At 68.3% G+C, this 54,825-nt stretch carries 55 protein-coding genes and 2 riboswitches (2 of these 57 only partly in view); of the genes, 30 read left to right on the top strand and 25 right to left on the bottom strand.

Annotated elements, in window-relative coordinates; translation table 11 throughout:
• Window positions 1-802, top strand: the 3' portion of a protein-coding gene (gene hemE, locus MAA8898_RS00485) for a uroporphyrinogen decarboxylase (protein ID WP_094019007.1). The gene continues 227 nt to the left of window position 1, outside the view; the window shows 802 of its 1,029 coding nt (coding positions 228-1,029); the start codon falls outside the window, past its left edge; it ends in the stop codon at window positions 800-802.
• Between the two features lie 213 nt (window positions 803-1,015).
• Here the strand turns inward: hemE and MAA8898_RS00490 are convergent, their stop codons facing one another.
• Genes MAA8898_RS00490 through argH form a run of 3 tightly spaced genes read right to left on the bottom strand, consistent with a single transcriptional unit; the run spans window position 1,016 to window position 2,852 of the window.
• Complete coding sequence (locus MAA8898_RS00490) at window positions 1,016-1,324, bottom strand: DUF2834 domain-containing protein (RefSeq protein ID WP_094019008.1); 309 nt, start codon at window positions 1,322-1,324, stop codon at window positions 1,016-1,018.
• The gene (locus tag MAA8898_RS25635) at window positions 1,324-1,464 is read right to left on the bottom strand and encodes an argininosuccinate lyase (RefSeq protein WP_141194756.1); all 141 of its coding nucleotides are present in this window, start codon (window positions 1,462-1,464) and stop codon (window positions 1,324-1,326) included. The genes MAA8898_RS00490 and MAA8898_RS25635 overlap by 1 nt, the downstream gene beginning before the upstream one ends.
• Window positions 1,461-2,852, bottom strand: coding sequence for an argininosuccinate lyase (argH, locus tag MAA8898_RS00495; RefSeq protein WP_094019009.1), 1,392 nt, complete (start codon window positions 2,850-2,852; stop codon window positions 1,461-1,463). Before argH ends, MAA8898_RS25635 begins: the two co-directional genes overlap by 4 nt.
• Window positions 2,853-2,873: 21 nt before the next feature.
• On the opposite strand from argH, the gene MAA8898_RS00500 reads away from it, so the two are divergent.
• From MAA8898_RS00500 to MAA8898_RS00510, 3 genes are all read left to right on the top strand, one after another.
• Window positions 2,874-3,440, top strand: a complete 567-nt coding sequence (locus MAA8898_RS00500) for a TlpA family protein disulfide reductase (RefSeq protein WP_094019010.1) — start codon at window positions 2,874-2,876, stop codon at window positions 3,438-3,440.
• Between the two features lie 632 nt (window positions 3,441-4,072).
• The gene (locus MAA8898_RS00505; protein WP_094019440.1) at window positions 4,073-4,822 is read left to right on the top strand and encodes an OB-fold-containig protein; all 750 of its coding nucleotides are present in this window, start codon (window positions 4,073-4,075) and stop codon (window positions 4,820-4,822) included.
• 36 nt (window positions 4,823-4,858) lie between these two features.
• Window positions 4,859-6,544 carry a flotillin family protein gene (locus MAA8898_RS00510; RefSeq protein ID WP_094019441.1) on the top strand — a complete coding sequence of 562 codons (1,686 nt, stop codon included), beginning with the start codon at window positions 4,859-4,861 and terminating at the stop codon, window positions 6,542-6,544.
• 126 nt (window positions 6,545-6,670) lie between these two features.
• Here MAA8898_RS00510 and MAA8898_RS00515 read toward each other — a convergent pair whose 3' ends face one another.
• The 5 genes from MAA8898_RS00515 to pncA form a co-directional block, all read right to left on the bottom strand.
• Entirely contained in the window at window positions 6,671-7,306 is a 636-nt protein-coding gene (locus MAA8898_RS00515) for an extensin-like domain-containing protein (RefSeq protein ID WP_245853202.1), read from the bottom strand.
• Window positions 7,303-8,223, bottom strand: coding sequence for a prephenate/arogenate dehydrogenase family protein (locus MAA8898_RS00520; RefSeq protein ID WP_094019012.1), 921 nt, complete (start codon window positions 8,221-8,223; stop codon window positions 7,303-7,305). The genes MAA8898_RS00515 and MAA8898_RS00520 overlap by 4 nt, the downstream gene beginning before the upstream one ends.
• Window positions 8,220-9,305: a histidinol-phosphate transaminase gene (hisC, locus tag MAA8898_RS00525; protein WP_094019442.1), complete on the bottom strand. Its 1,086-nt coding sequence runs from the start codon at window positions 9,303-9,305 to the stop codon at window positions 8,220-8,222. Before hisC ends, MAA8898_RS00520 begins: the two co-directional genes overlap by 4 nt.
• Before the next feature lie 180 nt (window positions 9,306-9,485).
• Window positions 9,486-10,778: a nicotinate phosphoribosyltransferase gene (gene pncB, locus MAA8898_RS00530; RefSeq protein ID WP_094019013.1), complete on the bottom strand. Its 1,293-nt coding sequence runs from the start codon at window positions 10,776-10,778 to the stop codon at window positions 9,486-9,488.
• Window positions 10,779-10,827: 49 nt separating this feature from the next.
• Entirely contained in the window at window positions 10,828-11,421 is a 594-nt protein-coding gene (gene pncA, locus MAA8898_RS00535) for a bifunctional nicotinamidase/pyrazinamidase (RefSeq protein ID WP_094019014.1), read from the bottom strand.
• Between the two features lie 110 nt (window positions 11,422-11,531).
• Between pncA and MAA8898_RS00540 the strand changes: the two genes are divergently transcribed.
• From MAA8898_RS00540 to MAA8898_RS00550, 3 genes are read left to right on the top strand one after another with little or no spacing between them, the layout of a single operon-like run.
• On the top strand, window positions 11,532-12,749 hold the full coding sequence (locus MAA8898_RS00540) for an Hsp70 family protein (RefSeq protein ID WP_094019015.1): 1,218 nt from the start codon (window positions 11,532-11,534) through the stop codon (window positions 12,747-12,749).
• A gap of 40 nt (window positions 12,750-12,789) precedes the next feature.
• Complete coding sequence (trhO, locus tag MAA8898_RS00545) at window positions 12,790-13,710, top strand: oxygen-dependent tRNA uridine(34) hydroxylase TrhO (RefSeq protein ID WP_094019016.1); 921 nt, start codon at window positions 12,790-12,792, stop codon at window positions 13,708-13,710.
• Between the two features lie 58 nt (window positions 13,711-13,768).
• Window positions 13,769-14,722 carry an aldose epimerase family protein gene (locus MAA8898_RS00550; RefSeq protein ID WP_094019017.1) on the top strand — a complete coding sequence of 318 codons (954 nt, stop codon included), beginning with the start codon at window positions 13,769-13,771 and terminating at the stop codon, window positions 14,720-14,722.
• 11 nt (window positions 14,723-14,733) lie between these two features.
• On the opposite strand, the gene fliP is transcribed toward MAA8898_RS00550, so the two are convergent.
• From fliP to fliF, 4 genes are read right to left on the bottom strand one after another with little or no spacing between them, the layout of a single operon-like run.
• Window positions 14,734-15,459: a flagellar type III secretion system pore protein FliP gene (gene fliP / locus MAA8898_RS00555; RefSeq protein ID WP_094019018.1), complete on the bottom strand. Its 726-nt coding sequence runs from the start codon at window positions 15,457-15,459 to the stop codon at window positions 14,734-14,736.
• Between the two features lie 3 nt (window positions 15,460-15,462).
• Window positions 15,463-15,750 carry a FliM/FliN family flagellar motor switch protein gene (locus MAA8898_RS00560; protein WP_094019019.1) on the bottom strand — a complete coding sequence of 96 codons (288 nt, stop codon included), beginning with the start codon at window positions 15,748-15,750 and terminating at the stop codon, window positions 15,463-15,465.
• Window positions 15,743-16,372, bottom strand: a complete 630-nt coding sequence (locus MAA8898_RS00565; protein ID WP_094019020.1) for an ABC transporter ATP-binding protein — start codon at window positions 16,370-16,372, stop codon at window positions 15,743-15,745. Before MAA8898_RS00565 ends, MAA8898_RS00560 begins: the two co-directional genes overlap by 8 nt.
• Window positions 16,369-17,991 carry a flagellar basal-body MS-ring/collar protein FliF gene (fliF, locus tag MAA8898_RS00570; protein WP_094019021.1) on the bottom strand — a complete coding sequence of 541 codons (1,623 nt, stop codon included), beginning with the start codon at window positions 17,989-17,991 and terminating at the stop codon, window positions 16,369-16,371. The genes MAA8898_RS00565 and fliF overlap by 4 nt, the downstream gene beginning before the upstream one ends.
• A 115-nt stretch (window positions 17,992-18,106) precedes the next feature.
• Between fliF and MAA8898_RS00575 the strand changes: the two genes are divergently transcribed.
• The 6 genes from MAA8898_RS00575 (at window position 18,107) to MAA8898_RS00600 (ending at window position 21,849) form a co-directional block, all read left to right on the top strand.
• Window positions 18,107-18,619: a flagellar basal body-associated FliL family protein gene (locus tag MAA8898_RS00575; protein WP_094019022.1), complete on the top strand. Its 513-nt coding sequence runs from the start codon at window positions 18,107-18,109 to the stop codon at window positions 18,617-18,619.
• A gap of 11 nt (window positions 18,620-18,630) precedes the next feature.
• Entirely contained in the window at window positions 18,631-18,978 is a 348-nt protein-coding gene (locus MAA8898_RS00580) for a hypothetical protein (protein ID WP_094019023.1), read from the top strand.
• Between the two features lie 42 nt (window positions 18,979-19,020).
• Entirely contained in the window at window positions 19,021-19,701 is a 681-nt protein-coding gene (locus MAA8898_RS00585) for a MotE family protein (protein WP_176445026.1), read from the top strand.
• Between the two features lie 140 nt (window positions 19,702-19,841).
• A complete protein-coding gene (locus MAA8898_RS00590; RefSeq protein WP_094019024.1) occupies window positions 19,842-20,405 on the top strand; it encodes a L,D-transpeptidase in 564 nt (187 codons plus the stop codon).
• On the top strand, window positions 20,402-21,568 hold the full coding sequence (locus MAA8898_RS00595; RefSeq protein WP_094019025.1) for a geranylgeranyl reductase family protein: 1,167 nt from the start codon (window positions 20,402-20,404) through the stop codon (window positions 21,566-21,568). The genes MAA8898_RS00590 and MAA8898_RS00595 overlap by 4 nt, the downstream gene beginning before the upstream one ends.
• 92 nt (window positions 21,569-21,660) lie before the next feature.
• The gene (locus MAA8898_RS00600) at window positions 21,661-21,849 is read left to right on the top strand and encodes a hypothetical protein (protein WP_094019026.1); all 189 of its coding nucleotides are present in this window, start codon (window positions 21,661-21,663) and stop codon (window positions 21,847-21,849) included.
• 10 nt (window positions 21,850-21,859) lie between these two features.
• On the opposite strand, the gene MAA8898_RS00605 is transcribed toward MAA8898_RS00600, so the two are convergent.
• Window positions 21,860-22,531, bottom strand: a complete 672-nt coding sequence (locus MAA8898_RS00605; RefSeq protein ID WP_094019027.1) for an arylesterase — start codon at window positions 22,529-22,531, stop codon at window positions 21,860-21,862.
• A gap of 15 nt (window positions 22,532-22,546) precedes the next feature.
• Here MAA8898_RS00605 and MAA8898_RS00610 point away from each other — a divergent pair, with 15 nt between their 5' ends.
• The 4 genes from MAA8898_RS00610 to MAA8898_RS00625 all read left to right on the top strand — a co-directional run bounded on the left by MAA8898_RS00610 (window position 22,547) and on the right by MAA8898_RS00625 (window position 28,137).
• The gene (locus tag MAA8898_RS00610; RefSeq protein ID WP_094019028.1) at window positions 22,547-23,239 is read left to right on the top strand and encodes an ABC transporter ATP-binding protein; all 693 of its coding nucleotides are present in this window, start codon (window positions 22,547-22,549) and stop codon (window positions 23,237-23,239) included.
• Window positions 23,236-25,752 carry an ABC transporter permease gene (locus MAA8898_RS00615; RefSeq protein WP_094019029.1) on the top strand — a complete coding sequence of 839 codons (2,517 nt, stop codon included), beginning with the start codon at window positions 23,236-23,238 and terminating at the stop codon, window positions 25,750-25,752. Before MAA8898_RS00610 ends, MAA8898_RS00615 begins: the two co-directional genes overlap by 4 nt.
• An 88-nt stretch (window positions 25,753-25,840) precedes the next feature.
• Window positions 25,841-26,782 carry an inositol monophosphatase family protein gene (locus tag MAA8898_RS00620; protein ID WP_094019030.1) on the top strand — a complete coding sequence of 314 codons (942 nt, stop codon included), beginning with the start codon at window positions 25,841-25,843 and terminating at the stop codon, window positions 26,780-26,782.
• 221 nt (window positions 26,783-27,003) lie between these two features.
• Window positions 27,004-28,137 (top strand): Hint domain-containing protein, encoded by a 1,134-nt coding sequence (locus tag MAA8898_RS00625; protein WP_094019031.1) that lies wholly within the window; start codon window positions 27,004-27,006, stop codon window positions 28,135-28,137.
• 66 nt (window positions 28,138-28,203) lie between these two features.
• Here MAA8898_RS00625 and gcvP read toward each other — a convergent pair whose 3' ends face one another.
• The 4 genes from gcvP to MAA8898_RS00645 form a co-directional block, all read right to left on the bottom strand.
• Window positions 28,204-31,050, bottom strand: a complete 2,847-nt coding sequence (gene gcvP, locus MAA8898_RS00630; protein WP_094019032.1) for an aminomethyl-transferring glycine dehydrogenase — start codon at window positions 31,048-31,050, stop codon at window positions 28,204-28,206.
• Window positions 31,051-31,216: 166 nt separating this feature from the next.
• Window positions 31,217-31,576 carry a glycine cleavage system protein GcvH gene (gene gcvH, locus MAA8898_RS00635; RefSeq protein ID WP_094019033.1) on the bottom strand — a complete coding sequence of 120 codons (360 nt, stop codon included), beginning with the start codon at window positions 31,574-31,576 and terminating at the stop codon, window positions 31,217-31,219.
• A 15-nt stretch (window positions 31,577-31,591) separates the two neighbouring features.
• Entirely contained in the window at window positions 31,592-32,725 is a 1,134-nt protein-coding gene (gcvT, locus tag MAA8898_RS00640) for a glycine cleavage system aminomethyltransferase GcvT (RefSeq protein ID WP_370738601.1), read from the bottom strand.
• Between the two features lie 73 nt (window positions 32,726-32,798).
• Window positions 32,799-32,862: riboswitch (glycine riboswitch) on the bottom strand.
• 4 nt (window positions 32,863-32,866) lie between these two features.
• Window positions 32,867-32,964, bottom strand: a riboswitch (glycine riboswitch).
• 7 nt (window positions 32,965-32,971) lie between these two features.
• The gene (locus MAA8898_RS00645; protein WP_094019034.1) at window positions 32,972-33,460 is read right to left on the bottom strand and encodes an RrF2 family transcriptional regulator; all 489 of its coding nucleotides are present in this window, start codon (window positions 33,458-33,460) and stop codon (window positions 32,972-32,974) included.
• A gap of 93 nt (window positions 33,461-33,553) precedes the next feature.
• Here MAA8898_RS00645 and MAA8898_RS00650 point away from each other — a divergent pair, with 93 nt between their 5' ends.
• Window positions 33,554-34,120: a gamma-glutamylcyclotransferase family protein gene (locus tag MAA8898_RS00650; protein ID WP_094019035.1), complete on the top strand. Its 567-nt coding sequence runs from the start codon at window positions 33,554-33,556 to the stop codon at window positions 34,118-34,120.
• 105 nt (window positions 34,121-34,225) lie between these two features.
• Here the strand turns inward: MAA8898_RS00650 and gltX are convergent, their stop codons facing one another.
• Window positions 34,226-35,563, bottom strand: a complete 1,338-nt coding sequence (gltX, locus tag MAA8898_RS00655) for a glutamate--tRNA ligase (protein WP_094019036.1) — start codon at window positions 35,561-35,563, stop codon at window positions 34,226-34,228.
• 107 nt (window positions 35,564-35,670) lie between these two features.
• Between gltX and MAA8898_RS00660 the strand changes: the two genes are divergently transcribed.
• Genes MAA8898_RS00660 through MAA8898_RS00670 form a run of 3 tightly spaced genes read left to right on the top strand, consistent with a single transcriptional unit; the run spans window position 35,671 to window position 37,522 of the window.
• Entirely contained in the window at window positions 35,671-36,612 is a 942-nt protein-coding gene (locus MAA8898_RS00660) for a 1-phosphofructokinase family hexose kinase (protein ID WP_094019037.1), read from the top strand.
• Window positions 36,613-36,614: 2 nt separating this feature from the next.
• Window positions 36,615-37,142: an RNA 2',3'-cyclic phosphodiesterase gene (thpR, locus tag MAA8898_RS00665; RefSeq protein WP_094019038.1), complete on the top strand. Its 528-nt coding sequence runs from the start codon at window positions 36,615-36,617 to the stop codon at window positions 37,140-37,142.
• On the top strand, window positions 37,139-37,522 hold the full coding sequence (locus tag MAA8898_RS00670) for a metallopeptidase family protein (protein ID WP_094019039.1): 384 nt from the start codon (window positions 37,139-37,141) through the stop codon (window positions 37,520-37,522). The genes thpR and MAA8898_RS00670 overlap by 4 nt, the downstream gene beginning before the upstream one ends.
• A 283-nt stretch (window positions 37,523-37,805) precedes the next feature.
• Here the strand turns inward: MAA8898_RS00670 and MAA8898_RS00675 are convergent, their stop codons facing one another.
• Window positions 37,806-38,273 (bottom strand): phage tail protein, encoded by a 468-nt coding sequence (locus MAA8898_RS00675; RefSeq protein WP_094019040.1) that lies wholly within the window; start codon window positions 38,271-38,273, stop codon window positions 37,806-37,808.
• Between the two features lie 120 nt (window positions 38,274-38,393).
• Complete coding sequence (locus MAA8898_RS00680) at window positions 38,394-40,052, bottom strand: NAD+ synthase (RefSeq protein WP_094019041.1); 1,659 nt, start codon at window positions 40,050-40,052, stop codon at window positions 38,394-38,396.
• 179 nt (window positions 40,053-40,231) lie between these two features.
• Between MAA8898_RS00680 and MAA8898_RS00685 the strand changes: the two genes are divergently transcribed.
• The 3 genes from MAA8898_RS00685 to MAA8898_RS00695 all read left to right on the top strand — a co-directional run bounded on the left by MAA8898_RS00685 (window position 40,232) and on the right by MAA8898_RS00695 (window position 43,548).
• Window positions 40,232-41,683, top strand: a complete 1,452-nt coding sequence (locus MAA8898_RS00685; protein WP_094019042.1) for an MORN repeat-containing protein — start codon at window positions 40,232-40,234, stop codon at window positions 41,681-41,683.
• Entirely contained in the window at window positions 41,680-42,963 is a 1,284-nt protein-coding gene (locus MAA8898_RS00690; protein WP_176445027.1) for a PhnD/SsuA/transferrin family substrate-binding protein, read from the top strand. The genes MAA8898_RS00685 and MAA8898_RS00690 overlap by 4 nt, the downstream gene beginning before the upstream one ends.
• A 126-nt stretch (window positions 42,964-43,089) precedes the next feature.
• Entirely contained in the window at window positions 43,090-43,548 is a 459-nt protein-coding gene (locus MAA8898_RS00695) for a DsrE family protein (RefSeq protein WP_094019044.1), read from the top strand.
• Window positions 43,549-43,700: 152 nt separating this feature from the next.
• Here MAA8898_RS00695 and MAA8898_RS00700 read toward each other — a convergent pair whose 3' ends face one another.
• The 5 genes from MAA8898_RS00700 to MAA8898_RS00720 form a co-directional block, all read right to left on the bottom strand.
• On the bottom strand, window positions 43,701-45,224 hold the full coding sequence (locus MAA8898_RS00700) for a cryptochrome/photolyase family protein (protein WP_176445028.1): 1,524 nt from the start codon (window positions 45,222-45,224) through the stop codon (window positions 43,701-43,703).
• Entirely contained in the window at window positions 45,221-45,886 is a 666-nt protein-coding gene (locus MAA8898_RS00705; protein ID WP_094019046.1) for an SDR family NAD(P)-dependent oxidoreductase, read from the bottom strand. Before MAA8898_RS00705 ends, MAA8898_RS00700 begins: the two co-directional genes overlap by 4 nt.
• A gap of 120 nt (window positions 45,887-46,006) precedes the next feature.
• Window positions 46,007-46,870 carry a sugar phosphate isomerase/epimerase family protein gene (locus tag MAA8898_RS00710; protein ID WP_094019047.1) on the bottom strand — a complete coding sequence of 288 codons (864 nt, stop codon included), beginning with the start codon at window positions 46,868-46,870 and terminating at the stop codon, window positions 46,007-46,009.
• Between the two features lie 12 nt (window positions 46,871-46,882).
• The gene (locus MAA8898_RS00715) at window positions 46,883-47,791 is read right to left on the bottom strand and encodes an NAD(P)-dependent oxidoreductase (protein ID WP_094019048.1); all 909 of its coding nucleotides are present in this window, start codon (window positions 47,789-47,791) and stop codon (window positions 46,883-46,885) included.
• Window positions 47,792-47,855: 64 nt separating this feature from the next.
• Window positions 47,856-48,602, bottom strand: a complete 747-nt coding sequence (locus MAA8898_RS00720; RefSeq protein ID WP_094019049.1) for an HpcH/HpaI aldolase family protein — start codon at window positions 48,600-48,602, stop codon at window positions 47,856-47,858.
• Window positions 48,603-49,107: 505 nt separating this feature from the next.
• On the opposite strand from MAA8898_RS00720, the gene MAA8898_RS00725 reads away from it, so the two are divergent.
• The 6 genes in view from MAA8898_RS00725 to MAA8898_RS00750 are tightly spaced (at most 11 nt apart) and all read left to right on the top strand, a layout consistent with a single transcriptional unit that may run on beyond the window.
• Entirely contained in the window at window positions 49,108-51,972 is a 2,865-nt protein-coding gene (locus tag MAA8898_RS00725) for a monovalent cation/H+ antiporter subunit A (RefSeq protein ID WP_094019050.1), read from the top strand.
• A gap of 1 nt (window position 51,973) precedes the next feature.
• A complete protein-coding gene (locus tag MAA8898_RS00730) occupies window positions 51,974-52,324 on the top strand; it encodes a Na+/H+ antiporter subunit C (RefSeq protein ID WP_094019051.1) in 351 nt (116 codons plus the stop codon).
• Window positions 52,321-53,922 (top strand): monovalent cation/H+ antiporter subunit D, encoded by a 1,602-nt coding sequence (locus MAA8898_RS00735; protein ID WP_094019052.1) that lies wholly within the window; start codon window positions 52,321-52,323, stop codon window positions 53,920-53,922. Before MAA8898_RS00730 ends, MAA8898_RS00735 begins: the two co-directional genes overlap by 4 nt.
• Window positions 53,923-53,925: 3 nt before the next feature.
• On the top strand, window positions 53,926-54,417 hold the full coding sequence (locus MAA8898_RS00740) for a Na+/H+ antiporter subunit E (protein WP_094019053.1): 492 nt from the start codon (window positions 53,926-53,928) through the stop codon (window positions 54,415-54,417).
• Window positions 54,414-54,683, top strand: a complete 270-nt coding sequence (locus MAA8898_RS00745; protein ID WP_094019054.1) for a K+/H+ antiporter subunit F — start codon at window positions 54,414-54,416, stop codon at window positions 54,681-54,683. Before MAA8898_RS00740 ends, MAA8898_RS00745 begins: the two co-directional genes overlap by 4 nt.
• A gap of 11 nt (window positions 54,684-54,694) precedes the next feature.
• Window positions 54,695-54,825: the 5' end (the start) of a Na+/H+ antiporter subunit G gene (locus MAA8898_RS00750; RefSeq protein ID WP_094019055.1), read on the top strand. The gene runs 253 nt beyond the window's last position; the window shows 131 of its 384 coding nt (coding positions 1-131); its start codon is at window positions 54,695-54,697; the stop codon falls past the right edge of the window.

Below are 54,825 nucleotides of genomic sequence, written 5' to 3' on the forward strand. Positions count from 1 at the left end.
GTTGCCGCAGGCGCTGGGCGTGGACCTGTGGTTCGTCACCGGCGAAGGCCCCCGCATGTCGACCGTGACCACCGAGGCCGAGTTCGACAGGCTGGGTCGGGGGGAGATGATCCACGACACGCTGAACCCGGTCTACCAGACGGTGCGCAACCTGAGCGCGCAGTTGCCGCCGGAGACCACGCTGATCGGCTTTGCCGGCGCGCCCTGGACGGTGGCGACCTACATGATCGCCGGGCAGGGAACCAAGGACCAGGGCCCGGCCCACGCGCTGAAAGCCGAAAACCGCCCGCTGTTCGAAAAACTGATCGACCGGCTGACCGAATCCACCATCGACTACCTGTCGGAACAGGTGAAGGCCGGGGCCGAGGTGGTGAAGCTGTTCGACAGCTGGGCCGGCTCGCTTCAGGGCGAGGATTTCGACCGCTACTGCACCGCCCCGGCCCGCACCATCACGCAGGAGCTGAAACGCCGCTTTCCCGGCCTGCCGGTCATCGCCTTTCCGCGCCAGGCGGGGGACAAGTACATCGGTTTCCACGCGGCGACGGGGGCGGACTGCGTCGCGATCGATGACAGCGTCACGCCGGAATGGGCGGCCGAGCACGTCCAGACCGCCGGCTGCGTGCAGGGCAACCTCGCCTCGTCCCACATGGTGACGGGCGGCGACGACCTGGTGCGCGAAACGCGGCGCGTGGTGCAGGCGTTTTCCAAGGGGCCGCACATCTTCAACCTGGGTCACGGGATCACCCCGGACGCCGACCCGGAGAACGTTCAGCTGATGATCGACACGGTGCGCGGGGCCTGAGGCCGCTACCCCTCTGCCCGGCCTGATCGCGACGGCGAACGTTTCGCACTGAGGGTCGCGCCCGACCCTGGGTGGGCGCTTGCCTACTCCCGCGGTCTGCTTTGGCCTCGAAAAGCGACTGACACCCTGTGCCCGCGACGAGGTTTCGATGCGCCCTCCCGGGGGGAGGGTCGGGCGCGGCCCGGGCTTGCAGCCCGCGCCAAAGTGGCCCCCTCAGACCCGGCGCGAACGGAACCAAAGGTACAGCGGCAGGCCGCAGCTGACCCCGATGCAGAAGGTGGCCGGGATCGCCAGCAGGGCGACCCAGTTGCGCCGCACCGCCACCTCGGCCAGGATCCACAGCGTCAGCGTCACGGCGGCGATGGTCAGGTCCCAGGTCAGCCCGCGCGTGCTGTCGTTGACGTACCAGGCGTCGATCATCGCGCCGAAATCCCAGCCGTTCGCCGCCAGGTAACTCACGAAATAATACATCGGATGCACCGCGCCCCAGGCCGCCAGGGCCAGCCAGAGCGCGCGCAGCATCAGCGGGCGATCCCGATCTCGGCCTTGCCGGTCACGCTGACGGTGACGCCGGGGCCGCTCTTGGCGGCCGGCTTTTCCGGCTCGCCGTCGGCGCCGCAGGCGGCCAGGGCCAGCAGGGCGAGGATGGACAGTGCTCTCATGCCAGTCGTTCCTTCCATGCCGCGACCTGTTCGCGCACCCGGGCGGGCGCGGTGCCGCCATAGCTGGTGCGCGAGCGTACCGAGTTGTGCACGCCCAGGACATCATAGACCGACGCGTCGATTCGGCCATGCACGGCCTGCATTTCGTCCAGGGTCAGGTCCGGCAGGTCGCAGCCCTTCTTTTCGGCCAGCGCCACCAGGCTGCCCGTGACATGGTGCGCGTCGCGGAACGGCAGGCCGGTTTCGCGCACCAGCCAGTCGGCCAGGTCCGTCGCGGTGGAAAACCCGTGCGCCGCCGCCTTTTCCAGCACGGCGACATTCGCGGTCATGTCGCGAACCATGCCCTCCATCGCCGCCAGCGCCAGCATCCAGTTGTCGGCGGCGTCAAAGACCTGCTCCTTGTCCTCCTGCATGTCCTTGGAATAGGCCAGCGGCAGCCCCTTCATCACCATCATCAGCGCCACGTTCGCGCCAAAGATGCGGCCGATCTTGGCGCGGATCAGTTCCGCCGCATCGGGGTTCTTCTTTTGCGGCATGATGCTGGACCCGGTGCTGAACCGGTCCGACAGGGTGACAAAGCGGAACTGGGCCGAGGACCAGATCACCAGCTCTTCGGCAAAGCGCGACAGGTGCATTGCGCTGATCGAGGCGACCGAGAGGAACTCCAGCGCGAAATCGCGCGCCGACACGGCGTCGAGGCTGTTCGCCATCGGCCGGTCAAAGCCCAGCGCCTGAGCCGTCATGTGCCGGTCGATGGGAAAGCCGGTGCCCGCCAGCGCGGCGGCGCCCAGCGGCGATTCGTTCATCCGCACGCGGGCGTCGCGGACGCGGCTCAGGTCGCGCCCGAACATCTCGACATAGGCCATCATGTGATGGCCCCAGGTGACCGGCTGCGCGGTCTGCAAATGGGTAAAGCCGGGCATGACCCAGTCCGCCCCCACCTCGGCCTGCGCCAGCAGCGCCTGCATCAGCGCCTGAAGGCCGCCTTCGGCCGCGTCCAGCTGATCGCGCACCCAGAGGCGGAAATCGGTCGCCACCTGGTCATTGCGCGACCGCCCGGTGTGCAGCCGCCCGGCCGGAGCGCCGATCACCTCCTTCAGCCGCGCCTCCACGTTCATGTGGATGTCTTCCAGCGCGGTGGAAAACTGGAACGTGCCGCCCTCGATCTCTGACAAGACCGTGAGCAAACCTTCCCGGATCGCCTCGGCATCGCTATCACTCAGGATACCCGTGGCCGCCAGCATGGCGGCATGGGCCCTCGACCCGGCGATATCCTGCGCCGCCATCCGCTTGTCAAAGCCGATCGAGGCGTTAATTGCCTCCATGATGGCATCGGGCCCGGCGGCAAAGCGGCCGCCCCACATCCGGTTCGAGGTCGTGTCCGACATAGGCTGTCCTTCGGAGGTCAAATGAAACGTCTCACGCTCGCGGTTCTCTATACCGCTGCCCTGTCGCTTGCAAATCCGCTGCTGGCCGATGTCGATGCCGCCCGCGCCGCCGCCGATGGCGACATGCGCAAGCTGGTGTTCCACGACACGCCGCAGCCGGCGGGGGACGTGGATTTCATGACCTTCGACGAGGCGCCGCTGAACCTGTCCGACTGGCAGGGCAAATGGGTGGTCCTGAACTTCTGGGCCACCTGGTGCGCGCCCTGCCGCAAGGAGATGCCGCAGCTCGCCCAACTCCAGCGCGACCTCGGCAGCGAAACCTTCGAGGTGGTCACCGTGGCCACCTCGCGCAATCCGCCGCCCAAGATGAAGGCCTTCTTCGACGAGATCGGCGTCGACAACCTGCCGCTGCACCGCGATCCGAAATCGCTGCTGGCGCGGCAGATGGGCGTGCTGGGCCTGCCCGTGACGGTGATCCTGAACCCAGAGGGGCAGGAGGTGGCCCGCCTGACCGGCGATGCCGACTGGTCCTCGGACGCGGCGCGCGCGGTGCTCAGGGCGCTGATGGGCGACGCGCAGGGGATGTAGCAGGGCCGGGAACGGAAATCCCCCGCCGGGCGGCTGCCGGACGGGGGTTTCCACGGAGAGAGAGAGAGAAATTCGCGGGAGGCCTAGCGCCTCGTGCCGGTCGGGGGCCGTTTCACCGCTGCCAGGGCGGGTTGCAGCGCGGGCGCCTGCCCACGGCGGACCTGCAACGACGCGGCCCAGAGGGCCAGCAGACAAAGGGCAGAAAACGTCATGAACACGTTCGTTTGCTCCGGTTTCTCGGCCCCCACCGACAAAACTGAAAATGGGCAAAAGCAGGGCGGCGCGCAACCCTTTGCCCCGTTTCCCGCAGAATTGCTTCGGCTCGGCGCGACAGTCCGCTGACGGAATGGGCGCTGTTTCCGAAACCGCCGATTTCGCCGCCACATTTCGCCCCGTTTCCGCCCGCAACCCTACGAATCGTGCGCCCCGCGCGGTGGCGGTTCGCGTATCGCCCCACGACACCCCCGGGTCAAAAGGCAGGGTAATCCCCACTTTCTTATTCAATGAGCATGGCACAGCCTGTCCCGTGGCTGTTACACTGCGGCTCAGGCGGCGGACCGACCGCTTGTAACGCCGTCGTGACGCCTCCACATGTTCAGTATACCTTCGCATACACCGATTTCGGAAACCTGATGTTCGACCTGCTCCTCACCGACGGCATGTTCCCCTTCACCCTTGCCCTGGCCCTGCTGTTCGGCCTGCTCGGGCTCGAAGTGGTGTTCGGCCTGTTGGGCGGCACGCTTCTGGGCGCCGGCGCGGACGGGCCGGACCTCGATGCGCCGGATGTCGACCTGCCTGACCTTGGCGACATGGACCTGGGTCTCGACGGCAGCGACATCGACCTGACGGATCTCGAACTGGCCGACCTCGATGCCGATGCCCCGGGCGCCGATCCCGTCCCCCCCGACGGCGCCCCCGGCGGGCTGGGGACACTGGCCGCCTGGCTCGGCTTTGGCCGGATGCCGGCGCTGATCTGGCTGGCCGCCGTGTGCCTGTCCTTCGGCCTGTCCGGGCTGATCCTGCAAAACCTCGTCAACGGCCTGTTCGGCATTCTGCTGCCCGCCTGGCTGGCCGCCCTGCCCTGCGCCGCGCTCTCCGTCGGCTTTGCCCGGCAGTTCGGCGCGCTGTTTGCCCGGCTGCTGCCGAAGATGGAGACCGAGGCGCTGTCCGAACGCCACCTGGGCCGCCGCACCGGCATCGTCACCCAGGGCACCGCCGCGCGCGGCCGCCCGGCCGAGGTGCGCGTCACCGACCGCTTTGGCAATTTCCACTACCTGCGGGCCGAACCGCTGCGCGACGATGTCCTGATTCCGCAGGGCACCGAGGTGATGGTGCTGCGCCACCGGCACGAACGCGGCTACCTGCTCGTTGCACTGACCTGACATTCCATTCTCAAGGGGATCGAAATGGACCAATTGATGCCATACCTGATTATCGTCGGGGCCGTCCTGGCCTTCCTCGTGCTGATCATGCTTGTCCTCGCGCGGCTCTACCGCCGCGCCACGCGCGAGGTCAGCCTCGTCAAGACCGGCGCCGGCGGCAAACGCGTCATCATGGACGGCGGCGTCATCGTCATCCCGCTGTTCCACGAGGTCAGCCCGGTCAACATGAAGACCCTGCGCCTGGAGGTGCAGCGCAACGGCGAGGCCGCGCTGATCACCCAGGACCGGATGCGCGTCGACGTCGGCGTCGAGTTCTACGTCTCGGTGATGCCCACCGAAGAGGGCATCGCCCGCGCCGCCCAGACCCTGGGCAACCGCACCTTCTACATCGACCAGCTGCGCGAGATGATCGAGGGCAAGCTGATCGACAGCCTGCGCTCCGTCGCCGCGCAGATGACCATGGACCAGCTGCACGAGAACCGCGCCGAGTTCGTCCAGGAGGTGCAGAACACCGTCTCCGAGGACCTGACCAAGAACGGCCTGTCGCTGGAATCGGTGTCGCTGACCGCGCTCGACCAGACCCCGTTCGAGGCGCTGGACGAAAACAACGCCTTCAACGCCGTCGGCATGCGCCGCCTCGCCGAGGTGATCACCAAGTCGCGCAAGGAACGCGCCAACATCGAGGCCGAAGCCGAGGTCGCCGTGCGCCGCGCCGAAATGGAAGCCTCGCGCCAGAAGATCGCCATCGAGCAGGACGAGGAACAGGCCCGCATCGAGCAGGTGCAGCGCATCCAGACCATGCGCATGGCGCAGGAGGCCGAGATCGCCGCCCGCACCGAGGATAGCAAGCGCGAGACCGAGCGGTCGCGCATCGCCCGCGAGGAATCGGTGCGCGCCGCCGAGATCGAACGCGAGCGCAAGATCCGCGAAGCCGAGATCGCCAAGGAGCGTCAGCTCGAAGTGGCCGAGCAGGAACGCCAGATCATCATCGCCCAGAAGTCCGAGGAAGAAAGCCGCGCCCGCGCCAGTGCCGACCTCGCCCGCGCCGAGGCGACCAAGGCGATGGAGGCGGTGATCACCGCCAAGGAGGTCGCCGAGGCCGAGCGGACCAAGCAGATCGCCCTGATCGAGGCCTCCCGCGAGGCCGAGCGCGAGGCGACCAAGATCCGCCTCGCCGCCGCCGCCGACCGCGACGCCGCCGTCGACCGCGCCGCTGCCCGCCGCGAAGAGGCGCAGGCCGACGCCGACGCCATCACCATCCGCGCCGAGGCCAAGAAGTTGGACCTGCTGGCCGAGGCCGAGGGCAAGCGCGCCATCGCCGACGCCGAAAACGTCCTCTCGGCCGAGTTGATCGCCATGAAGGTCGACCTCGCCCGCCTCGAGGCGCTGCCCAAGGTGCTGGCCGAGGCGGTGAAACCGGCCGAAAAGATCGACTCGATCCGCATCCACCACGTCTCGGGCCTGAACGGCGCGGGCGGATCGGGCGGCATGGGCGGCGCGGGCGACAAACCCCCGGTCAACCAGGCGCTGGATTCGATCCTGGGCATGGCGGTGCAGATGCCCGCCCTGCGCAAGCTGGGCGAGGAACTGGGCCTGTCGATGGACGGCAGCATCGAGGGGCTGATGGGCGGCAAGCCGGCGCTGCCCGCCACACCCGCCGAAAGCGCCACCAAGACCCCCAAGGACCCCAAGGCCGCCAAGGATCCCGAACCAGAGGCCTGAGACAAAACCCGGGGCAGCACCTCGCCCGAGGCCCCGCCCCGGTTTCTTCTGGCTGGAAATATCCCGGGGGAGTCGCGCGGCACGCGCGGCGGGGGCAGCGCCCCCTCTCCCGTCAGCTCGCCACGATCAACGGCAGTAGGTCGCGCCGCGATGCCAGCGGGTGTCGAGGTGGAAATGGTCCTTGTGGAACCCGTCCGATCCCGGGCCCAGCACGGTGCCGAACATGGCGCAGGCGGCCTTGCGCATCTTGCCCAGCGCCTTGCCCTCGCGGCCCTTGCCCCAGCCGTCCAGCACGGTGATCTCCGATCCGTCGGCCAGCAGGAACGCCGAGATGTCGATCGCCTTGCCGCGGCCGTGCTCGGATATCGGCGCGCCGGGCTGGTTGTTGCGGGTGCGGCAGGAATAATGCGCCGCCACGCGCAGCCCTTCCAGGCCGCCGCCCTGGCGGCCCACCGCCGGCTTGGCCGACTTGGTCACCCAGGTCTTCAGCGCCTTGGCGGTGGTGCAGTCGATCACCGCACCCTGTGTCAGCTGCACCCCGGCGACGGACTGCAAGCGCACCGCATCGTCGAGGCCGCAGCCCGGCAACTCGCCCGGCACCTTGCCCACCGGCGACCCGACCAGCGCGGGATCGCCGCACAACCCGCCGCTGCCCCCCGCGCTGCTGGCAAAGGCGTTGCCCAGGGCCCCGCTCACCCGCTCACGGGCACCACAGGCACCGAGCATGGCAAGACAGCACAGGGCAAGGGTCAGTCGTTTCACCGTTTCACCTTCACGCGGCCAAAGTCTGGTTCATTGGTATCCTGACCTGCCTCCAGAATGCCACGCCGGATGGCCCGGGTATGGGTGAAATAGGCATGAAGCTGCTCACCGTCGCCGGTCCGGATGGCCCGTTGCAGGGCAAACAGCTCTTCGGTAAAGCGCCCGAGGATCTCCAGCGTCGCCTCCTTGTTGGTCAAAAAGACGTCGCGCCACATGGTCGGATCGCTGGCCGCGATGCGGGTGAAATCGCGGAAACCGGCGGCCGAGAACTTGATCACCTCCTGGTCGGAGACCCGCCGCAGGTCGTCGGCGACGCCGACCATGGTATAGGCGATCAGGTGCGGCACGTGGCTGACCACGGCGCAGACCAGGTCGTGATGGCCCGGCTCCATCACCTCGGTGTTCGACCCCAGCGCGCGCCAGTAGGCCCGCACCCGCAACACCGCGTCCTCGTCGCTGCCCTCCGACGGCACCACCAGGCACCAGCGGTTGTCGAACAGCGACTCAAAGCCCGACTCGGGGCCGGAATGCTCGGTCCCTGCCATCGGGTGGCAGGGCACGAAATGCACGCCCTCGGGGATGTGCGGGCCGACCTCGTCGATCACCGTCTGCTTGACCGAGCCGACGTCGATCACCGTCGCCCCCGGCTTCAGATGCGGCGCGATCGCCTCGGCCAGCGCGCCCATGACCCCCACCGGCACCGCCAGCACCACCAGGTCGGCGTCCTTCACAGCCGCTTCGGCGCTGTCGACGACGCGGTCGCACAGCCCGATCCGCCGCGCGGTGTCGCGCGTCGCCTCGGACCGCGCGTAGCCGGTCACATGACCGGCCAGCCCGCCGCGCTTCATCGCCCAGAACATCGACGACGCGATCAGCCCCAGCCCGATCAGCGCGACCCGCTCGTAGATCACGCTCATCGCGCCCCCGCCTTGAACAGCCCGATGTTGTGCGCCACCTGGCGGCACGACGGCTCATCGCCGACCGTGATCCGCAGGCAGTTGGGCAGCTTGTAGCCCGCGACCCGGCGCACGATCAGCCCCTGCTTCTGCAGGTAGAGATCACAGGCCTCGGCCTCGGCCTGGTCGGCAAAGCGCGCCAGCACGAAATTCGCGGTCGAGGTGTCGCACGGCACGCCGTGTTCGGCCAGCGCATCCGACAGCCAGGCCCGCATCCGCGCGTTCTCGGACCGGCACTTCTCGATGTAGGCGCTGTCACGCACCGCCGCCTCGGCCGCCGCCAGCGCGATGTTGGACAGGTTGAAGGGCCCCCGCACCCGGTTCAGCACCTCGATCACCTCGGCGGGCGCATAGCCCCAGCCGACGCGCAGCCCGCCCAGCCCGTAGAGCTTGGAAAAGGTGCGCGTCATCACCACGTTGTCGCGGTGCTCGACCAGCTTGGCGCCGCCGTCATAGCCTTCGACGTACTCGGCATAGGCGCCGTCCAGCACCAGCAGGCACTCCGGCGGGATGCCCTCGGCCAGCCGCTCGATCTCGGCCAGGCCGATCATCGTGCCGGTGGGGTTGTTGGGGTTGGCGATGAACACCAGCCGCGTGCGCTCGGTGCAGCCGGCCAGGATCGCGTCCACGTCGGTCACCCGCTCGCGCTCGCGCACCTCGACCGGGGTCGCCCCGGCGGCCAGCGCGCTGATCCGGTACATGCCGAAACCGTGCTCGGTGTGCAGCACCTCGGTGCCCGGCCCGGCATAGGCCTGGCAGAGAAAGGCGATGATCTCGTCCGACCCGACGCCGCAGATGATCCGCTCGGCGTCCAGCTTGTGCACCTCGGCGATGGCGGCGCGCAGGTTGGCGTGGTCGGTCGGGGGATAGCGATGCATCTCGTGGACCGCGCGCTTGACCGCCTCCTGCGCGGCGGGCGACGGCCCGAACGGGTTCTCGTTCGAGCTCAGCTTGACCACCTGGGTCACACCCTCCACGTGGCTCTTGCCGCCCACGTACAGGGCGATGTCCATGATCCCGGGCTGCGGCTTGATCGCTGTCATGTCGTTCTCCAAAAGACACCCGTGCATAGCGCCGCGACAAGCCTTAGAAAACCCTCAAACAGTCGCAGGACAGCGCGCTCCGGCAGGGGTCTTGCAGGCGGGGGTCTTGCGGCCGGGGACGGTGGGCGGGGCGATGTGCCCGCAGGGCACGAGCGCCGTTCCCGTCCCGACGGTCACACATCAGACCAGGATGTCCTGCGCCTCCTGGTCGCCGACCCGGAACACCCGCTTGTAGCGGGCGATTTCCTCGGCCGGTCCCATCGCCTTGTTGGGGTTGTCCGACAGCTTGACCGTGGGCTTGCCGTTGGCGCTGACCGCCTTGCAGACCAGTGAAAAGGGCGCCAGCCGGTCGTCCTGCGTCAGCCCGCGAAAATCGTTCGTCAGCAGCGTGCCCCAGCCGAACGACACCCGCGCGCGGCCCTTGAACCGGGCATGCAGTTCCAGGATCTTTTCCTCGTCCAGCCCGTCCGAGAAGATGATCAGCTTCTGCCGTGGGTCCTCGCCGCGGCTTTTCCACCAGTCGATCGCCACCTCGGCGCCGGTCGCCGGGTCGCCGCTGTCGATGCGGATGCCGGTCCAGCCGGCCAGCCAATCCGGCGCACGCTTGAGAAAGCCTTCGGTGCCATAGGTGTCGGGCAGGATGATCCGCAGGTTGCCGTCGTGCTCCTCGTGCCAGTCGGCCAGCACGTCGTAGGGCGCCTGCGCCAGCGCCGCGTCGTCCCTGGCCAGCGCGGCATAGACCATCGGCAGCTCGTGCGCGTTGGTGCCGATGGCCTCCAGGTCGCGGTTCTTGGCGATCAGGCAGTTCGAGGTGCCGACAAAATTCGGCCCCAGCCCCTCGACCATGGCCTGCACGCACCAGTCCTGCCACAGGAACGAATGCCGCCGCCGGGTGCCGAAATCGGCGATGCGCAGCTCGGGCACGCCGCGCAGCCGTTCGACCTTCTGCCACAGCTTGGTCATCGCGCGGGCATACAGCACCTGCAACTCGAACCGGCCCATGTCATGCAGCACCGCGCGGCCGCGCAGCTCCATCAGCACCGCCAGCGCCGGGATTTCCCACATCATCACCTCGGGCCACTTGCCCTCAAAGGTCAGCTCGTACTGATCGCCCACCCGCTCCAGGTGGTAGGCGGGCAGCCGCAGCGCCTCGAACCACTCCATGAAATCCGGGCGGAACATCTGGCGCTTGCCGTAAAACGTGTTGCCGCGCAGCCAGGTGCTTTCGCCCCGCGCCAAGGACAGCGAACGGATGTGGTCCAGCTGCTCGCGCAGCTCGCCCTCGTCGATCAGCTGCGCCAGTGGCACCGACTTGGTCCGGTTGATCAGCGAAAACCGCACCTCGGTGTCCGGCTTGTTGCGGAACACCGACTGGCACATCAGCAACTTGTAGAAATCCGTGTCGATCAGGGACCGGACGATCGGGTCGATCTTCCACTTGTGGTTCCAGACCCGGGTGGCGATATCAACCATGGGGGTACTCCGTCCGTTCGGCAGTCAGGTGTAACCGCAGGCGTGTCGCTCAGGCAAGCGTGACGCCCGCAGCAGCCATCCCGTCCCGCGCCGCCGCCAGCGAGCCGTTCAGGTCGATCGCCCGGCACAGCTCCTGCCGCACGGTCACGTTGAAGCCCAGCTTCGCCGCATCCACCGCCGAGAAGTTCACGCAGTAATCCGTCGCCAGCCCCACCAGCGTCAGCCGGTCGATCCCGCGCGTGCGCAGGTAGCCCTCCAGCCCGGTCGGGGTCTGATGGTCATTCTCGAAGAAGGCGGAATAGCTGTCGATTTGCGGGCGAAAGCCCTTGCGGATGATCAGCTCGGCCCGGTCGACCTCCAGGTCGGGGTGGAATTGCGCGCCCGGGGAGCCCTGCACGCAATGATCCGGCCACAGCACCTGCGGGCCATACGGCATCTCGATCAGCTCGAACGGCGCCTTGCCCGCGTGCTGCGAGGCAAAGGACGAATGCCCCGCCGGGTGCCAGTCCTGCGTCAGCACCACCGCGTCCACCTCGGCCATCAGCGCGTTGATCGGCTGGACGATCTCGTCGCCGCCCGCCACGGCCAGCGCGCCGCCGGGGCAGAAATCGGTCTGGACATCGATCACGATGAGGGCGTGCATCGGTACTCTCCCTGTGGTTTGCGCCGCAGCATAGGCGCGCGATCCGGGAATTGAAATGCTGCGCTGCGGCTGCTAGGCGTCGCGGCTTTCCGGGACAGGGAGTCGCGATCATGGCACGGCTTGGCGTCGATTTCGGCACCTCCAACACGGGCGCGGCGGTCATGGCCGCCGGGCGCCCCTACGCGATCCCGCTTGAGCCGGGCATGGCCACCCTGCCCACCGCCGTCTTTGTCGATTTCGCCGAGCGGCAAACGCTCTATGGCAGCGCGGCGGCGCGGGCGATGATGGAGGGCGCCGAAGGCCGCTTCATGCGCGCGTTGAAAAGCATCCTGGGCACTCCGCTGGCCCGCGAACCGCGCCGCCTGCTGAACGAACGGCTGACCCTGATCGAGGTCATCGCCCGCTTTCTGATCGAGATCCGGGCCCGCGCCGAGGCGCACACCGGCCTGCGATTCGACAGTGCGCTGTCCGGCCGCCCGGTGCGCTTTCATTCCGCCTCGGCCGAACGCGACGCCCAGGCGCTGGAGGACCTGGCCGAGGCCTACCGCCTCGCCGGGTTCAAAAGCGTCGATTTCCTGCCCGAGCCGGAGGCCGCGGCGTTGGCGGTCGATGGCGCGGGCCGCATGCTGATCGTCGACATCGGCGGCGGCACCTCGGATTTCACCCTCTGTGAGCGGCAGGATGGCACCACGCAGGTGTTGGCCAGCGGCGGCATCCGGCTGGGCGGGACTGACTTCGACAAGGCGCTGAGCCTCGCCCATGCCATGCCGCTGCTGGGCTACGGCGCGCAGATCGGCGCGGAACTGGGCTCAAAGACCCACGCCGCGCCGCGCGCCCTGTTCCACGACCTGGCCAGCTGGGAAAAGATCCCCTTCGTCTACGACGCCGCCCTGCTGCGCGAGGTGCAGCGCTGGATCCGCCTCGCGCCGCAGCCACGCCTGTTCGAACGGCTGGCCTCGGTGCTGGAATCGCACCTGGGCCACGACATCGCCTACGCGGTCGAGGCCGCCAAGATCGCCGCCAACGACGACGCGGCGGGCGAAATCGCGCTGCGCGTGGTCGAACGGGGCCTGTCCGTGCCGCTGTCCCGCGCCCTGCTGGACTCGGCACTGGACGGCTTTGGCGCCGAGATCGCGACCTGTGCGCTGGACACCGTTGCCGCCGCCGGCGTTGCCCCGGCCAGCGTCGACCAGGTGGTCTATGTCGGCGGCTCCAGCCTGCTGGGCGGGGTCCGTCAGGCGATGACCCGCGCGCTGCCGCAGGCCGCGCCGGTGGACACCGAGGTGTTTACCGCCGTGGTGCACGGCCTGGCGATTGCGGCAGAATAGCAGGTTGCCCGGGGCGCGCGCGGGTCGTATCGCATCCTCCATGTTCACCGTCTGCGCGCTCTACCACTTCACCCGCTTCGCCGATCCCGCCGCCCTGCGCGGGCCGCTGCTGGACCTCTGCCGGGACGAAAAGATCACCGGCACCCTGCTGCTGGCCTCTGAGGGGATCAACGGCACCGTGGCTGGCCCGGCGCCGGGCATCGACCGGCTGCTGGCGCATCTGCGCGCCCTGCCCGGCTGCGCCGATCTCGAATGGAAGCTGTCGACCGCCGCCGACCGCCCCTTTGCCCGCATGAAGGTACGGCTGAAAAAGGAGATCGTGACCATGGGTTTGCCCGACGTGGACCCGCGCGCCCGCGTCGGCCACTACGTCGCGCCGCAGGACTGGAACGCGCTGATCCGCGCGCCCGACGTGGCGGTGATCGACACCCGCAACGACTACGAGGTCGCCATCGGCACCTTCGAGGGCGCGGTGGACCCTGGCACCGCCAGCTTTCGCGACTTTCCCGCCTGGTGGGAGGCCAACAAGGCCCGCTTTCACAACAAGCGCATCGCCATGTTCTGCACCGGCGGCATCCGCTGCGAGAAGTCGACCAACTGGCTGCTGTCGCAGGGCGTCGAAGAGGTCTACCACCTCAAGGGCGGCATCCTGAAATACCTCGAGGAAGTGCCCGAGGCGGACAGCACCTGGCAGGGCGAATGCTTTGTCTTCGACGGGCGCGTATCGGTCGGCCACGGCCTGCGAGAGGGGCCGCATGACCTCTGCCACGCCTGCCGCCGCCCGATCCTGCCCAAGGACCGCGCCCGACCGGAGTACGAACATGGCGTCTCCTGCCACCATTGCCTGACCGAGACCTCGGACGACGACAAGGCGTGCTTTCGCGAACGGCAGCGGCAGATCGCGCTGGCCCGCGCGCGCGGCGAACGCCACCTGCACGCCGACATCCTCGACGAGGATTGACGCTGTGTCGCCCGCGCCCGCTCTGCTAAGGATCGGGACAGTCCAGCAGGGGGCCGCCATGACCGACACCATCACCTCCCACGTCCTTGCCGACGGCGACACCGCCGTCACCGTGCTGTCCCTGGGCTGCGCGGTGCAGGACTGGCAGGTGGCCGGGCGGCGCGTGGTGCTGGGCTACGATGACCCCGAGGCCTACCGCGACAACCCTCGCTCCATGGGCATCGTCGTCGGCCGCGTCGCCAATCGCACCGCGCAGGGGCGCTTCACGCTGGATGGCACGGACTGGCAATTGCCAGTCGGCCCCGGCGGGCATCACCTGCACGGGGGGCCGAACGGACTGGGCAAACGCAACTGGGCGCTGACCCCCGACGGGCCCCGCGGCGCGGTGCTGCGTCTGTCCTCGCCGCACTTGGACCAGGGGTATCCCGGCGCGGTGGACTTTGAGGTGCGCCTCACGCTGGACGGCAGCGCCCTGACCTGGGAGATGACCGCCCGCCCCGACCGGCCGACCCCGGTGAACCTGGCGCAGCACCTCTATTTCAACCTCGCCGGGGCGGGCACGGTGCGCGATCATGTCCTGCGGCTGAACGCCTCCCGCTACACCCCCGCCGGCCCGGACCTTGTGCCCACGGGCGAGGTGCTGCCGGTGACGGGCAGCCGCTACGATTTCCTTGCCGCGCGCTCCCTGGCCGAGGCTGACCCGCAGGGCGCCGGCTATGATCTGAACTTCGCGCTGGACGGCGGCACTGGCCCGGCCGCCGAACTGGTGGCGCCCGATGGCATGACCCTGCGCCTCTGGACCGACCAGCCCGGCCTGCAACTCTATACCTCCACGTCGCTCGCGCCGTTTGCGCAGCCCTGGCCCGGCGTGGCGCACGGCCCCTGGGGCGGCATCTGCCTCGAGGCGCAGGGCTTTCCCAACGCGTTGAACACGCCGGGCTTTCCCCCGATCGTCGTGACGCCGGACACCCCCTACCGCCAGGTGACGACCATCGATATCGCGCCGCGCTGAGGCCGCGACGGTCAGAAATACCCCCGCACCAGGCTGCCGGCCAGCAGCGACCAGCCGTCAGCCACCACGAAGAACGCCAGCTTGAACGGCAATGAGACGATCGCCGGCGGCACCATCATCATGCCCATCGACATCAGGATCGCCGCCACCACCAGGTCGATGATCAGGAACGGCAGGAAGATCAGGAATCCGACCTGGAAGGCCCGCGCGACCTCGGACAGCATGAAGCTGGGCACCAGCACCGACAGCGGCGCCTCGGGCGACAGTTCGGTTCCCGCCGCGTCGGGCCGCAGGTCGGCCATGGCGCGGTAGGTGTCCGGGTCGACCCGCCCCACCATGAAGCCGCGGAACGGCTCGATGGTCAGCACGGCGGCTTCCTCGACCTCGATCTGCTCGTCCAGCAGCGGCTGCACGCCGTTGGTCCAGGCCTCGGTGAACACCGGCTCCATGACGAAGTAGGTCAGGAACAGCGCCAGGCTGACGATCAGCATGTTGGGCGGCGATTGCTGCAGGCCCACCGCCTGCCGCAGGATCGCCAGCACGGTGACCATGAAGGGAAAGCAGGTCACCATGATCGCGATGCCCGGCGCCAGGCTGAGCAGGGTGATCGCCAGGATCAGCTGGATCGAGGTGGCCGAGATCGACCCGCCCTCGCCCAGGTCGATGGCGATGGACTGCGCCGCCGCCACACCCGGCAGCAGCAGGCACAGCCCCAGCATCGTCAGGAAAAGGCGCATCGCTCAGACCGGCGAACGCAGGTCGAGCACCTCGGTGATGCGCACCGCCAGCTGCCCCGATCCTTCGCCCTCGATGACCTCCAGCACGCCGATGCCGATCAGCTTTTCGCCGACGAACAGCTCGACCGGGTCGTCCAGCTGCTTGTCCAGCGCCAGAACCGAGCCTTCGCTCAGTTGCAGCAGCTCCCGCACCAGCGGGCGGGCCCGGCCGACCGAGACGGTGATCTCGATCGGGACCGAGGTGAAAGCCGTGCCCGCGTCGCCGCGGGGGGCGGATTGCGCGCTATCCATGGGTCATCTTCCTCCGGTTGTCATGGGCAAAGCCCTCCACGGCCTCGGCCACGGAGGCGATCAGGTCGCTCAGGTCGATCTGGCGTTCGGTCTCGCCGAAACGGATGTCGGCCTGCTCCTCGGCCAGCGTGTCGTCGGGCACCAGCTGGATGGGAAAGGCGAAATCGCTCTTCAGCAGCGGCGTCACCGCCTCCACCCGGGTCGGCGCCACGGCGATCACCACCTCCATCTGGCCGATCTCGCGGCTCATCGCCTTGAGCTGGTCGACGATGTGATGGCCCAGGGTTTCCCGCGCGAGCGCCGGCATCAGCGCGTTCACCATCTCGTTCAGCAGCGGGGTCACCGCGTTCATCACCTGGGTGTAGGCCTCGTGGTAGGTAAAGCTGAGGTCCTGCAAATGTTGACCGAAGGCGCTCGAGATCCGGGTCCGGTCGTCGGACTGCGACTTGACCGAATCGTCCCAGCCGGCGCGATAGCCCTTTTCAAAGGCTTCCAGCTTCTTGCCTTCCAGGTCGGCCTCGTTGAAGGCGGGTTGCTGCGGCGCGGCCTCGGCCCGCGTGGCAGATCCCCGGGCCAGGGGCGCGCCGCCGAAATCCTCCAGCAGGTCCTGCAGCGCGCTCATCGGGCGTCTTCCTTGTCTTCCTCGAGCCAGCTGCGCAGGATCTCCACGGTCTCGGTCTTGCGCGCCTCGATCAGGTTGCGCAGCCGTTCGACCGGGTCCTCCTCGGGCGGGGCGTCGAAGTCGACCATGCCCATGCCGCCGAAATCGGCGTTGTTGGCCAGCACCGGCAGGTTGTCGAACCGGTCGTCGTCCTCGTCGATCTCGCCGTCCAGCACCGGGCCGTCCGCGCGCGGCGACGGCAGGGCGCCGGCACTGGCCAGGCTGCCGGCCGACCCGCCGCGCGCCAGGATCGGGCGCAGCACGAACAGGCCGAGGATCAGCGCCACCACCGCCAGCACCGCCATCTGGATCAGCCGCATGGTGTCGATCGACCCGGCAAAGATCGAGGGTTCGATCGGTCCGGTGCCCAGCCCCTCGGGCCGCTCGAACGGCAGCGAGCGCAGGGTGATCTGGTCGCCGCGGGCCTCGTCGTAGCCCACCGCCGAGGCGACCAGCTCGCGCAGCGCCTCCAGCTCGGTGGCTTCGAGCGGGACGAACTGCTGGCTGCCGTCGGCCGCCGCCTGGTAGGTGCCGTTGACCAGCACTGCCACGGTCAGCCGCTTGATCGCGCCCGGCTGGCGGGTGATCTCGCGCGTGGTCTCGGACACCTCATAGTTGACCCGCTCGCGCGTCTCGGCCTTGGCGGAGGAGGATTGGTCCGGCCCGCCGCCGGCCGCGCCATCGGGCAGGTTCGAGGCCACGGTGACATCGCCGCCGCCGCCGACATTCTCCGAGGTGTCGGTCCGTTCCTCGGTGTCGGTGGAGATCACCACGCGGCTTTCCGGGTCAAAGCTGCGTTCGCGAATCAGCTCGCTCTCGGTGACGGTGTCGACGCTGACCTCGACCACCGCGTTGCCCGCGCCGACGCGCGCCTCCATCAGGCGCTGCACCCGGTCGCGCAGAAGGGCGGCCTTGTCGTCGGCGGTGGGGCCTGCGCCGTTTTCGTCCTCGGCGCCGATCAGCCCGGCCTTGCCGTCGATCACGGCGACGTTCTCGGGCACCAGGCCCGGCACGGCGGAGGCGACGAGGTACTTCAGCGCCCGCGCCTGCACCGCGTTGATCGCGGCGCCCGTCGTGGTGATCGAGATCGAGGCGGTCGGCGTCACGTCGCGCTGAAAGGGATTCGCGCTGGAATTCGCGATGTGCACGCGGGCGCCGGTGAACTGCGGATTCGCCACGATCGTGCGCGCCAGCTCGCCCTCCTTGGCGCGCCAGTAGGCGGCGTCGAACATCTGGCTGGTGGTGCCGAATCCCGACAGCCCGTCCAGCAGCTCGTAGCCCTGGCCGCCGTTTGCCGGCAGCCCCTCGCTGGCAAGGGTGAGTCGCAGCGTGTCGCGCTGCGCCTCGGGCACGAAGATCGCGCCGCCGCGCACGTCATAGGTGACGCCGCGCGCCTCCAGCGCCTTGACCACGTCGCCGGCGGCGCCGTTTTCCAGCCCCGCATAGAGAAGGACCTGGTTGGGGGCCGACGCAAGCCGTGTCAGGCCCAGGACGGCGAGCATGACCGCAAGGGTTGCACCGACGACGATCATCCTCTGCCGCCCGCCAAGGGCATTCCAGACCGAGAGTAGCTGCTGCAAGACGAACCTCCGCTCCAAACATTCTGTTCGGTTGGTCGGAGGTTGACCCAATCGCCTTAACAATCAGTTAGCCCATTTTTCCTATAACGGTTTCACGTCAAGAAAGAGGTTAGGAATGTCTGACACCACCGTGGATGCCGACGAACCCGCCGAAAAGAAACCGTCGAAGCTGCCTCTCGTCATCGGTCTTGTGCTGGCGCTCGCGGGCGGGGGCGGTGGATTCTACGCCGTGCAGTCCGGCCTGATCGGCGGGTCCGGGGCCGCCCCGGACGCGGCGCAGGCGGACACCGGGCACGGCGATCCGCACGTGGCGACCAAGGCGCTGCCCGACGTGACATTCATCGAGGTGCCGCCGCTGACGATCTCGCTGGGGCCGGGCGCGCAGGCGCAACACCTGCGCTTTCGCGCCAGTCTCGAGGTGCCGTCGGAATACCAGGCAGAGGTCGAAAGGATCCTGCCGCGCATCCAGGATGTGCTCAACAGCTACCTGCGCGCGCTAGAGGCCAAGGACATCGAGGCGCAGGGCGCGCTCATCCGGCTGCGCGGGCAGATGCTGCGCCGGGTCAAGCTGGTCGCCGGAGAGGGCCGCGTGCGCGACCTCCTGGTGCTGGAATTCGTATTGAACTGAGGGAGATGGCAATGGAGATGATCGCGGATATCCTGCTGGTGGCCGGGGCGCTGGGCGCCGGGTTCTACTGTTTCATCCTGGCGCGGCGGCTGTCGCGCTTCACCGACCTGGAGAACGGCGTCGGCGGCGCCGTGGCGGTGCTGTCCGCGCAGGTCGATGACCTGACGCGCACGCTGGCCAGCGCGCAGCAGACGGCGGGCGAATCGAACAAGTCGCTGGGCGAACTCACCGACCGGGCCGAGGACGTGGCGCGGCGGCTGGAACTACTCGTCGCCTCGATGCACGACCTGCCGCAAACCGCCGCCCCGCCCAAGCCCGAGATCAAGGACAACGTCTTCATGCGCCATCCGCGCGCCTGAATCGCCTGACCGGGCAGCGCCGCCCATCATCGAGGAAACAGCATGGCAAAAGCACAAGCTCCCGCACCGAAGACGCCGGCCGCCAAGCCGGCGAAGCGCAGGCCGCGCCGCAAACCGCGCGGCGCCCTGGCGGCGATCTGCGCCCTGCTGGTGACCTCCGCCCTGCTGCGCGCCGCCGTCGGCGCGAGCGAGGCGATCGCCCGCGAGGATCCCGTCGCCGCGCCCCAGGCGCCGGCGCCGGCCAAGGCAGCGGCCGCGCCGCAGGCGGCACAGGGGGCGGATCCCGATGCGCCCGCGGCCTACATGGTCGCCGAGGCCGATCTGGCCCCGCTGATCGACGCGCTCAACGCCCGCGAAGAGCGGATTCGCAAGCGCGAGGCGGCGATCGAGGTGCGGATGCAGGCGCTCACCGTCGCCGAGCACGAGATCGACAGCAAGCTCGCCGCCCTGGCCGAGGCCGAGGACAGCCTCAAGCGGACCCTCACCCTGGCCCGCACCGCCGCCGAGGACGACATCGCCAAGCTGACCAACGTCTACGCCAGCATGAAACCGAAACAGGCGGCCGCGCTGTTCGAGGAGATGGACCCGGAATTCGCGGCCGGATTCCTGGGCCGGATGCGGCCGGATGCCGCCGCGGCGATCATGGCCGGCATGACCCCGCAGGCCGCCTACCTGACCAGCGTGATTCTCGCCGGGCGCAACGCCGACGTGCCGAAGGAGTGACAAAAGCACAACAGGCCGGCGCCACGATCGGCCGTCACACGGCAAATTGAAACCCGGGTCGGCTATGCCGCCATTGCATTTTTTCGCATCCTGAGCCACATGTCTTGCCTGAATTCGAGACCGACCGCACGAGGGCTGCCATGATCACTCGCCGAAACTTCGTCACCGCTGCCGCCGCGACTGCCGCGGTCTCCGCGCTGCCCGCGCCTGCGCTGGCCTTCGCGGTCGAGCCGATCTACCTGCCGCAGACCGTGGCCATCAAGAAGGACCTGGCGCCCAACCAGATCCTGATCCTGACCAGGGCGCATTTTCTCTACCTGGTCGAGGCGCCCGGCCAGGCCCGCCGGTACGGCGTCGGCCTCGGCAAGGCCGGTCAGGCGATATCGGGCACCTACGACGTGGGCGGCAAGAAGAAATGGCCGACCTGGCGTCCAACCGATGCGATGATCGAGCGCGAACCCGCGGCCTACTCGAAGTTCATCGACAACGATTACGTGCAGCCGGGCGGGCCGGGCAACCCGCTGGGCGCGCGCGCGCTCTACCTCTACCGCAATGGCCGCTACACCTTCAACGCGATCCATGGCACCACCGCGCCCAAGTCGATCGGCCGGTCGGTCTCCAACGGCTGCGTCCGCATGATCAACGACCACGTGATCGACCTGTACGAGCGCGTGCAGCCGGGAACCAAAGTCACCGTTCTGTGACGGGTGCCCCCGGGCGCAGGACGCGGCGCTTTGACCTGATCGTTCTCGGCGCCGGCCCCGCTGGCGCCGCAGCCGCGATGAAGGCCGCGACCGCCGGCCTGACTGTCGCGCTGGTCGACAAGGCCCTGTTTCCGCGCGACAAGCTCTGCGGCGGCGGCCTCACCGGCCGCGCCATCACCCAGTACCGGCGCTGTTTCGGCGGCGATCTGCCCCCGGTCCCGCTGGAGCGGCGATCGGATTTTGTCTTTCACGCCCACGGGCAGGATCTCGGCCGCAGCACAGACGCGCCGCCGCTGCACCTCGGGATGCGGTTCCAGCTGGATGCCGATCTGGTGCGGCAGGCGCTGGCCCGGGGGGCGAAGGACTTCACCGGGCACAGCGGTGCGCTTGATCCCGACGCCCCGGCGCTGGACCTGCCCGACCAGCGGCTCGAGGCGCCGCTGATCATCGCCGCGGATGGGGTGAACAGCCCGACCGCGCGGGCGCTGTTCGGCGCCGCCTATGACCCGGCGCGGATCGGCTTTGCGCTGGAGGTCGAGCTTCCCGGCGCCGACCCCGACCGCCCGCTGCGGATCGACTTCGGCGCCGCCGACTGGGGCTATGGCTGGCAGTTCCCGAAACCGCAGGGCACCACCATCGGCGTCGGCGGGGTGCACGCCCGCAATTCCGACATGAAGGCCGCGCTGCGCCGTTACCTCGCCGTCCTGGACGTGCCCGACAGGCTGAATGTCAAGGGCCAGTTCCTGCCCTTCGGCGATTTCCGCGCCGTTCCGGGCAAGGGCCGCGTCCTGCTGGCCGGGGACGCCGCCGGGCTGGTCGATCCGATCACCGGCGAGGGCATCGCCCATGCGCTGGACAGCGGCACCTGCGCCGCCGAGGCGGCCATCGCCGCACTGGCCGCGGGCAGGCCCGACGACGCGCTGGAGCGCTACCAACAGGCGATCCGGCCGATCCATCGCGGGCTGCGCCAGGCCCGCCTGCTGCGCAACATCATGTTCCGCGAACGCCTGCGCCCCGCCTTCATCCGCAGTTTCCGCAACTCGCGCACCCTGCGTGGCGAATACCTGCGCCTGATGGCCGGCGAGACGGAGTACGGCGCGCTGATGCGAAAGATGGCCACGCGGCTGCCCGGTTTTGCCTGGCGGGCCATCAGCGGATCGTGACAATCCGTCGAAAAATGCCCGCATGACGGGAAAGTGCTTTAAGCCTTTGTTAGGACTTCCGGCCATATCCTTTCCCGGATACGGAGGGTGTGATGGCTGTTTTCGCCTTTTTGTTCGGCAGTATCGTGGGCTTGTTCTGCGCCATCTTTGGCTGGGTCGCCTATGACATGAGCTTTCTGGCCGGGGCCGGGCTCTACTTCACGTTGAATTTCACGGTCGGGTTCTTCCTGGTCCTCGCCAACATGCCGCTGGAGACCGACACCGAGCGGGTCAAGGCCTGACCGCAGGCCGTCACGGGTCGATCCGCGCCAGCAGCGCTTCGACGTTCGGCCCGACAACCTCGACGATCCGCGCCACCCCCGCCGAGTTCGGATGAATGCCGTCCGACTGCATGAAAGCGCCCAGCGCCGCGGGATCGGCGCCGTCCTGCATCAGCCCCGCGAAAAAGCTTTCCTGGTACAGCGTGCCATACATCTCCGCCAACTCGGGGTACATCGCGTCGAACTGCGCCTTGTACTCGGGCCCGTAGTTGCCCGGCGCCTGCATCCCGATCAGCAGCACCTCCAGCCCGCGCGCCTCGGCCACCTTCAGGATACCGTCGAGATTGGCGCGCGACACCGTCGGGTCGATCCCGCGCAGCAGGTCGTTGCCGCCCAGCGCCACGATCATCCCCTGGATCTCGGGCGAGAGCGACCATTCGACCCGCGCCAGCCCGCCCGCCGTGGTATCGCCCGACACGCCGCCGTTGACGATGCGCACATCGTGGCCGCGCGCCGCCAGCCAATCGCGCAGCTGCGGCACGAATCCCTCGTGGTCGAGCAGCCCATACCCCTGCGTCAGGCTGTCGCCCAGCGCCAGAATATGCAGCCTTTCCGCCGAGGCCGAGGTCGCCAGAATCACCAGCAATGCCGCAAATGCCTTGCTGCGCAGGGATGACAGCCCATATCTGACCCAATGCATCATAATCCGGAGACTCCTTTGCCCGACGCCGTATTGTCCCTCCAAGATGTCACCCTCAGCCTCAGGGGCAATGCCGGCCTTGTGGAAATCCTGCACGGAATCTCGCTCGATGTCGCGCGCGGCGAGACGCTGGGCCTGGTCGGCCCCTCCGGATCCGGCAAATCCTCGCTGCTGATGGTCATGGGCGGGCTCGAACGCGCCAGCGCCGGCCAGGTGCACGCGCTGGGCCAGGACCTGACCGCCATGGACGAAGACGCGCTGGCGCGGTTTCGCCGCGATCACATGGGCGTGGTGTTCCAATCCTTTCACCTGATTCCCACCATGACCGCGCTGGAAAACGTCGCCACCCCGCTGGAACTGGCGGGCGACCGGCAGGCCTTCACGCGCGCCCGCGCCATGCTGGAGCGCGTCGGCCTCGGGCCGCGCGCCGATCATTACCCGGCCCAGCTGTCGGGCGGTGAACAGCAGCGCGTCGCGCTGGCCCGCGCGCTGGCGCCCGAGCCGGACATCCTGCTGGCGGACGAACCCACCGGCAACCTCGACGGCGCCAACGGCGCCGCCATCGTCGACCTGCTGTTCGGCCTTTCGCGCGAACACGGCGCGACCTTGGTGCTGGTCACCCACGCGCCCGACCTTGCCGCGCTCTGCGACCGCGTGGTCCACCTGCGCGACGGCCAGGTCGACGCAACGGAGCTGAGGGCCGCCGAATGAGTCTTGCCACCTCGGCCCGCTTCGCGCGGCGCGAATTGCGCGGCGGCCTGCGCGGCTTTCGCATCTTCCTCGCCTGCCTCGCGCTGGGCGTCGCCGCCATCGCCGGGGTCGGCTCGGTCCGCGCGGCGATCCAGGCGGGGTTGCAGGACCAGGGCGCGGTGCTGCTGGGCGGCGACGCGCAGGTCGAATTCACCTACCGCTTTGCCACCGAGGAAGAGCGCGCCTGGCTCGACTCCATCGCCACCCGCGTGTCCGAGGTGACGGATTTCCGCTCCATGGCCACCGTCACCCGCGACGGCGACACCGAACGCGGCCTGACACAGGTGAAATCGGTCGACGATGCCTACCCCCTGCTGGGCGACATGGTGCTCGATCCGCCCATGCCGCTGGGGCAGGCGCTGAAGGACGGCGGCGCGGTCATGGCCCCGGTTCTGGCGGACCGGCTGGGCCTGCACCCGGGCGACAGCTTTCGCCTGGGCACCCGCGATTTCACCCTGCGCGCCACCATCCAGACCGAACCGGACGATGCCGGCGACGGTTTCGGCCTCGGCCCGCGCACCATCGTGCTGACCCGGGATCTCGCCGGGTCCGGCCTGCTCTCGCAGGGCTCGCTTTACGAGACCGAGTATCGCCTGCTGCTGCCCCCCGGCACCGATCTCGACACCGCCCGCGCCGAGGCGCTGGCCCGCTTTGAGGCGCACGGCCTCAGCTGGCGCGACGCCCGCAACGGCGCCCCCGGCATCGCCCGCTTTGTCGAGCGGTTGGGCAATTTCCTGGTCCTTGTCGGCCTCTCCGGCCTCGCGGTGGGCGGAATCGGCGTGTCCGCCGCCGTGCGCGCCTACCTTGCGCGCAAGACCAGCGTCATCGCCACCCTGCGCACGCTGGGCGCCACCCGCGCCATCATCTTCCAGACCTATTTCCTGCAAATCGGCGCACTCAGCCTGCTGGGCATCGCGCTGGGCCTCATCCTTGGCGCGGCCATCCCGCTGCTGTTTGCGCCATTGATCACCCAGGCGCTGCCGGTCCCGGCGCTCTTCGCCCTGCACCCCGGCCCGCTGGCCGAGGCGGCGCTCTACGGCACGCTCACCGCGCTGCTCTTCACCCTCTGGCCGCTGGCCCGGGCCGAGGAGGTGCGCGCCGCGACCCTGTTCCGCGACGCGCTGGACAGCGCCCGCAGCCTGCCGGCGGCGCGCTACGTCGTCGCCACCCTGCTGCTGATCGCCCTGCTGGTCGGCTCGGCGGTGCTGTTCTCGGGCAATGCCAGGCTGACGCTCTGGACCGCGGGCGGCATCGCCGGGGCGCTGGTCACGCTGGCGCTGGCCGCCGTGCTGATCCGCTGGCTGGCCCGCCGCGCCACCCCCGCCGCGCGCGGCCGCCCGGTGCTGCGCTGGGCGCTGGGCGCCATCGGCGGGCCGCGCGAAAGCGCCGGATCGGTGGTGCTGTCGCTGGGCCTGGGCCTGACGGTCCTTGCCGCGATCGGCCAGATCGACGGCAACCTCCAGACCGCGATCCAGCGCGACCTGCCCGAGGTCGCGCCCTCCTACTTCTTCGTCGACATCCAGAAGGACCAGATGCCCGGCTACCTCGACCGGCTGGAAAGCGACCCCGCCGTCAGCCGCATCGACAGCGCGCCGATGCTGCGCGGCATCCTGACCCGGATCAACGGCGTCCCCGCGGTCGAGGCGGTGGGCGAACACTGGGTGCTGCGCGGCGACCGGGGCGTGACCTACGCCGCGAAACCCGACAGCCGCACCACCGTGACCGAAGGCACCTGGTGGCCCGAGGATTACACCGGCCCGCCGCAGATCAGCTTTGCCGCCGAAGAGGCCGAGGAGATGGGCCTGAAACTGGGCGACGAGATCACCGTCAACGTGCTCGGCCGCGACATCGTCGCCACCATCACCTCCTTCCGCGAGGTCGATTTTTCCACCGCCGGCATCGGCTTTGTCATGACGATGAACCCCGCCGCGCTTCAGGCTGCGCCGCACACCTTCATCTCGACCGTCTACGCCGAACCGCAGGCCGAGGCGCAGATCCTGCGCGACCTCGCCAATGCCTACCCCAACATCACCGCGATCCGCGTCCGCGACGCCATCGACCGCGTGTCCGAACTGCTGGACGGCATCGGCCAGGCGATCCGCTGGGGCGCGGCGGCGACCCTGCTGACCGGCTTTCTGGTGCTGATCGGCGCGGCGGCGGCGGGCGAAGGCGCGCGCACCTACGAGGCGGCGGTGCTCAAGACCCTCGGCGCCAGCCGCGCCCGCATCCTGCGCAGCTTTGCCCTGCGCTCGGTCCTGCTGGGCGGCGCGGCGGGGGCCATCGCGCTGTTCGCCGGCATCGCCGGGGCCTGGGGGGTCATGACCTACGTGATGGAGACCGACTTTGCCGTGATCTGGCCCAACGCGCTGGCCATCGTCACCGGCGGCGTGCTGGCGACCCTTTTGGCCGGCCTCGCCTTTGCCTGGCGCCCGCTGGCCGCGCGCCCCGCCGGAGTGCTGCGCGCCCGCGAATGACACCGCCCCGGACAGGCTGCCGCCTTGCGCCCCGGCGCCCGGGCTGGCAACACCCTGTGACAGGTTCAGAACCCGGAAGGTGAGACCCATGAGTGATTCCCTGCCGATGCCGGTCACGGCGCCCCTCAGCCCGGCCCAGCGCATGCAGCTGTTCAACCTCGTGCGCCGCGCCGCCCGGACCGAGATCATGCCCCGCTTTCGCAAGCTCGGCACCCACCAGATCGGCGAAAAGACCGGCCCGCACGACCTGGTGACAGAGGCCGACAAGGCCTCCGAGGCGATGATCACCCGCGGCTTGCAGATCATGTTCCCGCACGCGCTGATCGTCGGCGAAGAGGCCGCCTCGGCCCACCCCGAGATGATCGACAAGATCGCCGGGGCCGAGCTGTGCTTCACCATCGACCCGATCGACGGCACCTGGAACTACGCCAAGGGCCTGCCGCTGTTCGGCGTCATGGTCTCGGTGCTGCGCTTTGGCCGCCCGGTCCTGGGCCTGCTCTACGACCCGGTGCTGAACGACATCATCTGGGCCGACACCGACCACAGCGCCCGCATGCAGCTGCCGCAGCGCACCAGCCGCAGCGTGCTGACCGCGCATGACCAGCACCGCCCGCTGAACCAGCTGAACGGATTTGTCGCGCTGTTCCTGCTGCCGCCGGACAAACGCGCCGAGGCGGCCTCCAAGCTGCCGCTGTTCGACCGGGTCTGGTCGCTGCGCTGCGCCTGCCACGAATTCCGCACCCTCGCCCAGGGCGAGATCGACTTTGTCCTGTTCCCCAAGCTGACCGCCTGGGATCAGCCCGCCGGCGTCATCGTGACCCGGCAGGCGGGTGGCCACGTGGCGATGCTGGACGGCTCCGAATATCGCGGCGACACGAAATCCGGCTACCTTCTGGCCGCCAGCGACCAGGAAACCTGGAACCGCGTGGCCGAGGTGTTTTCCTTCCTCGTCGACACCCCGGTGAAATCGACCCCCGCGCCCGAGCGCAATGCCTTCCCCGGCGAAACCGCCGTCGACAGCGACGCCTGAGCCGGACGCAGTCGCCGCGCGCCACGGAACGGGTGGCCTCTCCCGGTCCGTTCGTGCCGGGACAGCTCCATCCTCCCGCGTCGCGCGATGGGCCCGCTCTATGCGCCGAAGCGCTTAAAATCACATGCATTTTTGCCCGGCCTGCCGCCGGTCCGCTAACTTCGTCTCAGTCCGGACCCCGCAACCATGGTGCCAACCGGATTTCTGACAACGGCTGACCCATGGCATTCGCAGTTCTGACGACCAATACCACGCTCTCCGCAACGATGGAGGACCTGTGGAGCGACCCGCCCGGAACCCATTCGTTCACCTTTTCGCCCGGCGCCGAAGAAACCTTCCGTGTCATCGACGATGACGCGGTGTTCGACGACTACAATCCCGACGACACAAACCAGGTGGTCGCCCCGCAATCGACGATTTTCACCGACAACGCGGTGGTCGCCTCGCGGCACAAGTTCGACGTGACGCCCGACAACGGCGATCCGCCGTTCACCGTCTACGTGGTGTTCGAGAAAACGACGCCAAACGACGATTTCTCGCCGATGAACACGCTGAATTACGCGCTGGTCTCGGACACCCCCATGATTCCCGGCGTCAACTACGCGATCTCCAATCAAAGCGGGGACGGCACCGTCAACTATTCCGAATTCTCGGACCTGGCCGTGTGTTACGCTCCCGGCACGCTGATCGCCACCCCCCTGGGCCCGCGCCCGGTGGAAACGCTGCACCCCGGCGATCCGGTGATGAACCTGGATCACGGACCCCAGGCGATCCGCTGGATCCACAGCGCCGACCATCCGCTGGACGATGCCGCGGCCGATGCCAGGCCGGTGCTGATCGCCGCCGGCGCGCTGGGCGACGGTGTTCCGGCGCAGGATCTGGTGGTCTCGCCGCAGCACAGGATCCTGGTCGGCGGACACTCGCAATTGCCCGGCCTGGCGCGGACCGAATCGTTTGCCCCGGCCAAGTCACTGACCCGCCTGCCCGGCATCCGCCACATGATGGGCAAGACGGCAATCACCTGGATCCATTTCGCCTGCGACCGGCACGAGGTTGTCTTCGCCAACAGCTGCCTGTCGGAATCGCTGTTGCTGGGTCCGATGGTGGTCAAGGGCATGGCCGCGCCGCAGCGTCGCGCCGTCACCGCCCTGTTCGGCGCAGCCCCGGCGCCCGACGCCGCCCTGAACGGCCCCCCCGCCCGGGAATGCCTGGCGGTGGGCGCGGTTCGGTGGCGCGTCGAAAAGGCGCTCAGGGACAGGGGATCCCCGCTATTCGGAACACGGGACGCCAACACGGCACCGCGGCTCCCTGGCCGGTCATTGCACCGGCCAGGGGCACGTCACCTGACGGGCTGACCACAGCCTGTCCGAACGGTTTTGCCGGAACCGCCTGGTAAAACCGTCTCCAAGCCCCCGCCGCCGCTACTCCGCCGCCTCCTGGTAGCTCGACATCGGCGGGCAGGTGCAGACCAGGTGCCGGTCGCCGTAGACGTTGTCGACCCGGTTGACCGGCGGCCAGTACTTGTCCACCCGGAAGGCGCCCGGCGGGAAACAGCCCTGCTCGCGCGAATAGGGCCGGTCCCAGTCGCGCACCAGGTCCTCCATCGTGTGGGGCGCCAGCTTCAGCGGGTTCACCTCGCGGTCCATCCGGCCTTCCTCGATCGCGCGGATCTCCTCGCGGATCGCCAGCATCGCGTCGCAGAACCGGTCCAGCTCGGCCTTGGTCTCGGACTCGGTCGGCTCCACCATCAGCGTGCCCGCCACCGGCCAGCTCATCGTCGGCGCGTGGAACCCGGCGTCGATCAGCCGCTTGGCGATGTCCTCCACCGTCACGCCCGCCGATTTCTCGAACGGCCGCGTGTCCAGGATGCACTCATGCGCCACCCAGCCGTTCTTGCCCCGGTAGAGGACGTCATAGGCCCCCTCCAGCCGCTTGGCGATGTAGTTGGCGTTCAGGATCGCCACCCGCGTCGCCTGCGTCAGCCCCTCGCCGCCCATCATCAGGATGTAGGACCACGAGATCGGCAGCAGAGAGGGTGAGCCGAACGCCGCCGCGCTCACCGCGCCGCCGTCGGCTGCCTGCGGATCGCCCGGCAGGTAGGGCACCAGGTGTTCCTTGACCCCGATCGGCCCCATGCCCGGACCGCCGCCGCCATGCGGAATGCAGAAGGTCTTGTGCAGGTTCAGGTGGCTGACATCGCCGCCCAGGTCGCCGGGCCGCGACAGCCCCACCATGGCGTTCATGTTGGCCCCGTCGATGTAGACCTGCCCGCCGTGCTCATGGGTGATCTCGCAGACCTCCCTCACCGTCTCCTCGAACACCCCATGCGTGGACGGATAGGTGATCATGCAGGCCGCCAGCGCGCCCGAATGCTTTTCCGCCTTGGCGCGGAAATCCGCCACGTCGATGGAGCCGTGATCGTCGCATTTCACCGCGACCACCTTCCAGCCCACCATCTGCGCCGAGGCCGGGTTGGTGCCATGCGCGTTGACCGGGATCAGGCAGACATTGCGCTGCCCCTCGCCGCGCGCCACCTGCCATTTCCGGATTGTCAGCAGCCCCGCGTATTCCCCCTGCGCGCCGGAATTCGGCTGCATGGAAAACGCGTCGTAGCCGGTGATCTGGCACAGCTTGGCGCTCAGGTCGTCGATCATCATGGTATAACCCTTGGCCTGGTCCTTGGGCACATAGGGATGGATCATCGAGAATTCGCGCCAGCTGACCGGCATCATCTCGGCGGCCGAGTTCAGCTTCATCGTGCAGGACCCCAGCGGGATCATCGCCCGGTCCAGCGCCAGGTCGCGGTCGGCCAGACGGCGCATGTAGCGCATCATCTCGGTCTCGGCCCGGTTCATGTGGAACACGTCGTGCTGCAGATAGGCGCTCTGCCGGATCAGCCCCTCGGGCAGCCGGTACTCGGAGTCGGCCGGATCGTCCTTGCGGACCAGGCCAAAGGCACGCCAGACCGCCTCGATGGTCTGCGGCCGGGTGCGTTCGTCCAGCGTGATGCCGACGCGGGTCTTGCCCACCTTGCGCAGGTTCAGCCCCTGCTGCACGGCGGCCTGCAACACCCCGCGCTGGAGCAGCCCCACGTCCACGGTGATGGTGTCGAAATACTGCTTCGGCTCCACCTTGAAGCCCGCCGCTTCCAGCCCCTTGGCCAGCCGCGCGGTCTTGCGGTGGATGCGCTGGGCGATGGCGCGCAGCCCCTTGGGCCCGTGGAACACCGCGTAGAATCCCGCCATGACCGCCAGCAGCGCCTGCGCCGTGCAGACGTTGCTGGTCGCCTTCTCGCGGCGGATGTGCTGCTCGCGGGTCTGCAACGACAGCCGGTAGGCCCGGTTGCCATGCGAATCGATGGAAATGCCGACGATCCGCCCCGGCATCGCGCGCTTGTAGTCGTCGCGGCAGGCCATGTAGGCGGCGTGCGGCCCGCCATAACCCACCGGCACGCCAAATCGCTGGGTCGATCCCACGGCGATGTCCGCGCCCATGGCGGCCGGCTCCTTGAGCAGGCACAGCGCCATCGGGTCGGCGCTGACCACGCCGATGGCCCCCGCCGCGTGCAGCGCCTCCATCTGCGGCGTCAGATCGCGCACGTGGCCATAGGTGCCGGGATACTGGAAGATCGCGCCAAACACCTTGTCCGCCTCCAGCGCCTCGGGCGCGCCGACGATCACCTCGATCCCCAGCGGCTCGGCCCGGGTCTTCATCAGGGCGATGTTCTGCGGATGGCAGTTTTCGTCGACAAAGAACGCCACGGCCTTCGACTTGGCCACCCGCTGCGCCATGGTCATCGCCTCGGCGCAGGCGGTCGCCTCGTCCAGCAACGAGGCGTTGGCAATCTCCAGGCCCGTCAGGTCGCAGACCATGGTCTGGAAGTTCAGCAGCGCCTCCAGCCGGCCCTGCGAAATCTCCGGCTGGTAGGGCGTGTAGGCGGTGTACCAGGCCGGGTTCTCCAGGATGTTGCGCTGGATCGCCGGCGGCGTCACCGTGCCGTGATAGCCCTGCCCGATCAACGAGGTCAGCACCTTGTTCTGGTCGGCCACCTCGCGCAGCCGGTAGATCAGCTCGCGCTCGGACAGCGGCTTGCCGAATTTCAGCGGCGCCTCCTGCCGGATCGCCTTCGGCACCGTCTCGTCCATCAGCTGGTCCAGCCCCCGGACCCCCATCACCTCGAACATCTTCGCCATTTCCTCGGGCGAAGGGCCGATGTGCCGCCGGTTGGCAAAATCATAGGGCAGATAGTCGATCGGTTCGTAGCTCATCGCACACCTCTCCGGAACACCGCGTCAGGGCTTCTTCTTGGTCCAAATACCTCCGGGGGAGTCCCGGACAGGGTCCGGGACGGGGGCAGCGCCCCCCCCCGCCGCAAGCGGCCCGCGCCACGGCCGGGCACGGGTGCCGGGCGGGTCTGCCCCGCCGCAAGGATCCTCAGGAAATGAAGTCCTTGTATTCCTTCTCGTCCATGTAATCGTCCAGCGCCGACAGGTCCTCGATCTTCATCTTGAAGAACCAGGCCGCCCCCTCGGGGTCCTCGTTGATCTTGCCCGGGTCCTCGACCAGCGCCGCGTTGACCTCGACGATCTCGCCGTCCAGCGGGGCCAGGATGTCCGACGCGGCCTTGACCGATTCGATCACCACCACCTCGTCGTCCTTGGACACCTCGCGGCCCTCCTCGGGCAGTTCGACAAAGACGATGTCGCCCAGCTGCTCTGCCGCGTGGGCGGTGATGCCCACGACAACGACGTCGTCCTCGACCAGCAACCACTCATGCTCTTCGGTGAATTTCATGCCGAACTCCCTGTCTCACCGTTTGAAACCCGCCGGCACGAAGGGCAGCGCCGCCACCCGCACCGGAACCCGCTTGCCGCGCAGCTCGGCCCAGAGGGTCGTGCCCTCCGTCGCCGACGCGGCCGCGACATATCCCATCGACACCGGCCCACCCACCGACGGCCCGAACCCGCCCGATGTCACCTGCCCGACCTCCGCGCCACCGGACTCGGCGTCAAACAGCACCACGCCCGCGCGCAGCGGCGCCCGGCCTTCCGGCAGCAGCCCAACGCGCCTGCGCGCCGGACCCTCCGCCAACTCGCCCAGGATCCGTTCCGCGCCCGGAAAGCCGCCCGCCCGCGCGCCGCCCGTCCGGCGCACCTTCTGGATCGCCCAGTTCAGCCCCGCCTCGATGGGCGAGATCGCCGGGTCCAGGTCCTGGCCATAGAGGCACAATCCGCCCTCCAGCCGCAGGCTGTCCCGCGCGCCCAGGCCGATCGCCTCGACCCGCCGGTCCGACAGCAGCGATTTCGCCAGGTCCACCGCGGCCGCGTTCGGCACCGAGATCTCGAACCCGTCCTCGCCGGTGTAGCCCGAGCGCGAGACCCAGCATTCCGCACCCGCGATCGGCAGCGTCGCAATGTCCATGAACTTCATCTCGCGCACGTCCGGGCAGTGCTCGGCCAGCACGTCCTCTGCCGCCGGCCCCTGCAGCGCGATCAGCGCGCGGCTCTCCAGCAGCTTGACGGTGATGCCCTCGGGCTCCAGCGCGGCGCGCAGCCGCGCCACATCGGCCTCCTTGCAGGCGGCGTTGACCACCAGCAGCAGGTGATCGCCGCGGTTGGCGATCATCAGGTCGTCCTCGATCCCGCCCGCCTCGTTGGTGAACAGCGCGTAGCGCTGCCGCCCCTCGGCCAGCCCGATCACGTCGACCGGCACCAGCCGCTCCAGCGCGGCGGCCACACCCGGCCCGCGCAGCACGACCTGGCCCATGTGGCTGACGTCGAACAGGCCAGCCTGCTCCCGCGTGTGCAGATGTTCCTTGAGAACGCCCAGCTTGTACTGCACCGGCATCTCGTAGCCGGCAAAGCTGACCATCTTGCCGCCCAGCGCATGATGCAGCGCGTTCAGGACGGTGGTTCTCGGCTCGGTCAGATCATCGTCCGCCATGCGCATCCTTTCCCCGACGCGCGTGGCGTTCGGACAGCCCCGGCGCGGACCCGTACCGCGCCTTCCCTGCCCCCTCTGTCCCTTGGCCTGAGATCATTATCCCTTCGGCGGACGCCCTGCGGCGCCTCTCTCCAGAGTCACATCTCCTCGCGGTCCTGTGGCCTGAGCGATTCCGGGGCGGTTGCGCCTTCGGCACCGGCCTGGGGCCAGGGCCCTGCCGGTTCTCCCGTCGAAGATATCCCGACGCTAGTTGATCGTTTCGGAATTGACAAGCGGCGCCGCGGCGCTGGCGGTGCGGCAGGTTTCCGGGGCGATGATGCTCATCAACACCGGGTTGTCGCAGACCAGCGCGTCCAGCGTGATCGGGTCCAGCATGTTGTAAAACGCGTTCGCCGCATCGCTCAGCGCGGTGCGCAGCCGGCAGGCCTCGGTCAGCGGACAGGTGTTGTCCACGTCGGCGAAACACTCGGCCAGCGGCACCGGCTGCTCCAGCGCGCGGAACACGTCGCCGATGATGATCTGGTCCGCCGGACGGCCCAGCTCCAGCCCGCCGTTGCGGCCACGCTGGGTGTGCAGGAACCCCAGCTGCGCAAGCTGGTTGATGACCTGCGCCAGGTGATTCTCCGAGGCGTTGCAGCGCTGCGCGATCTCGTGCTTGGTGACCAGCCGCCCGGGATTCCCGGCGCAAAACATCAGCACGCGCATGGCGATGTTGGTTCTCTTGGTGACGCGCATGGTAGCCTCCGGGCGGAATTCCTCTGCGATCTTGATGCCACGTTTCCGTAATCGAAAGTTTGACTCACATCAATTCCGCGAGATATTTGCCATATGCAGCATATATATTTTTTCGGCTACGGCTCGCTCGTCAACCGCACCACCCATGGGCACGCACCGGTGCACCGCGCCACGCTGCACGGCTGGCGGCGCGCCTGGCGCGCCACGCCGGACCGCGCGCTGTGCTACCTGACCGCCGTCGCCGACGCCCAGGCCAGCATCCAGGGGCTGATCGCCCCGGTCCCCGGCGACAGCTGGGCCGAGCTTGACCGCCGCGAAGCCGCCTACCGCCGCCACCCGGCCACCCACGCGCTGACCCACGCATCGGATGCGCAAGAGGTGGTGGTCTACGCCATCGACCCGGACCGCCAGTTCGACCCCGGCCCGGACAACCCGATCCTGCTCAGCTATCTCGACGTGGTGATCGCCGGTTTCCTCGCGGAATACGGCCCCGAGGGCCCGGCCGAGTTCTTCCGCACCACCACCGGCTGGCAGGCGCCCATCCTCGACGACCGCGCCGCGCCGCGCTACAGCCGCGCCCGCCCGCTGACGGACGAGATCCGCACCCTGACCGACGCCGGCCTGAGCGCCCTGGGCAGCCGCATCATCGTGGCCGCCTGAGCCGCGCCCCGGGGCTTCTTCTTGGTCAAAATACCTCCGGGGGAGCCCCGGACCTGGTCCGGGGCGGGGGCAGAGCCCCCGAACATCCACGCCACAGGACAGAGTTTACCCTGCCGGACCCGCGCCGCCCGGCTTGACCTGCAACAGCGGCATCAGGTCGCCCATCTCCGGCCCGCGCTCGCGGCCCGTCACCGCCTTGCGCAGCGGCATGAACAGCCCCTTGCCCTTGCGCCCTGTGGCCTCCTTGACCGCCGCGGTCCAGGTGCCCCAGGTCGCCGCGTCGTAGGGCGGCGCGCCCAGCAGGGCAAAGGCCTGCGCGACGAAACCCTCGTCCTCGGCGTCGACCACGGGCGCGGCACCGTCACGGCACAGCGCCCACCACTCGGCGATGTCCTTGCGCGTCACGATGTTCTCGCGCACCACGGTCCAGAACCGTTCGGCCAGCGCGTCCGGCACACCCAGCGCGCGCAGCTCTTCCGCAACCTCGGACAGCGGCAGCCCGTGCAGCTTCTTCGCGGTCAGCGGGTACAGGTCCTCGACGTCGAACTTGGTCGGCGCCGAGCCGAAGGTCGACAGGTCGAACCCCTCGGCGATCTCCTCCAGCGACATCCGCAGTTCCACCGGCTGCGACGATCCCAGCCGCGCCATCAGCGACAGCAGCGCCTCCGGCTCGATCCCGGCGGCGCGCAGGTCGCGCAGCGACAGCGTGCCCAGCCGCTTGGACAGCGACTCGCCCTGCGGCCCGGTCAGCAGCGAATGGTGGGCAAATTCCGGCGGCTCGCCGCCCAGCGCGCGGATCATCTGGATCTGCGTCGCGGTGTTGGTGACGTGGTCGTTGCCGCGCACAACGTGGGTCACGCCCATCTCCACGTCGTCCACCACCGAGGCCAGCGTATACAGGAACTGCCCGTCCGCCCGGATCAGCACCGGGTCCGACACCGAGGCCGCGTCGATCGACACCTCGCCCAGGATGCCGTCCTGCCAGACGATCCGCTCCTGGTCCAGCTTGAACCGCCAGACCCCGTGCCCGCGCTCCTGCCGCAGCCTGGATTTCTGCTGTTCGCTCAGCGCCAGCGCGGCGCGGTCGTAGACCGGCGGCTTGCCCATGTTCAGCAGCTTCTTGCGCTTGAGGTCCAGTTCCGTGGGCGTCTCGAAGGCCTCGTAGAACCGCCCCTGCGCGCGCAGCGTGTCGGCCGCCTCGGCGTAACGGTCCAGCCGCAGCGACTGCCGCTCGACCCGATCCCATGTCAGCCCCAGCCACTCCAGGTCCTGCTTCAGCGCGTCGACATAGGCTTCCTTCGACCGCTCCGGATCGGTGTCGTCGATGCGCAGGATGAATTGGCCGCCGGTCTTGCGGGCGATCAGGTAGTTGAACAGCGCGGTGCGCAGGTTGCCCACGTGGATATAACCGGTGGGCGAGGGCGCGAAACGGGTGACGGTCATGGATCTGGCCTCCTGTCAGGCCGCGGTGTTTTCACAGGCGGGGCGATTTGTCCAGTTCCCGGGCCGCGCGCGCACGCCATGCTGGCGCCAGAAACGGAGCGCGCCCAATGACCCAGATCCTCACCGTCACCCTCAACCCGGCGCTCGACCTCGCCACCTCGTGCAAATCGGTGGTGCCGGGGCCCAAGCTGCGCTGCGGCCCGGAAACGGCCGAGCCGGGCGGCGGCGGCGTCAACGTCGCCCGCGCCATCCATCAGCTGGGCGGGCAGGCGCGCGCGTTGGTGGCGCTGGGTGGCCCCAATGGCGACACGCTTGGCCGGCTGCTGGAAGAGCGCGGCCTCGACCTCGTGCGCCATGACGCCCCCGGCGACACCCGCCACAGCTTTTCCGTCACCGACGAGACCACCGGCCAGCAGTACCGCTTTGTCCTGTCCGGGCCACAGTGGAGCGCGGCGCAACTGGACGCCGTGCTGGATCACCTGGCGCAGGAAGCCCCCGAAGGCGCCTTCATCGTGCTTTCGGGCAGCATGCCGCCGGGCTGCGCTCCGGGCTGGATTCCACGCGCCTGCGCCCGGCTGTCCGGGCGGCGCGTGGTGGTCGATACCTCCGGCGCGCATTTGCACCATCAGGCCACCGCGCCCCAGCCCGCGCCGCACGTCCTGCGCATGGACAGCGCCGAGGCGCGCGAGCTGTCCGGCAGCGCCCTGACCACCCGCACCGACAGCGCCGATTTCGCCGAAACCCTGCGCCAGCGCGGCGCGGCCGACATGGTCATCATCGCCCGCGGCAAGGACGGCTCGGTCATCGCCACGCCGCAGGGCCGCTGGTTCGCTTCCGCCGCCAATGACACCGTGGTCAGCGCCATCGGCGCGGGCGACAGCTTTGTCGGCGGCTTCGTCATGGCGCTGGCGGCGGGGGACCCCGCCCCCGAGGCGCTGCGCAAGGGTACCGCGGCCGCGGCCGCGGCGGTCCTCAGCCCCGGCACCCAGCTCTGCCTGCCGCAGGACTACGCCGCCCTGCTGCCCCGCACCGCGCTGGAGCCGCTCTGACCATGCGCCTCTTCATCGCCCTCTGCCTGCCCGATCTCGCCCGCGACGATCTCGAATCGCTGCAATCCCGCCTGCCGGCCGGCCGCCCGGTGCCCTGGGACAACCTGCACCTGACGCTTGCCTTTCTCGGCGACCAGACCGAATCCACCGCCGAGGCGGTGCACGACGCGCTGGAGACCCTGCGCGCCCCGGCCTTTTCGCTGACCCTGACCCAAGGCACGGTCTACGGCGGCCGCCACGGCCAGGCCGTCGCCATCGAGGCCCCCGCCAGCGCCGAGCTGCGCGAGCTGCACGACCGCATCCACGCCCGCCTGCGCGGCGCCGGCGTGCTGCCGGACCGCCGCCGCTTTCGCCCGCATGTCACGCTGTCCCGGCTCAAGGGCCACGCCGACGCCGCGCCACTGCTGACCGCCCTGACCGGCGTCACCCTCGGCCCCTACCTCTGCACCGATTTCGCGCTGTTCGCCTCGACCCTGCACCGCGACGGCGCGGTGCACGACGAACTCGCCCGCTATCCGCTGACCGCATGAAAAGCCTCGACCACTTCCACGACGTCGCCCGCCGCACCGTCGACAGCTTCCCCGAACCGTTCCGCAAGCTGGCGCAGGCGGTGGTCCTCCAGGTGGTCGACTGGCCGCCCGACGACATCCTCGACGAGATGGAGATCGACGACCCGCGCGATCTGACCGGGCTGTATGACGGCGTGCCGATGACGGAAAAAAGCCTGTCCGACCCGGCCCCCTGGCCCGACACCGTCTGGCTGTTCCGCAAGCCGATCCTCGACGAATGGCGCGACCGCGGCGACATCGCGCTCGACGACCTGATCGCCCATGTCACCGTCCACGAATTCGCGCATCATTTCGGCTGGTCCGACGACGACATCGCCACGATAGACAGGTGGTGGGAATAGCAGGTCGCCCGCGTCCCAGCGCGGGCGACCAGTGGGCAGGGTCATGTTTCCACAGGAAACGTGACCGCCCACACCCCTCCATCCCAGGCACAACATCACCCCGCGTCCCAGCGCGGGCGACCGGGTGAGAGCCGGTCCGCAACGCGGTGCCCCTGCCAGTGGCAGGGGCAAGGCCCGAACGGGCAGCGCCCCGGGGCAGGGTCATGTTTCCGCAGGAAAGTTCACCAGCCACACCCCTCCATCCCAGGCGCAACATCACCCCACGCCCCGGCACAAGCTCCCGCTACTGCCCGTCCGCCACGCGCACCACGGTCTGATAGGCAAACTCCAGCGTCTGGACCGCCAGCGCGTCCCCATCCCCCACCGCATCAAAGGGCGCGACTTTCCATTTGACCGGCCAGGCCCCGGTGATGACCCAGGCCATCACCGGTGTCGCCTCGGGTCCGACCAGCGAAAGCTCGAGGTCCTTGGTTTGGATCTTGCCGGAAAAACCGCTCACGAGCGTGTTCTTCAGCCACTGGCCCAGATCGCTCGTCACGGACCCGATCAGGCCGCGCTTGCAGACAAGGTCGCGATAGCGATCGGCGGCGGGCAGCCGGTGAACATAAGCGTTTTCCCCACCTTCGCGGAACGGCACCTCGGTCAGATCGGCCTCGAGTCCCGAAACCTCCCGGAAACTCGCCATCACCCGGTCGTCACCGGACAGGCGCAGCTCGAACCGGACCGCGGGTAGTGGACCGAAGTCATTCATGGAAAACCCCTTTTGAGACCAATTAGGTATCCAACGATCCTGGCCTGTTGGGCCGGCGGGTGGGGCGCCTTTCGCCGCAGGCGAAACAGCGTCCGGCCATAGGCCGGCCCACCCGCCCCCTCAGCTGGGATCGCGCCAGCGGTTGACGATGGGATAGCGCCGGTCCAGCCAGAACGCCTTTTTCGTCAGCCGCACGCCGGGCGCGGACTGGAACCGCTTGTATTCGCTGATGTAAAGCAGGTGCTCGACCTTCTTGGCATCGGTGCGGTCATAGCCCGCCGCCACGCAGTCGGCGATGCTGCCGTCCTTGTCCACCAGGATCTCCAGGATCGCGTCCAGCACCGGGTAGTCGGGCAGCGAATCGCTGTCCTTCTGGTCGGCGCGCAGCTCGGCCGAAGGCGGCTTGGTGATGATCCGCTCGGGGATCACCGCGCCCTCCGGTCCCTTCATCCACGGCCGGTGATGCGCGTTGCGCCAGCGGCAGGTCTCGAACACCCGCATCTTGTAGAGATCCTTGATCGGGTTGTAGCCGCCCGCCATGTCGCCGTAGATCGTGGCATAGCCCACCGCCACCTCGGACTTGTTGCCGGTGGTCAGCAGCATCTCGCCGAACTTGTTCGACAGCGCCATCAGCAGCAGGCCGCGCAGCCGCGACTGGATGTTCTCCTCGGTCAGGTCCGGCTTTGTGCCTTCGAACAGCGGCGCCAGCGCCTCTGTCACCGCATCGCGCGGTCCCGAGATCGGCACATAGTCATATCGGCACCCCAAGGCCCTGGCGCAGGCCTCGGCATCCTCCAGCGAATGCCCAGAGGTGTATTCCGACGGCAGCATCACGCAGCGCACGTTCTCAGGCCCCAGCGCATCCACGGCGATGGTCGCGACCAGCGCCGAATCGATCCCGCCCGACATGCCCAGCAGCACCTTGGCAAACCCGGTCTTGCGCAGGTAGTCGCGCACCGACTCGACCATCACCCGGTAATCCTGCTCCCATTCGTCCGGATGCCTTTCGAACATCCCGTCCTCGCAGCGCCAGCCGTCCGGCCCGCGCACCATGTCCACCGGCACCACGCATTCGTCGAACACCGGCAGCTGCACGGCGATCCTGCCGCCCGGGTTCAGCACGAAGCTGCCGCCGTCGAACACCTGGTCGTCCTGCCCGCCCACCATGTTCAGGTAGATCAGTGGCAGGTCGGTCTCGACCACCCGCGCCACCATGTGGTTCAGCCGGGTTTCATACTTGTTGCGGTAGTAGGGCGACCCGTTGGGCACCAGCAGGAACTCGGCCCCCGTCTCGGCCAGCGTCTCGGCCACGTCCGGGTGCCAGGCGTCCTCGCAGATCGGTGATCCGATGCGCGTGTTGCCCACGGCATAGGGCCCGCCAATGGGACCGCTGTCAAAGATCCGCACCTCGTCGAACACGGTCTCGTTCGGCAACTCGTGCTTCAGCACGCGGGTCACGACGCGCCCGCCGTTGCAGATGAAATAGGCGTTGAACAGCTCGGTGCCCTCGACATAGGGCCCGCCGATGGCCAGCGCCGGGCCGTCGGCGCAGTCCGCCGCCAGCCGGTCGATCACCTGCATCGCCTCAGTGTGAAAGGCATGTTTGCGCACCAGGTCCTGCGCGTTGTAACCGGCGATGAACATCTCCGGCAGCGCCACCAGGTCGGCGCCCTGGTCGCGGCCCTGCTCCCAGGCGGATTTTGCCCGGGCGGCGTTGCCCTCCAGGTCCCCCACCACGGGGTTCAGCTGTGCCAGTGTCACGCGAAACCGATCGCCCATCGCGCTGCCCTTTCCTTCGCTTCCCCGCTGACATAGCAGACCCACGCCCGAGGGGAAGCCACAGGCCGCACGGCAGGATCCTGCCGGGACCGCCCCGGCATTAGACATTGCCCCCACGCGCCGCCTCCTTTAATTTCCCGCCAGACGGGACCCACCCAGACCAATAAACAGGCAAGCGCATGAAATCCGCAGGCAGTTTCCTCCTCGTTGCGATCCTTGCCCTGGCCGGCCCCGCGCTGGCGCAGGACGAACAGGTCGTGACCAAGCAATACGACGACGGCGGCGTCTACGAGGGCACCTTCCTGAACGGCTTGCAGCACGGCCAGGGCACCTACCGCCTGCCCAACGGCTACGAATACACCGGCGCATGGGTCGAGGGCGAAATTCGCGGCCAGGGCGTCGCGCGCTTCCCCAACGGGTCGGTCTACGAAGGCGACTTCGCCAAGGGCAAGCCCGAGGGCATGGGCCGCATCGTCTTTGCCGACGGCGGCACCTATGAGGGCCAGTGGCTGGACGGCAAGATCACCGGCACCGGCATCGCGCTCTACGCCAACGGCGTGCGCTACGAAGGCTCGTTCCGCAACGCGCTGCACCACGGCAAGGGCGTGATGACCGCGCCCAACGGCTATGTCTACGACGGCCAGTGGGTGAACGGCGTCAAGGAAGGCACCGCCAAGATCGTCTACCCCGACAAATCGGTCTACGAGGGCCGCGTGGCGGACGGCGAACGCGACGGCAGCGGCAAGCTGACCATGCCGGACGGGCTGATCTACGAAGGCACCTGGCGCGAAGGCCAGATCGACGGCGAGGGCAAGCTGATCCAGCCCAACGGCGACGTCTACGCCGGCCAGCTGGTCGACGGCCGCCGCGAAGGCCGCGGCAAGGTCACCTACGCCAACGGCGACATCTACGAAGGCCAGTTCAACAACGACCAGCGCCATGGCCAGGGCAGCTTTGTCGGCAAGGACGGCTACCGCTACGAAGGCAATTGGGTCACCGGCCAGATCGAAGGCCAGGGCAAGGTCACCTACCCCGACGGCTCGGTCTACGAGGGCGAATTCAAGGGCGACCTCGCCAACGGCATGGGCAAGATCACCTACCCCGACGGCGCGACGTATGAGGGCGAGTGGGTCGATGGCGTGATCCAGGGCAAGGGCCGCGCCACCTATCCCAACGGCCTCGTCTACGAAGGCCAGTTCGTCAACGCCCGCAACGACGGGCTCGGCGTGATGACCTACCCCGACGGCTACCGCTACGAAGGCATGTGGCAGGACGGCCAGCGCCACGGCGAAGGCAAGGCCACCTACCCCGACGGCACCGTCTACGAGGGCCAGTTCCGCGAGGGCCAGCGCCACGGCAAGGGCACCATCGTGATGGCCTCCGGTTTCCGCTACGAAGGCGACTGGGAGCGCGGCGAGATCAACGGCCAGGGCATCGCCGTCTACGCCAACGGCGACATCTACGAAGGCACCTTCAAGGAGGGCAAGCGCCAGGGCCAGGGCACCATGCGCTATGCCTCGGGCGAAGAGGCTTCGGGCGACTGGGTCGGCGGCGCGCTGCGCTCCACCCCCGCCGCCGATCCCGCGCCGCAGCCCGAAGCCGACCCGGCCGCACCGCCGGCGGACAATTGACCGCGCGGTCGCAGCGCTCCGATCCCGCAGACACGCGACTGACGACCCTTGCCCGCGCGGCCCTCGCCGCGCTGTGGCTGGTCCTGTTCATCCTCACCCCGCCCGCCCGCGCGCAGGAGGCAGACGGCGCCATCGTCCGCGTCGGCATCCTCGCCCATCGCGGCTGGACCGGGGCCGACAGCCCCTGGACCGACCTCGCCGCCTACCTGCAACAGCGCCTGCCCGGCCGCACCGTGCGCTTTGTCCCGGTGACGCTGACCTCGGCCGGGTCGCTGGTGAATGTCGGCGGGCTGGAATTCCTGGTGACCAACCCGGGCCACTACATCGACCTTGCCCGCACCTACCCGCTCAGCGTGCTGGCCACGCGCAAACGCGCCCTGCCGGACGGCAGCCACACGCTGCAATTCGGCTCGGCCGTGCTGGTGCGGTCGGACAGCCGCCTGGATACCCTGTCGGACCTGCGCGGCGCGCGACTGGGCGCGGTCGATCCGCAGGCTTTCGGCGGCTTTCAGATCGCCTGGTTCGAGGCGCTCTCGCGAGGCGTCGACCTGTTCCGCGACCCCTCCGAACTGGTGTTCTACGGCTTTCCCCAGGACGCCATCGTGCAGGCGGTGCTGGACGGCCGGATCGAGGCCGGGATCGTCCGCAGCGGGTTGCTCGAACGGCTGGTGGCCGAGGGCAGCGTGCCGCCGGGGGCGCTGCGCGCGCTCAACGCCAACGTGACCTACACCCACCCCGAGGCGGTCAGCACCCGGCTTTACCCGGAATGGCCCTTCCTCGCCCTCGCCGGGACGGACCCTGACCTGCGCGACGCGGTGGCGCTGGCCCTGCTGCAAAGCGGCGACAGCGGGCTGGCGGACCTCTGGGGCGCGCCGGTCAGCTACCACGAGGCGCGCGCGCTGATCGCCGCCTTCTCGGCCCGCGAGGCGCCGCCGGGCGACACGGACGCCGCCGCCGCGCGCTTCGGCTGGCCCGTCGCGCTGGCCGTCGTGCTGCTGGCCCTGCTGGGCGCCGCGCTGGTCCTGCGGCAACGCCGCGCGCCGCCTCCGCCCCCAGACACCGCGCTGGACGACGTGCCCCTGACCCGGCGCGAAAGTCAGATCCTCGCCCAGATCGGCGCCGGACGCTCCACCAAGGAAATCGCCGCCACCCTGGGCATCAGCCCCAAGACGGTCGAATTCCACCGCGCCAACCTGCTGCGCAAGTTCGAGGCGCGCAGTTCCGCCCAGCTGATCGCCCGCGCCGGACACCAGGTTTCCACCCCCGGACCCGAAACCTAGGGTTTTCCCGGGGTCGAAACCGGCAGGAAACACATGGTTTCGCCGGGTGGGCAGACGTTCACGCGATGCGCCATGCTCAGGTCACGCAGGGGAACACCCCGCACCCACTGGGAGGAGATCCACACAATGACCCGTTTCATCCAGCTTTTCGCGCTGCTCGGCGTGGCCGTCGCCGTCCTTGCCATGCCGGGCAAGACGCTCGCCGAAGGCTACGGCCAGCAAAAGGTCGTCTACCACATCAACTACACCGGCGGTGACGACAACAAGGCCTACACCGGCGCGATGCGCAACATCCAGAACCACATCGACGCCGTCGGCGCCGACAACATGGAGGTCCGCGTGGTCCTGCACGGCAACGGAGTCGGCCTGTTGCAGGCCGCCAAGGGCGACCCGACCATGCAGACCGTGGTGTCGGGCCTGAAGGAACAGAAGGTCAAGTTCAACGTCTGCAACAACACCCTCACCGGCCGGAACATCGACTACTCGAACGACCTCTACGACGTCTGGGAAGACGACATCGTCCCCTCCGGCGTGGCCGAACTGTCCAAGCTCCAGATCGAGGGCTTCACCTACATCAAGCCCTGAGCGATTCCCGTCCCGGCCGCCGCGCCGGGACCTCGCCGGGGCCGCTCTGCGGACAGGAGGCCCCGGCGCCAGGGCCGGGGCGGGTCATCCCCCCGGCCAGTTTTGTACAAAAAGACTTTTTTCGCGTACAAGACGTACCTTTTGTACAAAACTCAGACCGCCTCGCCCGCGTCCAGCCGGGCCAGCAGGTCGCCCGCCTCGCGCAGCACCGTATCGCGCCTGTCCGCGTCCATCCGGTCAAAGGTCCGGTACATCTGCGCCATGCGCGGGTTGCCTTCGAAACGATCGCGGTGCCGGTCCATGAAGTGCCAGTACAACAGGTTGAAAGGACAGGCTTTTTCCCCGGTCTTGGCCTTCACGTCATAGCTGCACTTCTTGCAGTGGTCCGACATCCTGTCGATGTAGTTCCCGGACGACACATAGGGCTTGGACGCGATGATCCCGCCATCGGCAAACTGGCTCATCCCTACCGTATTTGGGGCCTCGACCCATTCAAACGCGTCTATATAGACGCTCAAGTACCACTCATGCAGCGCATGCGGGTCGATCCCCGCCAGCAAACCAAAGTTCCCGGTCACCATCAGCCGCTGAATATGGTGGGCATAGGCCTCCTCCCGCGTCTGCGCCACGGCCTGCTCCATGCAGCGCATCCCGGTCGGGCCGCCCCAGTAGACCTCCGGCAATTTCCTGTTGTGTTTCAGTACGTTGCGCTTCGGATACTCCGGCCCTTCGCGAAAATAGATGCCGCGCACATACTCGCGCCAGCCGATGATCTGGCGGATGAATCCCTCGGCCGCGTTGATCGGCACATCGCCTTTTTCATACGCCTTTTCAACGGTTTCGCACACTTCCAACGGCGTCAGCAAGCCGATGTTCAGGTAGGCCGACAGCAGCGAGTGGTAGAGAAAGCGGTTCCCGTCCAGCATCGCATCCTGAAAATCGCCGAACTTCGGCAGCGCATGGTCGACGAAATGCGCCAGCACTTCCAGCGCCTGCCCACGCTCCGTGGCAAATCCGAATGGCCGCAAGCTCCCGAAATTGTTGCAAAATTTCGCCTCGACCAGTGTCAGCACCTCCTCCGTCACCGCGTCCGGTTCGAACCAGAGCGGTTCATGTGTGATCCCCTCCCTGGCCGGCTTGCGATTGTCGTGGTCATAGTTCCACTGGCCCCCCGCCGGATCGTCCCCCTCCATCAACAGCCCGGTCCTGCGCCGCATCTCGCGGTAGAAATACTCCATTCTCAAGGCCTTGCGCCCCTCGGCCCAACCGTCGAACGCGCGGTGCGAGGCGATGAAGCGGTCATCTTCCAGCAGCTTCACTTTCAGGGGGCAGTGCCGCAAAGCATTGATAAGACGCCATTCTCCGGGTTCCGTGGCGATCACCTCGGAGGCTCCCGTCTCCTCCGCCCGCCGCAACAGCTCACCGCAGATCGACCCGGCGTTTTCGGTGTCGTCCAGCTCGGCATAGCGCACGTCCCAGCCCTCGGCTCGCAGAAGCGCGGCGAACTTGCGCATCGCCGCCAGGATCAGCGCGATCTTCTTGGGATGATGCGGGACATAGCCGGTTTCGTCTGTGACCTCGGCCATGACCACAATATCTTGTGTCTTGTCCGCCGCCTTCAGCGCCGACACCCCGTCCGATAGCTGGTCCCCCAGCACCAGCACCAGCCGGCTCACCAGGGAATCTCCTGCCCGGCATAGTCAAGAAACCGCCCGGTATCGCGCGCCGACAGCCCCCGCATCACCTCCACCAGCCGTGCGGCGGCTTCGTCCGCCGTCACGGTGGGATGCCGATCCGCGTACTTGCGGGTAAAGGCGGTTTCCACCGTGCCCGGATGCAGGCAGACGCAGGCCAGCTGCCGATGCGTGCGCGCCAACTCCACCGCCGCCGTGTGCAGCAGCTGGTTCACCCCCGCCTTGGCCGCGCGGTAGCTGTACCAGCCGCCCAGCCGGTTGTCCCCGATCGACCCGACCCGCGCCGACAAGGCCGCGAACACCGCCCGCCGGTCGCGCGGCAACAGCGACACGGCGTGTTTCAACACCAGCATCGGCCCCACGGCGTTCAGCAGGTACTGGTCCATCAGCGCCTGCGCGCTCAATGATTTCAACGTCTTCTCCGGTTTCGCCCCGCCAATCTCCAGCGCGCCGGTGGCGACGAAGACCAACTCATACGGCCCCTCCAGCCGCCGCAGCCCGTCGCGCACGCAGGCCTCGTCGGTCACGTCGAACCCGCCGCGCGACCGTGACAGCCCGGTCACGGCAACCCCCTGCGCCCGCAGCCGCGCGGCCAGCGCGCCGCCGATCCCGCCACTGTCCCCGATGATCAATGCCTGTTCCATGACCCGGAGCTAGCGGTGCAGCCCAAGGCTTCAAGCGGCACCACCCCGCGCCCGCAGCTTCTTCTTGGCCAAAATACCTCCGGGGGAGTCTCCCGCAGGGAGACGGGGGCAGCGCCCCCTCTACCCGAAGATCTCGCGGAACAGCCCGACGTTCTGCCGAAACCCGGCCTCGAAATCGCCATCCCCAGGGTGATAGACGCTTTCGAACGACACCACCCCGGCATAGTCCTCCGCCCGCAGCGCCTCCGCCAGCTGCGGGTACTGGCCGGCCAGCTGCCCCTGCCCCATCGGCCGCACCTCCAGCGTGGCCTTCGGCGTGTCCACCATCACGTCCTTGATGTGGACATGACCGATGTAGCCGTCCCGGAGCACCTCGTAACCCTCTGGAAAACAAGCCTCATGGCACCAGCAGGCGTTCGCCGGATCCCACAGCACCTTCAGCACGTCCCTGGCCCCCAGGTCGTCGATCAGCCGCCGCGCCGTCCAGGCGGAATTGACCATCGTGCCGTTGCCGGTCTCCACCACCAGCGTCACGCCCTCGGCCCGCGCCAGGTCCACCGCCGGGGCGATCAGCGGCAGCATCGCGTCCCAGGCGCCGTGCGCCACGTTCCACTTTTCCGCGCCGTGCGAGCCCCAGAGGATCTGCTCCTTGCGCGGCGTCATGATCCGCACCAACGGGGAACCGAGCACCTGCGCCATGCCGATCACCCGCTTCAGCGCCTCCATGTGCCTGACATGCAGCGCGTCGCCCGGAACATTGTCCTTGGTCATCCCGGCAAAGATGTGCCGCGACAGGCAGCACACCGGCACCCCCCGCCCGCGCAGCAGCGCGTCCATCTCGCGAACCTGCTGCGGGCTGTGGTCGCCCACCTCGGCATCCCAGACGAACTGCAACTCGGCATATGTGATGCCGAATTCATCCATGACATCAAGGGTATGCGTCAGGTCCCGGCTGATCCCGTCGCAGATGACGCCCAGTTTCATGCCGCGCGCCCCTCAGTCACGGCGCTTGGCCTCGGCCCGGTGCAGTTCCGCGCCGACGATCTCCTCGATGACCCTGGTGCAGATCCAGTTGTCGCCTTGCGGATACCTTGTCCGCCCGGCGGTAAAGATCTGCATCGCGGCGGCGGCGGTGTGCAGCGGCACGCCCAGTTCCTCGCCCAGGTCCATCGAGATGGTCAGGTCCTTGTGCATGGTGTTGATGTGGCTGCCGGTGCCCTCGAAACGGCGGTCGATGATCTTTTCCAGCGCGTTGTTCACCACGCCGCAGCCGCCGGAGGAGGTCGAGAAGACGTCGAGGATCACCTGCCCCGGCACCCCCGCCTTGGCCGCCAGCGCCGCCGCCTCGAAGGTGGCCGAGAACATCGACCCCAGCAGCGATTGCAGGCAGGCCTTGACGGTCTGGCCCTCACCCGGGCGGGTGCCGACGCGGTGGATGTTGGCGCTGACCGCCTGCATCGCCGGGGCAAAGCGGTCCAGCACGTCACCCGGTGCGGCGGCCATCATAGTCAAAGTCCCGGATTGCGCGCCGGGGTAGCCGCCCGACACCGGGCTGTCGATCAGATGCACGCCGCTGCCCTCCATCGCCGCGCCGATCTCGCGCGCGTCGATCGGTTTCACCGTGGCGCTCAGGATCACGCAGCCGCCCCTGGGCAGGGTGTCGCGCAGCCCGTCAGGGCCCAGGATCACGTCCCTGGCCTCGGCCCCCGTCATCACCATGACAAAGACCACGTCGGAGGCGCGCCCGACATCGCCCCTTCCGGCCTTGGGCTGGGCGCCCATCCCGGCCAGCGAGGCCGTGCGTTGCGTGATCAGGTCATAGCCGCAGGTCTCGAACCCCGCCTTGGCCAGGTTCTTGGCCAGACCCGACCCCATGTCGCCAATACCGATGACGCCTGCGCACATCTCCGTCTCCTCCCCTGGATTTTCGCCCAGCTTAGCGGCGGAAAAGGACGGCGCGAGGAAATTTTCAGCCGCGCGAGAGGCCCCGCTTCAGCGCCACGAGGTCCAGGTCCTCGGTGATGAAGCTTGCCCCGGCCTCCACCGCCCTTGCGCCAAAGTCGCGGTCCAGCGTCAGCAACCCGGCCGGAAGCCCCGCCGCGCGGATGCGGCGGATGCCGTCCAGCACGGCGGCGATCACCTCGGGGTGCGACGGCTGACCTGGATAGCCCATCGAGGCGGCAAGGTCCGCTGGCCCGATGAAGATGCCGTCGATGCCCGGCACCGCCGCCATCGCCTCCAGCCGGCCCAGCGCCTCAGCGGTCTCGGCCTGGATGATCAGGCAAATCTCATCGCGCGCGCGGGCGTGGTAGCCTTCGATCCGGGTGAACCCGGTGGCCCGCGTCATGCCCGCCACGCCGCGGATGCCCCTTGGTGGATAGTCCACCGCCTGGGCGGCCTGGGCGGCTTCGTCCTCGTTCTGGACGTAGGGAACCACCAGCGTCTGGATGCCGATGTCCAGCAGGCGCTTGATCTCGGCCGCATTCAGGCAGGACGGCCGCGCCAGCGCGGAAACCGGATAGGGCGCCACCGCCTGCGCCAGGGGCAGCACGCGGATCGGGTCGATCGGCGAATGCTCGCAGTCGAACAGCAACCAGTCAAAGCCGCAGCCTGCCATCATCTCGGCCGCCAGCGGATCGGACAGGCTGCACCAGATGCCGCGCTGCAACCGCCCCTCGCGAATCGCCGCCTTGAAGGCGTTCTTCTTCAGGTCCATGGATCGTCCTCCCCCGGTGTCCGCCCGGACCCTAGACGCAAGCCGGGGCCAGTGGCAAACGCGAATGCCGTGGCGCCCGGCGCGAGGGCGTCAGGGGCACAGAACGCAGCCCGAACGGCCCTTTCCGCCCCATGTTTGGGTCATGTTGGCGCTAAACCAGTGCGAAATTATCAGGTTTGACCTTGCGGCCAGCGCCCCGCACCCCACTATTAGGGCGGAAACGCGCGGAACACCGCGCGAGGGACAGGGACACAGCCGCGTCGTGACGCATCCGACGATCATCACAAGTGGACGCGCGCAGCGCATGAACCGAACCTCGTTCGGCCTGTTCCGCTTCTGTCCCTGCGGCCTCCGCGATCCCTGGACATCGCTGCGACGGCGTTGAATCGCCGGCATCCTGCTGTTGTGCCACCGCGCCAGACGCGCGGCCTTTGTGCAAAGCTCGTTGCAATCCGGTCCGGCTTTTCGGACAAACCCTTAATGTTTCGATCCAGCGGAGACGCGTATGACCACTGAGAGCAGTCTTCTCCCCATCATCGCGCTGCTGCCCTTCCTCGGCGCCCTTGTCCCCGGGATCATGATCCGGGCAGGACGCAACGCCACCGCCAGTTTCACCGCCGTGCCGACGGTCCTGGCGCTGGTGATGCTGGGCACGCTGACGCCGGGGGTGATGGAGGGCACGGTCTACACCTGGTCCATGCCCTGGTTGCCGCAACTGGGGCTGGAGGCGGCGTTCTTCCTCGACGGGCTGGGTCTGATGTTTGCCTGCATGATCCTGGGCGTCGGCCTGCTGATCACGCTCTATGCCCGCTACTACCTGTCGGGCGAGGATCCGGTGGGCCAGTTCTACACCTACCTGCTGCTGTTCCAGGGCGCGATGCTGGGCATCGTGATTTCGGACAACATCCTGCTTTTGCTGGTGTTCTGGGAACTGACCTCGCTGTCGTCCTTCCTGCTGATCGGCTATTGGAAACACCTGCCCGAAGGCCGCCAGGGCGCGCGCATGGCGCTGACCGTGACCGGCGCCGGGGGTCTGGCGATGATCGGCGGGATGCTGATCCTGGGCAACATCGCCGGCAGCTACAACCTGACCGACATCCTCGCCGCAGGCGACGCGATCAAGGCGTCCGAATGGTACACGCCTGCGCTGATCCTGATCCTGCTGGGCGCCTTCACCAAGTCGGCGCAGTTCCCGTTCCACTTCTGGTTGCCGCACGCCATGGCCGCGCCCACGCCGGTGTCGGCCTACCTGCACTCGGCCACCATGGTGAAGGCGGGCGTCTTCCTGATGGCGCGCATGTGGCCCGCGCTGGCGGGCACGGACATGTGGTTCTACCTGGTGGCCACCACCGGCCTGATCACCATGGTCATGGCGGCGATCATCGCGCTGTTCAAGGATGACCTGAAGGGCCTCTTGGCGTTTTCCACCGTGTCGCACCTGGGCCTGCTGACCATGCTGCTGGGCTTTGGCACCGAGGCGGCGGCGATCGCGGCGGTGTTTCACATCCTCAACCACCTGACCTTCAAGGCGGCGCTCTTCATGACCGCCGGCATCATCGACCACGAGGCCCACACCCGCGACATCAAGCGGCTGGGCGGGCTGGCGAAACTGATGCCCATCACGGCGGTGATCGGCGTGGTCGCGGCGCTGTCGATGGCCGGCATCCCGCTGTTCAACGGCTTCCTGTCCAAGGAATTGATGCTGGAGGAAGCGTCGCACACCGTCTGGTGGGAAAACCCCTGGATCGTGCCCGCGCTGGCGACGCTGGGCGCGGTGTTCTCGGTGGCCTACTCGTTCCGCTTCATCTTTCACGTCTTTGGCGGCCCGGTGCGTGACGACTACCCGCACAAGCCGCACGATCCGCCCGCCGGCATGTGGCTGTCGCCCGCGTTCCTGTGCATCTTCGTGGTGCTGATCGGTGTCGCGCCCTTCCTGGCCGAGCCGGTGGTGAACATGGCGGCGACCGCCGTCACCGGGCACCAGACCCACGCGCATCTGAAGCTGTGGCACGGCCTGACGCCCGCGCTTTACATGTCCATCATCGCGGTGGTCGCCGGCGCGGTCATCCTGCTGCTGCACCGTCCGCTGGATGCCGCCTGGATCAAGGCCGGGCCGTTCTACGCCAAGACCGCCTTTGACGCGGTCATCGCCGGGGCGGTGCGCCTGTCGCGCGGCATCTCGGACACGTTGCATGATGGCGCGCTCAGCCGATACCTGGCGATCTTTGTCGCCGCGACGCTGGCGGCGGGCTTCATCGCCTTCAGCGGCGGCGAGCTGGGCCCGCAGACGCGCGAACTGACGCCGGTGCCGCCGGTGGTCTGGGTCGGCTGGGTGCTGATGCTGACCGCCACGGCGCTGGTCACCTTCCAGCATCACCAGCGCTATCGTTCGCTGGTGGTGATCGGGGTCATCGGGCTGATGGTGTCGGCCGGGTTCGTCTATATCTCGGCGCCCGACCTGGCGCTGACGCAGATCTCGGTCGAGACGGTGACCATCATGCTGCTGCTGCTGGCGCTGCACTTCCTGCCCAAGACGACGCCGGTCGAAAGCTCGGCCGGGCGGCGCGCGCTGGACGGCGGCATCGCCATCGCCGCCGGTCTCGGCGTGGCGGCGCTGTGCTTTGCCTTCATGACGCGCGATTTCGACTCGATCTCGGGCTATCACCTGGCCAATTCCTACAAGGAAGGCGGTGGCACCAACGTGGTGAACGTGATCCTCGTCGACTTCCGGGGCTATGACACCTACGGCGAAATCATCGTGCTGGGCATCGCGGGCCTCGCCATCTTTGCCCTGATGGAGGCGCTGCTGTCCGGACCGGCCGGGGCGCGGCTGCGCAACTCCGGCTACAACTGGGACCGCTCCGCCGACCGTCATCCGCTGATGATGGTGGTGGCGACGCGGGTGATGATGCCCATCGCCATCATGGTCGGCATCTACATCTTCCTGCGCGGGCACAACCAGCCGGGCGGCGGGTTCGTCGCAGGACTTGTGGTCTCCATCGCGTTGCTGATGCAGTACATGGCCTCGGGCTTTGCCTGGACGACGCGGCGGCAGAGGATCGAGTATCACGCCATGATCGGCTGGGGGGTCGTCATCGCCGGGTTGACCGGCGCGGGGGCCTGGCTGTCGGGCACGCCGTTCCTGACCTCGGCCTATGGCTATGTGCACATCCCGCCGATCGAGGAATTCGAACTGGCCACCGCGGCGCTGTTCGACCTGGGCGTGTTCCTGACCGTGCTGGGCGCGGTGATGCTGATGCTGTTCAGCCTCAGCCGCATGGCCCGCCACGCCGGAGAGACGGTGAACCCCGAACCGATGGACTACGACCCGTCGCGCCCCGCGAAACTGATCGGGAAAGGAGAGGCCTGAGATGGAATTCGTCGTCGCAAGCGCCGTCGGCGCGCTGACCGCGGGCGGGGTCTACCTGATCCTCCGCCTGCGCGCCTTCCCGGTGATCCTGGGCCTGTCGCTGCTGTCCTATGCGGTCAACGTCTTCCTGGTGTCGACCGGGCGGCTGACCGTCAACGCCCCGCCGGTGCTGAATAAATACGCCGAAGTCACTTACACCGACCCGCTGCCGCAGGCGCTGGTGCTGACCGCCATCGTGATCTCATTCGGCATGACCGCCGTGCTGGTGATGTTCGCGCTGGGGGCCTACCTCGAGGCGGGACATGACAAGATCGACATGACCGAGACCGCAGAAAAGGACGACACGGCATGAATCACTGGATCATCGCCCCCGTCGTGCTGCCCGCGCTGATGGCGCCGTTGATCGGCTACGTCATGCGCCACGACATCGTGCTGGCGCGGGTGGCCTCGGTCGCCTCCACGGTGGCTCTGACGCTGATCGCCTTCGGCCTGACCGTGCTGGCCATGGACGGCGACACCCATGTCTACCGGCTGGGCGACTGGCCGGCGCCCTTTGGCATCGTGCTGGTGCTGGACCGGCTGTCGGCCATGATGGTGCTGCTGACCTGCGCGCTGGCGCTGATCGTGCTGTGGCACGCCATCGCCACCGGATGGGACGCGAAGGGGCGGCATTTCCACGCGCTCTACCAGTTCCAGCTGATGGGGATCTGCGGCGCCTTCCTGACCGGCGACGCCTTTAACCTGTTCGTGTTCTTCGAGGTGCTGCTGATCGCCTCCTATGGCCTGATGGTCCATTCGGGCGGCGAACAGCGGGTGCGGGCGGGCCTGCAATACCTGGTGATGAACCTGGGCGGATCGACCCTGTTCCTGTTCGCGCTTGGCACCATGTACGCCACCACAGGCACGCTCAACATCGCCGACCTCGCGGTGAAGGTGCCGCAACTGAGTCCGGGCGATGCGGCGATGGTGCGCGTCGCCGCGGTGCTGCTGCTGATCGTCTTCATGATCAAGGCCTCGCTGTTCCCGGTGCAGTTCTGGCTGCCCGGCACCTATTCCAACGCCCCCGCGCCCGTCGCGGCGCTGTTCGCCATCATGACCAAGGTGGGCGCCTATGCGATCATCCGCGTGCACACCATCGCCTTTTCCGGCGGCGCGACCGAAGGGATGGTGTCCGAATGGCTGTTCCCGGCGGCGCTTGTCACCGTGGCGCTGGGCGCTTTCGGCGTGCTGGCGGCGCGGCGGCTGATGCCGCTGATCGCCTTTTCGGTCATCGGGTCGATGGGGACACTGATGCTGGCCGTGGGCGCGATGGAGGCCTACGCGATGGAAACCGCGCTGTATTACCTGGTGCATTCCACCTTTTCTGCGGCGGCGCTGTTTCTGATGGCGGACCTGGTGATCACGCGGCGCGGGTCGGACGTGCTGACCGTGATGCCGCCGGTGGTGCAGAACGGGCTGTTCGCGGCGCTGTTCTTTGCCGCAGCCATCGCCATGGTGGGGATGCCGCCGCTGTCGGGCTTTCTGGGCAAGCTGCTGATCCTCGACGCGCTGCGCGACCCCGCGCTGATGCCCTGGGCCTGGAGCGGTATCCTCGCCGGCTCGCTGGTGACCATCGTCGGCTTTTCCCGCGCGGGCAGCATCCTGTTCTGGAAAAGCACCGCCGCCGCCGTGCCCGAGGGCACCGGCCCGATCGACGCCGACCCCCTGCCGCCCAACGCCACCGGGTCCGAGATCGCGCCCAGCCTGGTGCTGGTCGCGCTGCTGGTGGCGCTGGCGGCCGCGGCCGGCCCGGTGACAGGCTACATGCGCGACGCCTCGGCCCAGCTGTTCGAACCGCAGCAATACATCGACACCGTGCTTGCCCCGGTCGAAAAGCCCAAGGACGAGCCCGAAGCCGACGCCCACGCCGACCCGCACGCGGCCGACGCCGCCAAGGACAAGGATCACTGAGCCATGCTGAAGCGTCTCTTCGCCCATCCGCTGCTCAGCCTGACCCTGCTGGTGGTCTGGCTGATGCTGGTCAACAAGGTCACGGTCGGCAACCTTTTGCTGGGCGGCTTCCTGGCCATCCTGGTGCCGTCCCTCACCGCACCCTACTGGCCCGGGCGGCCGCAGCTGAAACGGCCGTTCCTGGCGGTGCCCTACGTGCTGCTGGTGATCTGGGACATCGTCGTGGCGAACGTGCAGGTCGCCCTGATCATCCTGTTCAAGCCGCGCGCGCAGATCCATTCGCAGTGGGTGCTGGTACCGCTGGACCTGACCTCGGCCGAGGCGATCACCGTGCTGGCCGGGACCATCACCATGACGCCGGGCACCGTTTCGGCGCTGGTCTCGGCCGATGGCACCTCGCTGCTGGTGCATTGCCTGCACACGGATGACCCCGACGGCGTCCGCGATGACATCAAGTCCCGTTACGAGGCCCGGCTCAAGGAGATTTTCGGATGATCACCTATGCGCTCTACTTTGCCTTCGGCTGCTTTGGCCTGGCGCTGCTGTTCAATCTCTGGCGGATTTACCAGGGACCGGGCCAGGCGGACCGCGTGCTCGCGCTCGACACCATGGTCATCAACGTGATCTCGCTGCTGGTCCTGTACGGCATCCTGCAAGAGACCGCGATCTACTTCGAAGCCTCCATGCTGGTCGCCATGGTCGGCTTCGTCTCCACCGTCGCCTATTGCCGCTTTCTTCTGCGCGGCGACATCATCGAGTGAAGGAGACACAGATGCTGGCGGAAATCCTCATATCGGCCTTCCTGGTCATCGCGGGCGTGTTCGGCCTAGTCGGGTCGTTCGGCCTGCTCAAGCTTCAGGACACCATGCAGCGGCTGCACGCCCCGACCAAGGCCTCGACCCT

This window comes from Antarctobacter aquimaris (genome assembly GCF_900184945.1).
GTDB lineage: Bacteria > Pseudomonadota > Alphaproteobacteria > Rhodobacterales > Rhodobacteraceae > Maliponia > Maliponia aquimaris.

What these genes read in the sequence shown, in the direction of transcription:
- thpR (WP_094019038.1), top strand. Translation starts at nt 36,615, where the DNA reads ATGCGCCTCTTCATCGCCCTCTGCCTGCCCGATCTCGCCCGCGACGAT.
- MAA8898_RS00730 (WP_094019051.1), top strand. Translation starts at nt 51,974, where the DNA reads ATGGAATTCGTCGTCGCAAGCGCCGTCGGCGCGCTGACCGCGGGCGGG.
- argH (WP_094019009.1), bottom strand. Translation starts at nt 2,852, where the DNA reads ATGTCGGACACGACCTCGAACCGGATGTGGGGCGGCCGCTTTGCCGCC.
- MAA8898_RS00650 (WP_094019035.1), top strand. Translation starts at nt 33,554, where the DNA reads ATGCAGCATATATATTTTTTCGGCTACGGCTCGCTCGTCAACCGCACC.
- MAA8898_RS25635 (WP_141194756.1), bottom strand. Translation starts at nt 1,464, where the DNA reads ATGAGAGCACTGTCCATCCTCGCCCTGCTGGCCCTGGCCGCCTGCGGC.
- MAA8898_RS00490 (WP_094019008.1), bottom strand. Translation starts at nt 1,324, where the DNA reads ATGCTGCGCGCGCTCTGGCTGGCCCTGGCGGCCTGGGGCGCGGTGCAT.
- MAA8898_RS00720 (WP_094019049.1), bottom strand. Translation starts at nt 48,602, where the DNA reads ATGGACCTGAAGAAGAACGCCTTCAAGGCGGCGATTCGCGAGGGGCGG.
- MAA8898_RS00600 (WP_094019026.1), top strand. Translation starts at nt 21,661, where the DNA reads ATGGCTGTTTTCGCCTTTTTGTTCGGCAGTATCGTGGGCTTGTTCTGC.
- MAA8898_RS00510 (WP_094019441.1), top strand. Translation starts at nt 4,859, where the DNA reads ATGCCATACCTGATTATCGTCGGGGCCGTCCTGGCCTTCCTCGTGCTG.
- MAA8898_RS00685 (WP_094019042.1), top strand. Translation starts at nt 40,232, where the DNA reads ATGAAATCCGCAGGCAGTTTCCTCCTCGTTGCGATCCTTGCCCTGGCC.
- gcvP (WP_094019032.1), bottom strand. Translation starts at nt 31,050, where the DNA reads ATGAGCTACGAACCGATCGACTATCTGCCCTATGATTTTGCCAACCGG.
- MAA8898_RS00580 (WP_094019023.1), top strand. Translation starts at nt 18,631, where the DNA reads ATGGAGATGATCGCGGATATCCTGCTGGTGGCCGGGGCGCTGGGCGCC.
- trhO (WP_094019016.1), top strand. Translation starts at nt 12,790, where the DNA reads ATGTTCACCGTCTGCGCGCTCTACCACTTCACCCGCTTCGCCGATCCC.
- MAA8898_RS00625 (WP_094019031.1), top strand. Translation starts at nt 27,004, where the DNA reads ATGGCATTCGCAGTTCTGACGACCAATACCACGCTCTCCGCAACGATG.
- MAA8898_RS00590 (WP_094019024.1), top strand. Translation starts at nt 19,842, where the DNA reads ATGATCACTCGCCGAAACTTCGTCACCGCTGCCGCCGCGACTGCCGCG.
- MAA8898_RS00615 (WP_094019029.1), top strand. Translation starts at nt 23,236, where the DNA reads ATGAGTCTTGCCACCTCGGCCCGCTTCGCGCGGCGCGAATTGCGCGGC.
- MAA8898_RS00695 (WP_094019044.1), top strand. Translation starts at nt 43,090, where the DNA reads ATGACCCGTTTCATCCAGCTTTTCGCGCTGCTCGGCGTGGCCGTCGCC.
- hisC (WP_094019442.1), bottom strand. Translation starts at nt 9,305, where the DNA reads ATGACAGCGATCAAGCCGCAGCCCGGGATCATGGACATCGCCCTGTAC.
- MAA8898_RS00675 (WP_094019040.1), bottom strand. Translation starts at nt 38,273, where the DNA reads ATGAATGACTTCGGTCCACTACCCGCGGTCCGGTTCGAGCTGCGCCTG.
- MAA8898_RS00500 (WP_094019010.1), top strand. Translation starts at nt 2,874, where the DNA reads ATGAAACGTCTCACGCTCGCGGTTCTCTATACCGCTGCCCTGTCGCTT.
- MAA8898_RS00660 (WP_094019037.1), top strand. Translation starts at nt 35,671, where the DNA reads ATGACCCAGATCCTCACCGTCACCCTCAACCCGGCGCTCGACCTCGCC.
- MAA8898_RS00740 (WP_094019053.1), top strand. Translation starts at nt 53,926, where the DNA reads ATGCTGAAGCGTCTCTTCGCCCATCCGCTGCTCAGCCTGACCCTGCTG.
- MAA8898_RS00585 (WP_176445026.1), top strand. Translation starts at nt 19,021, where the DNA reads ATGGCAAAAGCACAAGCTCCCGCACCGAAGACGCCGGCCGCCAAGCCG.
- MAA8898_RS00745 (WP_094019054.1), top strand. Translation starts at nt 54,414, where the DNA reads ATGATCACCTATGCGCTCTACTTTGCCTTCGGCTGCTTTGGCCTGGCG.
- MAA8898_RS00605 (WP_094019027.1), bottom strand. Translation starts at nt 22,531, where the DNA reads ATGATGCATTGGGTCAGATATGGGCTGTCATCCCTGCGCAGCAAGGCA.
- MAA8898_RS00620 (WP_094019030.1), top strand. Translation starts at nt 25,841, where the DNA reads ATGAGTGATTCCCTGCCGATGCCGGTCACGGCGCCCCTCAGCCCGGCC.
- pncA (WP_094019014.1), bottom strand. Translation starts at nt 11,421, where the DNA reads ATGCACGCCCTCATCGTGATCGATGTCCAGACCGATTTCTGCCCCGGC.
- MAA8898_RS00575 (WP_094019022.1), top strand. Translation starts at nt 18,107, where the DNA reads ATGTCTGACACCACCGTGGATGCCGACGAACCCGCCGAAAAGAAACCG.
- MAA8898_RS00560 (WP_094019019.1), bottom strand. Translation starts at nt 15,750, where the DNA reads ATGGATAGCGCGCAATCCGCCCCCCGCGGCGACGCGGGCACGGCTTTC.
- MAA8898_RS00565 (WP_094019020.1), bottom strand. Translation starts at nt 16,372, where the DNA reads ATGAGCGCGCTGCAGGACCTGCTGGAGGATTTCGGCGGCGCGCCCCTG.
- MAA8898_RS00735 (WP_094019052.1), top strand. Translation starts at nt 52,321, where the DNA reads ATGAATCACTGGATCATCGCCCCCGTCGTGCTGCCCGCGCTGATGGCG.
- MAA8898_RS00670 (WP_094019039.1), top strand. Translation starts at nt 37,139, where the DNA reads ATGAAAAGCCTCGACCACTTCCACGACGTCGCCCGCCGCACCGTCGAC.
- MAA8898_RS00715 (WP_094019048.1), bottom strand. Translation starts at nt 47,791, where the DNA reads ATGTGCGCAGGCGTCATCGGTATTGGCGACATGGGGTCGGGTCTGGCC.
- gcvT (WP_370738601.1), bottom strand. Translation starts at nt 32,725, where the DNA reads ATGGCGGACGATGATCTGACCGAGCCGAGAACCACCGTCCTGAACGCG.
- MAA8898_RS00540 (WP_094019015.1), top strand. Translation starts at nt 11,532, where the DNA reads ATGGCACGGCTTGGCGTCGATTTCGGCACCTCCAACACGGGCGCGGCG.
- gltX (WP_094019036.1), bottom strand. Translation starts at nt 35,563, where the DNA reads ATGACCGTCACCCGTTTCGCGCCCTCGCCCACCGGTTATATCCACGTG.
- MAA8898_RS00505 (WP_094019440.1), top strand. Translation starts at nt 4,073, where the DNA reads ATGTTCGACCTGCTCCTCACCGACGGCATGTTCCCCTTCACCCTTGCC.
- MAA8898_RS00550 (WP_094019017.1), top strand. Translation starts at nt 13,769, where the DNA reads ATGACCGACACCATCACCTCCCACGTCCTTGCCGACGGCGACACCGCC.
- MAA8898_RS00645 (WP_094019034.1), bottom strand. Translation starts at nt 33,460, where the DNA reads ATGCGCGTCACCAAGAGAACCAACATCGCCATGCGCGTGCTGATGTTT.
- MAA8898_RS00710 (WP_094019047.1), bottom strand. Translation starts at nt 46,870, where the DNA reads ATGAAACTGGGCGTCATCTGCGACGGGATCAGCCGGGACCTGACGCAT.
- MAA8898_RS00680 (WP_094019041.1), bottom strand. Translation starts at nt 40,052, where the DNA reads ATGGGCGATCGGTTTCGCGTGACACTGGCACAGCTGAACCCCGTGGTG.
- fliP (WP_094019018.1), bottom strand. Translation starts at nt 15,459, where the DNA reads ATGCGCCTTTTCCTGACGATGCTGGGGCTGTGCCTGCTGCTGCCGGGT.
- gcvH (WP_094019033.1), bottom strand. Translation starts at nt 31,576, where the DNA reads ATGAAATTCACCGAAGAGCATGAGTGGTTGCTGGTCGAGGACGACGTC.
- MAA8898_RS00520 (WP_094019012.1), bottom strand. Translation starts at nt 8,223, where the DNA reads ATGAGCGTGATCTACGAGCGGGTCGCGCTGATCGGGCTGGGGCTGATC.
- MAA8898_RS00705 (WP_094019046.1), bottom strand. Translation starts at nt 45,886, where the DNA reads ATGGAACAGGCATTGATCATCGGGGACAGTGGCGGGATCGGCGGCGCG.
- pncB (WP_094019013.1), bottom strand. Translation starts at nt 10,778, where the DNA reads ATGGTTGATATCGCCACCCGGGTCTGGAACCACAAGTGGAAGATCGAC.
- MAA8898_RS00725 (WP_094019050.1), top strand. Translation starts at nt 49,108, where the DNA reads ATGACCACTGAGAGCAGTCTTCTCCCCATCATCGCGCTGCTGCCCTTC.